Source organism: Tardiphaga sp. 37S4, from assembly GCF_021044645.1.
Taxonomy (GTDB): domain Bacteria; phylum Pseudomonadota; class Alphaproteobacteria; order Rhizobiales; family Xanthobacteraceae; genus Tardiphaga; species Tardiphaga robiniae.
Genome location: NZ_CP088008.1, coordinates 2,732,980 through 2,788,817, shown reverse-complemented (window position 1 = coordinate 2,788,817; position 55,838 = coordinate 2,732,980). Strand labels below are relative to the sequence as shown.

Here is a 55,838-nt window from a genome sequence, read left to right as displayed (position 1 = left end):
GCGACGGAACGCCAGTCCTGTGGACGACAGCAGCAGGAAGAATTCCTTGAGATTGATGCCCTCGATCGAACTCTCGACGATAAGGCGTGCGCCCGTCTCGGACACGTCCATGATGCGGCAACTGCGGCGCCATGTGCCGTCAATGGCCATGAGCCAGACAGGGAAACCGCGCTCGAACGCAACGCGGCCAGCATTTGGTTTTTCAGGGGTCATCGACGCTTCCTTGGCGCCGGGGATTTTAAATTGGATGGTGGTAACGGCTGGTAAATGCCGCTTACGGCGGGCTTTGCGGTTCAGCACGCCATCAAGATGTTGTTTTCAAAGAGCGCCGCGGCGCACAGCCTTATTCGGTTGAATGGTGCAACCGCAACGACGGGTTTCAGACGCGGCGGTTGTGGAGGTGCGCGTTAACGGAATGGTTACAAGCTGGTGCAATGTAAAGTGGAATCCATGGCTTGTTGAAGGGCCTCGGCGGAGCACGTTACTGCATGAACACGCCAGCTGCCCTGATATCTGCCGGCGTGGGTGCAGCGTTTTTTGCGGCCGCATCCGTGTTCTATTATCAGCCGTCCTTCATTCGGCCCGACTATGCGCTGGATGCCATCCTGACAACCAATAACTCGAAGGCGCGTGCAGCAGTCACGCGACTCTTGCTCAATCCGTCATCTGCGCAATTCGATGGCTTGCGGTCGGTCCAGGTCGATAACAGGAAATATGTTTGCGGCAGCGTGAACGCCAAGGACAAATCGGGAGCTTACACCGGGCATCGAGCTTTCGTTTACACGGTCGCCATCGACTTTGCGCGTATCGACGACGATGGAGAGATCGCGCAACGGCACGATGCGTACAAGGCTTGTCCGGTCTCTGAAGAAGAAGAGAAGCTGGCTCAACAGAAGATCGGCATATCACCCAGTGCGCTCCAGGCGATCAAGCTGGTTCAAAAGACGCTGCCGACAGCCGATCCGTCAGTGCTTACGGATATGGCATCGCAACTATCGCCCGCGGGCAGTGGACCGGCCGGGACGACCGAGCAACAACTCGGCCGTCTGGCAGGCCAACCCGGCTCGGGCGGGCAGCAATCGGGAAACCAGACATTCAAAACCACGCCCGGCCCCGAATCCAACTGGCGTGCCGACAAGCCGCCGACCGCGTGGCCAGTCTTTCCGCCGGACCACGTGTTGGCAAAGCATGTGCAGAAACGAACGAATGCCGAGGCGTTGGTGCTGGCAAAATCGGTTGAAGATCTCTGGGTAAAGTCCAAAGCGGGAACCTCATCTCAGCGCCCTTCGCTGGACGAACTTCGAGAGGCCCTTCGGGCTCTGATGGCCATCGATGCCAAGAGTGCCGAGTTTCCCCAAGCTTGGGCGGCATTCGTGCGGCTGCGGACGATCGAGCGCGAAGCGAGCGCCTAGTCTCTGGAAAAGCCGAATGGACACAGGCGTTTAAGGGCACCTGTGATGGTGCACTCGGAGCGATTCGAACGCCCGACCCTCGGAATCGAAATCCGATGCTCTATCCAGCTGAGCTACGAGTGCGACGGCGGCACCATAGCGGCGAAAGTCGCAAAAGCTAGCCCCGCGATGGGGAGCGCAGCGGTTTTGCCTAACGTCGGGGAGGCTGCTCGCTATAGTCTGCCTTTATGAATCAAGGCCGACTCAAATCCGGTCCGGTGGATTTCGTCCTGTCCGGGTGGCTACCGACTGCGCTGCTTCTGATCGTGACCTTAGTGGTCGGTCCCGCGCTGGGCGGATTGTCGCGTCCGCTCTTCGTGGTCGGCTGCGCCGCTGCTGGCTGGCTGGCGTGGCGACGCAGCACCGCGGCCCATATCCAGTCGGCCATCCTGCTGTTTGCCTTCGCACCATTCGTGCGGCGCGTGGTCGATGTGTCGGTCGGCTACGACGCGGCCAGCATCATGCTGATCGGGCCGCTGTTGTTCATCCTGACGCCGTTACCGAGCCTGTGGACGTTGCTGTCGTCCCGCGAGCAGTTGCGCGATCCCTGGCTGATCGCGCCGGCTATCGTGCTCGCCTGCATCGCTTACGGTGCCATGCTGTCGGTTTTTCAGAATGACTGGATGAGCGCGGCGACAGGTGCGTTGAAGTGGGCGGCACCTGTGCTCTACGGCATCGCTTTGCAGCAGCGCGCAAGGTCCGACGGTGAACTCATCAATGCCATGGCGCGTATCTTTCTGGTGGTGCTGCCGCTGACGGGTCTTTACGGCATCTGGCAATATGTCGATCCGCCGAGTTGGGATCGGTTCTGGATGAACTACGCCTCGATCCTGTCTGCAGGATATCCGCTACCCTATATGGTGCGCGTCTTCAGCACGATGAACGGGCCCGCCACTTACGCGACCTTCACCGCAACGGGACTGCTGTTGCTGGGCTTCCTGAGACCGGGATGGCAGTCGCTGATTGCCCTGGCGCCCGCTGCACTGGGCCTGTTGCTGTCGCTGTATCGGACCGGCTGGATCGCACTCGCGCTGGCCGTGGTGTTCTGCATGGTGTTTCAATCCACACGGCGGCGGGCGCTTGCGACCGGACTTGGCATCGTCGGCGCAGCCATGGCGGCGGTCCTGTTCACGCCCTTCGGCGATGTGATCACCGAGCGGCTGCAGTCGCTCGGCAGCGGTTCCGAGGATGGCAGCGGCAACGAGCGTCTCGAAGAATTCGTGACGCTGTGGAATACACCTGACAGCATGGTGGTGGGATCTGGTTTCAGCTTCACCGATATCGGTGTCGCGGGCACCATGCCGGTCGATGGCCAGATCATTGCGAGCTGGCTCACGCTTGGTATTCCTGTCGGACTGCTCTGTTTGGCAGCCTATATCTGGGTCGGGGTCTGGAGCACGTCTGCGGCATGGCGGATGCCGACCAAAGAAGGCGTGGTGCTCGGCGCTCTGTCGCTCGGCGGCATCCTGATTCACTTGCCACTGACCAGTATCTCGTCAGGTGAGATATCCGCTCTGTTCTGGATGATTTTCGCGATGGCCTGTCCGCACGACCAGACTGTCAGACCTACCGAGGATGCCGCGATGCCCCTGGAGCAGGCGCGGACCGGCAGAGTTTAGTCCGGTCGGGCCGCCTGGCTGACAAGCGGAGCGGGTGCAGGTCTGCGCCTCGGCAGTGGCGCAAGCCCGAGTGGTGCCAGCAGGTTCAGCCGCTGTAACACCACATGGGCTACCATGGGCAAGATCACACCGGCCGCGGTGCCTGCGAGGAGATAGACCCACGGCATTGGCGGCATGTGCAGCATCTGCATGATGATCCGCGTGCCGGATCCCGCCATGATGTGCAGCACATAGATCGTCATGGACATGACGCCGACCAGTGCCAGCCAGCGATGTCGCGTCTCGTTCAGCAATTTGCAAAGCAGCACCACGCCGCTGATGCCGAGAATGCATGCCGGAAGCGAAGTCGTACCATTTGCGTCGAAGCCGGAGAGCTGTCCTCCAACGGCGACTGCAGCAGCGAAAGCGGTGGCGATCACGGTCAACATGGTCCACCCCGTTCGCCCATGAGGCTGCCACGCCATCACGATGCGGGTTGCATAGAGTCCCGCGACATAGAACGGCAGGTGATGCATGGTGAGCGCAAGATCGGGGCGGATCGGCAACAGCATGAACACGATCAGACCGGCGAGCGCGACGACAATCATGATGGTGCGATTGGGAATGAGCACCGCCAATATGTGGCAAATCATCAGGGCATATAGAAACCAGAATTGCGCCATCGGCCGATACCAGATCGCCACGAGGTCGCTGGATGTGACGGGAATATTGGCATTGCGTGATATCAGCATGATCACGCTGCCCTGGATCAGCGACCAAAGCACATAGGGATAGGCGATCGTCCATGCCTTGCTGGCGAGGAACGGCCGAACGCCGCGTGTGAGGCTGTGCTGTACGTTCAGGCCCGCGAGAAAGAAGAACAGCGGCATGTGGAACGTATAGAGCGTATAGCTCATCCACTGCGCGAGCGGTCCGTCAGGAAACAGATGTGGCGGTATCAGGCCGCCGAGTACGTGGCCATAGACCACGAGAATGACGCCTATACCGCGTGCAAAATCAATCCAGACCTGACGCGTGCGATCGGTCTGCGATCTTGGTGCTTCTGCATCTTCGGCTGGCGATAGTTGCATCGTAGGACATCGCTGGTTCTGAATATCTGGATCAGCAAGACAACATACGCCGAGAGCCGTACACCATCGTTAACGCCGATCCATGAAATGGCGGTCGGGCGTTCATAGGTGCTTTTCTGGAAAACAGGCTTGATTTCTCGGTCATTTCGGTGCCCATCTGCGCCGACAAGCTGTCGGCAAGCCGTTCTGTGGCCAGTTCGGTCTCTGCCACATGTTCGAGGACTACCTGTGACTGACTACGTTCGCAAAATCCTGGACAGCCGCGTCTACGACGTCGCGATCCAGACGCCGCTGGACCCGATGGTTCGGCTGACCGCGCGCATGGGGAGCCCCGTGCTGCTCAAGCGCGAGGATTTGCAGCCGGTCTTCTCGTTCAAGATTCGCGGCGCGTACAACCGCATTGCGGGGCTGTCCGCGGAGCAGCGCGCGGCCGGCGTGATTTGCGCGTCGGCTGGCAATCACGCGCAAGGCGTGGCGCTGTCGGCGCAGCGGCTCGGGATCAAGGCAACCATCGTGATGCCGGTGACCACGCCGCCGATCAAGATCGATGCTGTCAGATATTGGGGCGGCAATGCCGTGCTGTTCGGCGACACGTTCGACGAAGCAGCGGCGCATGCGCGCAAGCTCGAGGCCGAGCAGAAGCTGACCTTCGTGCATCCCTATGACGATCCCGACGTGATCGCGGGGCAGGGCACCATCGGCATGGAAATCCTGCAGCAGCATCCCGATCCCATCGAGGCGGTGTTCGTGCCGATCGGCGGCGGCGGCCTTGCGGCTGGTGTTGCCTCCTTCATCAAATTCCTGCGCCCGGAGACCAAGGTCATCGGTGTCGAGCCCGTCGATGCCGCATCGATGAAAGCCGCGATAGATGCTGGCGAGCGCGTCGTCCTCAATCGCGTCGGTCTGTTTGCCGACGGCGTGGCCGTGCGCCAGGCCGGCGTCGAAACATTCCGTCTCTGCCGCGAATTGCTCGATGATGTGATCACGGCCGACACCGACGAGATGTGCGCTGCCATCAAGGATATTTTCGAGGATATGCGCGTGATCGCGGAGCCGGCAGGCGCCTTGGCGCTGGCGGGACTGAAGAGCTATGCCGCGAACAACCCGACGCGCACCGGAGCGCTGGTCGCCATCAACAGCGGCGCCAACATGAATTTCGATCGCCTGCGGCACGTCGCAGAACGCGCCGAGGTCGGTGAGGCCCGCGAGATCCTGCTGGGCGTGACCATTCCGGAGCAGCCCGGCAGCTATCGCCGCTTCATCCAGACCATCGGCAATCACAACATCACCGAGTTCAACTATCGCTATGCCGATGCCAAGGAAGCCAATGTCTTTGTCGGCCTGAAGCTGAGCGGCGCGAAGAACGACAAGGGCGAGCTGATTGGGCAGTTGCAGGCGCTCGGCTATAAGGTGCTGGATATCAGCGCGGACGAAACCGCCAAGCTGCACATCCGCTATATGGTTGGCGGGCGAGCACCGCCCGCTTTGCGGGACGAGGTTATCCTGCGCTTCGAGTTTCCGGAGCGTCCAGGCGCCTTGCTGAAATTCCTCGATCAGATGGGGGCGGACTGGAACATCACGCTGTTCCACTACCGTAACCACGGCGCGGATTACGGCCGGGTGCTCGTTGGGATTGAAGTCCCTCAGGTCGACCGGCCGACCCTGACGCAGCGGCTGACCTCCCTCGGCTATCCCTATGAGGACGAAACGCAAAATCCGGTCTACCGGATGTTCCTGAACGGCTAGGCGGGTGGGGCAGAGAGTGAGGCAGGGCCGGTTCCTGCCTTTTTTTCGCTCAAAGGCGATGCTTAACGGAATACTAGCACTGTCCGGCCAGAGTCGGGCGGTGTGCTGATGCCGGAAAAGGGCGTTGGCTTGGGGTCCCTTACCGGTTTCATCACGCGATGCGTCTTTCGCTGCTGCCTGTCCTGATGTCCCTGCTGGTGCTGTCCGTGGCTCCGGCCAAGGCAGATTTGCGCATCACCCGCGACCACGGCGGCTATGTCGAGGAATACAAGGCTAAGTATGAGCGCATCCGCGACCGCAAGGAGCGGGTGATCATCGACGGCATCTGCAATTCGGCCTGCACCCTGGTGTTCGGCATCGTGCCGATGAACAAGGTCTGCGTGACTCCGCGCGCCAGCTTGGGCTTCCATCAGGCCTATTACGACAAGGCTTTCACCTTCGGCATGAAGGTGATCAGCTACGAGGGCACCTCGGACCTGATGGCCTATTATCCGCCGCCGGTGAAAGACTGGCTAGCGCGCAACGGCGGTCTCACGCCGGAAATGAAAAAGATCAAGAACGGCATGGATCTCTGGAAGATCGTCGATCCCTGCCCGGAAGAATTTTTCTAGCTTTCAATCTTCAATCGACCTGAATGCCTTCGCGGTCATGACACCGCGAGCCGCGCATCGCCGCGCCTGATCAGCGCCAGCGCGATCAGCACCGTCGGTGCGAGAATGCAGGCGGCGAGGGCAATGATCTGCCACTGCGACAGCGGATTGATGCCGCCTCCGGGTGTCGCCATCACGAAGCCACCGATCACCAGCAGCACACGTAGCGGCCATTCCATTGCGCCCGCACGGCGCAGATCGCCCACATAGGCCTGATAGCCCTGAATGCCGCCGCAGATGAAGACGATGCCGAGACAGGCAAGGCCGGTAAGGCCGAACGCTTCGAGGTAAGGGCTGTCGCCCTGCAGTAGCAGCGCCGGATTCAGCACGAAGAAGAACGGGATAAAATAGATGATGCTGCCCACCCACATCGACTCCCAGCCGGTCTTCATCGCCGGTGCGCCAGCGATGCCGGCGGCGGCAAAGGATGCGATGGCGACCGGTGGCGTGATCGACGACAGCATGCCCCAATAGAAGATGAACATGTGCACGGCCATCTTGTTGAGGCCGAGCTTCTCCAGCGCCGGTGCGACAAGGATAGCGAGGAAGATGTAGCAGGACGTCGTCGTCAGGCCGAGGCCGAGGATCAGGCTGGTGAAGGCACACATGATCAGCAGCAGGAAGACGTTGCCGCCGGCGATCGCCAGAAGGTCGTTGGCCAGGCTCGAGATTACGCCGGTGAGCGAGAACGCGCCGATCAGCAACCCGCAGCCGGCGAGGATCGCGATCAGCTCGACGAAGGTCTTGCCGTTCAGTTCGAGGAAGTGGATCCAGCGCGCGCCGCCCCAATTCTTGCCAGGGAAGAATTCATTGAGTGCAGCGAGGATGCACATTCCCCATAGATAGGCGTTCTGCAGATCGAGCCAGACCATCAATCCGGTCAGCACAATCGAGAGCGCCAGGACGGCGGTGTTGCCCTTCTTCCACGGTGCCGGGCCTGACCATTGATGCAGGATGACCAGCAAAGCTGTGGCGTAGAACGGCGCGTGGCTCTCGCGTTTGAAGTACAGCAGCATCACGACAAGGATCGCGATGACAAAGAGATAGTACCAGCCCTCCTTGAGCGCGTCCATGAAGCGGGGCAGTTCCTCGCGCGGGATGCCTTCGAGCTTGTGGCGCGCGGCGTAGCTGTCGACCTGCGCGAACAGACCGAAGTAATACAAGATCGACGGAATGGTGGCGGCGAGGGCGACGTCGGCATAGCTCGTGTTCATGAACTGCGCCATGACGAAGGCCGTCGCGCCCAGCACCGGTGGCGCCAGCACGGCGCCGGTGGACGCGCAGGCTTCGATCGCTCCTGAATAGGACGGTGTGAAGCCGGTTTTCTTCATCGCGGGGATCGTCATCGTTCCAGCGGTCAGCACATTGGACACGATGCTGCCACCGACGGTGCCGAGCAGGCCGGACGCAAAAATACACACTTTGGCAGCCCCGCCGCGGAAGGTGCCGCACATCGCGAAGGCAATGTTGATGAAAAATTTTCCAGCGCCGGTCATCATCAGCGCGGTGCCAAACACCAGGAAGCCGATCACGGTGTCGGCGAAGGCCTGGATCGGAATGCCGAGCAGGCTCTCGCCCGACAGCACGTGATAGGCCGTCGTCTGCTCCAGCGTCGACTGGGTGCCGCGGAACGGTCCGAGCCATTTGGCGTCGGCAAACAGCGGATACAGCGTGAAGGGGAAGAGGCTGAGCAACAGGCTCCAGCCGCCGGTGCGGCGCAGCGCCTCCATCAGCACGAACCACATCACGAGGCCTGCGGCGATCACGGGTTTAGGTGCGCCGTCGAATTCCCAGCCAAATTGCGCGGCCTTGCGGATGTTCATCATCAGGAAGATCGCGGCCGCGAAAGTGGCGACGAACAATACGACGTCGTACCATGGCACACGGTCGAGATCGGCCTTCGACGTTCCCGGAAAGATCAGGAACGTGAACGGCAGCATCAGCGCGATTAGCAGATAGAAATATTCGGTGTTGAGTTGCGTGACATCGACAAAGAAGCGCAGCGAAAATTGCTGGTTGATGCAGAGCAGGATGGTCGCGAGGGTGGCTAGTATCAGCGCCCAGCGCCACACGCCGTGCAAGGCGCGAACGCGCGAGACCTCGGACTCCTGGAGGTCGGCGACTCCATGGGGATCATCGAGTTCCATTTTTACGGGAATGTCGGATGCGGGCCGCGCGTGATCGGGTGACGAAATTGACATAATGGCCCCGATTATTGTTCGCGGTTACAGCTAAAAATAACGACGTTATTCGAAGCCGTTCGGCATGCCGACCTTCTTGAGCGCAGCCGCGCGGGCAGTCATCCAGCCGTCGAGAAACTCCTTTTCACCGGCTGATGCACTGGCCTTGGCGTATTCGCTCCATGCCGCCTTCAAGACGTCCTGCCGCTTCAGCAGTCCGTCATTGTGTGCCTGGTCTTCTGGCGTCCAGTTGCCGGCTTCCTTGAGGGCTTTCACGGCGCCGGGATGAAACGGAACGACCCATTTCATGGACTGCGCTTTTACGGCGAGGCCCAAAGCGCCTGGTGCGTTGTCCTTGTAGGCGTCAAAGTTGACGATCATCGCCTTGGTGATCGCGTAGATCTGATCTTCCGCCTGCAAGCCGTAGACGGTCGCGACGGGGTAGGGGTAGGTGCTCATGTTGACGGGCGCTGATGCCGTGATGCCCGCGCCGCAGGTCGCGACATGTGGATTGAAAAACGGTGCCACACGCTTGACGCGCTCCCAGCCGGCCTTGTCTTCCGCGGGGAGGGGCGGCCAGATGATGCCGCGCGGCGATGTCTCGACTTCCTTGGCCGGGCCAGTGATGGTGGTAGCAAAGGCTGCATCGACGTCGTTGTTCACCATGCCTTTCCACATTGCACCGTAGCTTGCGAACTCGATCGGCTTGATGTCTGCCTTGGTGAGACCGCCGAACGCCATGATCGCAAGCGAGTTTTGGTTCAGGGCAGGTGAGCCGACGACGAAGCCGACGCGTTTGCCGCGTAGATCCTTGATCTCCTTCACGCCGATATCACGAGCGACGCCGAGCGAGGCGCCATTACAGTCGATGGTCGACAGCGTGACCTGCGCTGGCTGTGGACCCCATTCCTTGACGCCGAATTCGAACACGCCTTCCTGTGCGAAGTAGATGCCCGAGCCCATCCAGGCGATCGTTGCGCGACCGGCGCGCAATGGCGCCAGCCGCGCGACATCATTGCCGGCAGGCAGCACACGCACGTCGGTGGAATATTTGTCCTTCATCATCTTGCCGACGGCGACGGCGATGTTGAAGCCGGCAGTGCCGGTGTCATAGGCGGTGACCGCCATGGTCGGTGGAAGCTTGATATCCTGTGCGCATACGGCGCCGGTTGTAGTGAGCACGGCAACGGACGCCAGCGCGATGAGCCGGTGAAGCATTTTCCCCTCCAGATGCATTCGCTTTGCGAATTGCTTTTTATTGTTCGGCGATCATGTCATCGCCGTCAGGCGCTGGCAATGTCCTGAGGCAGTTCGCTGGATGATGAGAGCGGTCACCATCGCAGACAGAATGCCGCAGCACATTGGTAAGGCAGTCGAGACCGTCACTGCATGTCTGCTCACGTCTCGACTGTGCCGAGCAACTGTCCTTCCGCGACCACGTCGTCGACCGCAACGATCATCGATTTGATTTTACCTGCGGCAGGAGAGGCGACCGGAATTTCCATCTTCATGGCTTCGACAAAAGCCACTTCGTCGCCTTCATTTACGGAATCGCCGGTTGCGAGCGGCAGTGAGCAGATGCGGCCGGCGACTTCGCTGAGGATCTTGATCTCTGGCATGGTGTTCTCCGCGATCACGCGGGCGGCTGCTCGCTATAGGTGTAGCGCCGACGCGACCGGACAATCCCTAAGAATGAGAAGAAACGAGCAGCTTGGTGTTGTCGCCGCAGATTGCCTGAGGTAGCGTAGCCCGCAAGTGGAATATAATTCCGCAGAGTGGAACGGGACGGCGGCGCACATCGGGGCAATCCAACGGATTGGCTCCCCGCGAGATGCGTCGTTTTAAGGGAAACGCATCATGGGACGACGTTCGGAACGGCTCAGCAAACAAGGCATGCTCGCCAGCGATCTGGCAGGCGACGGCGATGTGATCCAGGTGGTCTCGCGCGCCTTTGATATTCTTCGCTGCTTCGAGGGCCATGATGCCCGGCTTGGTAATCTCGAAATCTCCAATCGCTGCGGCCTGCCGCGCTCCACCGTATCGCGCCTGACGCATACGCTGACGCGCATGGGCCAGCTCGCCTATCTGCCTGCAGATCAGAAGTACCGCATCGGATCGAGTGCGGTCGCGATGAGTGCTTCGATGATGCGGGGACTTCAGATGCGTAACCTGATCCGCTTGCGTTTGCAGGAAGTGGCGGAGCAGGTACCTGGCACGATCGGCTTCACGATTCCCGATCGTTTTCACATGGTCTATCTCGAATATGCCCGCGCCGATCACGCGCTCGGATTGCATTCGACCACCGGCAGCCGCATTGCCATGGGCCGGACTGCAGCCGGCCACGCCTACACCGCAGCACTCGATGAAGACGTCGGCAATGCTCTGATCAACGATATCGCGCGCGAAATGCCCGAGGACGCCAAGATCCTGCGCGGCAAGATCGTTGGGAACCGTGAATGTCTGCGTGACAACGGCTACGTCCTCGCAGGTGGCCTTTGGTCGCCGCATATTACCGGCATTGCGACGCCGATCTGGTCGCCGCAGTATCAAACCTATGTGGTCGTCACCATCGGTCTGCTTGCCGCCATGTATGACGAGCAGCGCCTGCAGGACGAGATCGCTCCGATCCTGCGTCAGCTCAGCGGCACGATCAGCATGATGGTTCAGAACGCAGATAGCGGCCTGACCAGTGCGCCCGTTCCAGATGCGCCTCCCGCGCCAACAGCTCAGAAAAAAATGCTCCCGGAGGGAATGAATGAACTGGAAGCCGGAACTCGACGACCTCGCCCGGCGCGAAGCCTTCGCGCGGGAGATGGGGGGCGCTGACAAGGTCAAGCGGCAGCATGACCAAGGCCGGCTCACAGTTCGTGAACGTATCGACAGACTGATAGATGCAAAAAGCTTTCACGAAGTCGGGGCAGTCTCCGGCATCGGTGAATACGATGCGTCTGGCGAGCTGAAGCATCTGACGCCGGCGAATTGCGTGTTCGGTCGTGGCAAGATCGACGGCCGTCCCGTCGTCGTTGTTGGCGACGACTTCACCGTGCGCGGCGGTTCGGCCGATGCGTCGATTTCGGCCAAACCGCTGATGGCAGAGGAAATGGCGCATGACTTCCGGCTGCCGATCATTCGCGTGATCGAAGGCTCCGGCGGCGGCGGCTCGGTCAAGACCATCGAGACCAGGGGCGCAGCCAATCTGCCGGGCGGCGTCGGGGGCACGCGCTGGTACTGGTACACGACGTCCAATCTGGCGCAGGTGCCGGTCGTTGGCCTTGGCCTTGGTTCAGTCGCCGGGCTCGGTGCCGCGCGGCTTGCAGCCAGCCACTACTCGGTCATGACCAAGAATTCCGCGATGTTCGTCGCCGGGCCTCCCGTGGTCGCGCGCCTCGGCCAGTCGCTTGAGAAGAAGGAACTCGGCGGCGCCGATATCCAGACGCGCGCTGGCGGCGTCGATCATGCCGTGGAGACAGAAGAGGAGGCCTTCGCCTGTGCGCGACGCTTCCTGTCCTATCTGCCATCGTCCGTCTATGACCTGCCGCCCACGATCGCCTGCAATGACGATCCCGAACGTGCGGAGGAATCTCTGCTGAACGCCGTGCCGCGCAATCGCCGGCAGGTCTACAAGATGCGCCCGATCATCGACGCGGTGGTCGACAAAGGCTCGTTCTTCGAGATGGCGGCGAATTTCGGCCGGCCGATCATTACCGGTTTTGCGCGTCTCGAAGGCCGCGCGGTGCTGCTGCTCGCGAGCGATCCGTTCCACTATGGCGGCTCGTGGACCGCGGAAGCCTGCCAGAAGGTGGTGCGCTTCGTCGACCTCGCTGAGACGTTCCATCTCCCTGTCGTCTATCTCATGGATTGCCCGGGCTTCATGATCGGGCTCGATGCGGAGAAGGCGGCGACCATCCGACACGGTGTTCGCGCCATGGCCGCGGTCAATCAGACCACGGTGCCGTGGTGCACGATCATCATTCGTAATGCGTTCGGCGTCGCTGGCGTGGTGCATCAGCCGGCCAACCGGTTCTCGATGCGTTACGCATGGCCTTCGGCCTATTGGGGTTCGCTGCCGCTGGAAGGCGGCATCGAGGCGGCCTATCGCGCCGAGATCGACGCGGCGGACGATCCCAAGCTCAAGCAGCAGGAAATCGAGGAGCGTCTCAACAAGTTGCGTTCGCCTTTCCGTTCGGCCGAGAAGTTCTGGGTCGAGGAAGTCATCAACCCCACGAAGACGCGCTCGCTGCTGTGTGAGTTTGCACGTCTTGCCGAACCGCTCCGCAATGCAGGCCCGTCACGGCTGGCGATGCGGCCCTAAGCTATATTCGCCGCAGCACCACGCTGGCATTGACGCCGCCGAAGCCGAAGCCATTCGAGAGCACGTGCTCAATGGCCATCGGCCGCGCCTTGCCGCGGATCAGATCGATGCCGTCGGCAGACGGATCGGGATTTTCGAGATTGAGCGTGGCCGGAGCGATCTGGTCACGCAGCGCGAGGATTGCGTAGACCGCCTCAAGCCCTCCGGCTGCACCGAGCAGGTGGCCCGTCGCGGATTTGGTCGAACTCACAGCGACTCCGCCGTTTGTTCCGAAGATCGACTTGATCGCTTCGAGCTCGCCGTGATCGCCCACCGGCGTCGATGTCGCGTGGGCGTTCAGATGCTGGACATCGGTAGGCGCGATACTGGCCTGTGCCAGAGCGATATCCATCGCGCGTTTGGCGCCATCGCCGTCCTCGCGGCCGGCTGTCATATGGAACGCATCGGAGGTCGTACCGTAGCCGATCAGTTCGGCAATCGGTTTCGCGCCGCGTGCCAGGGCATGGTCGCGTTCCTCAAGCACCACGATGCCGGCACCTTCGCCCATGACAAAGCCGTCGCGGTCGCGATCGAACGGGCGCGAGGCGCGCTCCGGATTGGCGACGAAGTCGGTGGAGAGCGCGCGAGCGGCGGCGAAGCCGCCGAGGCTGACACGGTCGATACAGGCTTCGGCACCGCCGGCGATGGCGACATCCGCTTCGCCGGAGCGAATGAGACGCGCTGCATCGCCGATCGCCTGCACGCCGGCGGCGCAGGCTGTCACGGGTGCGCCGAGTGCGCCTTCGAAGCCGTAGCGGATCGAGATGTGACCGGCGGCCAGATTGACCAGGAACGAGGGTACGGTGAACGGCGACAGCCGGCGGATGCCCTTGGTGTCGGTGGTGCGGACGGCATCGGCAATCGCCGGAAAGCCGCCGATGCCGGAGGCGACGATCGTGGCGGTGCGTTGGCGTTCTCGCGCATCCTTCGGCTGCCAGCCGGCTTGCGCGATCGCTTCATCGGCAGCCATCAGCGCAAACAGGATGAAGCGATCCATCTTCTTCTGATCCTTGCGCGGCGCCGCCTTGTCAGGATCGAAACCGCCTTCCGGATCATTGGCGATGTCGGGCACCTGACCGCCGACCTTGGCGGCGAGATCAGCGGTCATGGCCTCCGGCAACAGGCGGAGACCGGATTGACCTGCGAGCAACCGGGACCAGTTGATCTCGACGCCGCAACCGAGCGGCGACACCGCTCCCATCCCCGTAATTACAACGCGGCGCATGATGTATTCCCGTTCTGATATGAGTGGCGAGCAGCCTGAATCCTGCGGGGATCAGGCGGTCGCGACCTTCTTGTCTTTTGAAATCGCCAGCACGATCAGCGCTGCAATAATACATAGCGCACCTGCCGCGAAAAAGGCAGGCAGATAGCTGAGCAGTACCGTGCGCGACAGGCCAGCGCCGAATGCCGCCGTTGCTGCGCCCAGTTGATGACCGGCGAAGATCCAGCCGAATACCAGACCCGCGCGTTCCGGTCCGAACTTCGACGCTGTAAGCCGCACGGTGGGCGGCACGGTGGCGATCCAGTCCAGGCCGTAGAACAGCGCGAACAGCGACAGGCCATAGAACGAGAAGTCGGTAAACGGCAGCGCCAGCAGCGAGAGGCCGCGCAGGCCATAGTACCAGAACAGCAGGTAACGATTGTCATACCGGTCAGACAGCCAGCCTGACGCGATGGTGCCGACGAAGTCGAACACGCCCATCGCCGCCAGCAGTCCGGCCGCCTGAATCTGCGGGATGCCGAAGTCGAGGCACATCGGGATCAGGTGCACCTGCACCAGTCCGTTGGTGCTGGCCCCGCAGATGAAGAACGTGGCGAACAGGATCCAGAACACCTTGGTCTGGGCAGCATCGCGCAGGGCACCGAGCGCTGCCGCCATGATCGGCGAGGTGTTCGGCGCCGGTACGGCCAGCGGTTCGGTGCTGGTGTCGCCATAGGGGCGAATGCCAATGTCGCTGGGACGGTCCCGCATCACCAGCAGCACCCCGAGCGCGGCTATGGCCAGCATCACGCACATCAGCGCCAGTGCCCAGCGCCAGTTGCTGTGCTCGGTGATGCTGGCGAGGATCGGCAGAAAGATCAGCTGACCGGTGGCCGCGCTCGCGGTGAGGATACCCACGACGAGGCCACGGCGTGCGCTGAACCAGCGCGCTGCAACGGTGGCGCCGAGCACCAGCGCCGTCATGCCGGTGCCGATACCAACGGCGACGCCCCAGAGCGCCATCAACTGCCAGACCTGCGTCATCCCGAGCGACAATATGAGGCTTGCTGCAACGACGAGCAGGGCAATCAGCGTGACGTTGCGCAACCCATAACGGTTCATCAGCGCCGCGGCGAACGGCGCCATCAGGCCGAACAACACGAAGCGGATCGACATGGCGGATGAAATCTCGGCGGTACTCCAGCCGAACTCCTTCTGCAGCGGCACGATGAACACGCCGGGCGCGCCAACCGCGGCAGCGCTGACCAGCGCCGTCACGAAGGTTACGGCAATCATCGCCCATCCGTAATGGATATTGCGGCGGGCGAGGGCAGTCGAGAGCCATCCGGAAATCATCGGGTTTCCTGCAATCAAGGAGAAGTGGCGTCGCGACGACCACCGCCGCGACGATCATATCTGGGAAAGGCGGTTCAGTGAACGATGCGTTCGATGGCAATCGCGGTGGCTTCGCCGCCGCCGATGCACAGTGCCGCGACGCCGCGTTTCAGGCCCCTGGCTTCCAGCGCGTGCAGCAGCGTCACGATCAGCCGCGCGCCGGTTGCGCCGATGGGATGGCCCAGCGCGCAGGCGCCGCCATTGACGTTGAGCTTCTCGCGAGGGATGCCAAGGTCGCGTTGCGCGGCCATCGGCACCACGGCAAAGGCCTCATTAATCTCGAACAGGTCGACATCTCGGACGCTCCAGCCGACCTTGTCGAGCAGTTTGCGGATTGCCGGAATGGGCGCAGTCGTGAACCATTGCGGTTCCTGGCTGTGCGTGGCGTGGCCATGGATCACGGCCAGCGCGGGCAGGCCCTCACGATCCACGAGGGAACGCTTGGCGAGCACCAGGGCAGCAGCGCCATCGGCATTGGCGGACGAAGCAGCGGGCGTGATAGTGCCGTTGCTGCGGAAGGCTGGTTTGAGGTTCGGGATCTTGGCGGGATCGACCTTCAGCGGATGTTCGTCATTGGCGATCTCGCGAGCTCCGGACTTCTCGACGACGGTCAGTGGCGTGATCTCCGCCTTGAAGGCGCCGCTCTCCACCGCCTTGCGCGCGCGGGTCAGCGTCTCGATCGCATAGGCGTCCTGATCTCCACGCGTGAACTGATAGGCCTCAGCGGTGGCTTCGCCGAAGTCACCCATCGAGCGTCCGACCTCATAGGCATCCTCAAGCCCATCCATCAGCATGTGATCGATGATGCGATCATGGCCGAAGCGGTAACCGCCGCGCGCCTTCTGCAGCAAATAGGGCGCATTGGTCATGCTCTCCATGCCGCCGGAGACGACGATCTCGGCCGAACCGGCATGGATGATGTCGTGGGCAAGCATGGTCGCCTTCATACCGGAGCCGCAGACCTTGTTGATCGTCGTAGCCCCGGTGGCATCCGGCAGCTTGGCACCTCGGGCGGCCTGGCGGGCGGGCGCCTGACCCTGGCCGGCGGGAAGCACGCAGCCCATGAAGACTTCGTCGATGCGCTCGGGTGCCAGTTTCGCGCGTGCAACGGCGGCACCGATCACGTGGCTGCCGAGCTTGTGGCCGGAGAAGGGCGATAGTTCGCCCTGGAAGCGGCCGAGCGGGGTGCGGGTGGCCGAGACGATGACGACCGGATCTGAAGCTGCGGACATGATGGAGGCTCCTTCGCGCAAGCGCGGGTCATTTGGATGACACTCATCATATGATGCGCTGCAAGATACGCAATGCCGGCCTGTGCAAAATTCTCGTGAGGTCGAGCTGCTAGCGTTTGCGGTTGATGAAACCCTGCATCAGTCGCTGCGGCTCGCCGGTCAGATAGGCCTCGCCGAACACGCCGACGCTGAGATTGACGGATTCCTTCAGCGGCAGCTCTTCCCACTGTTTCAGCAGAGCTTTTTGCGACCGCATGGCCTCGGGTCCACACTCGAGTATGGCTTCGATCGTCTTTTCAACTTCGGCATCAAGCGCGCCTTCGGCCGCAACCACATCGACCAGACCCCAATTGAGCGCGGTCGGTGCATCGATGGTGGCGGCAGTCATGATCAGCCAGCGCGCCCGCCCCCAACCGATCAGGCGCGGCAAGAGGGCAGCGTGAATCACCGAGGGGATACCGACCCTGACCTCGGGCATGGCGTATTTGGAATCATGCGACGCGATCCGGAAATCGCAGGCGGCAGCAAATTCGAGGCCGCCGCCAAGGCACCAGCCGGGGATGCGGGCGATCACAGGCGCGGGAAAAGCGCGGGCGGCTTCGCAGAGATCGCGCAAGCCGGAAATGAACTTCTCGGCGGAGGCCTGATCCAGCGTCGCCATTTCTTTGATGTCGGCGCCGCCAATCATGCTCTTTTCGCTCTGGCCGGCGATGACAAGCGTGCGAATGGCGCGTTCCGTGGCCAATACCTCAATGCCTTCGCGAACACCCTTGATTGCGGCTGAATTGAGAATATTGAGTGGGCCGGCGTTACAGATCGTCAGCCGAACTATACCTCGCGGGTCACGTTCGACACCGCAATGGGGATTGAGCATATGCATGAAATCGTCTCGTCCCTTGGCATTTCCTTGGGCCGGCGCGGATCGCCGGTCTTGCTCCTATCAATTCCGCGTCAAACTGCGGTGTTGTCAAGGCCTGCGGCCAGGTGTGCGTTGCGCATGCGGAGCAGCGTGAGTAATATGATCGACATCATCTATTTGTTTTGAATGGACCGCCGATGCGCTATTCGAAGGAACACAAGCTCGAGACGCATGCGCGGATCGTGAAGAAGGCTTCCGTGCGTCTGCGCGAAAAAGGCGCGCATGGCATCGGCGTGGCCGACCTCATGAAGGACGCGGGTCTGACCCACGGCGGCTTCTATGCGCATTTCGATTCGCGTGAGGCGCTGGTGATTGAAGCCTTCGCCTATGCGATGGACCGCTCGACGGATCGCTGGCGTCAGTTGGCTGGGCAGGCGGCGCCGGATCAGCGCCTGGCGACGATCGTGGATTCTTACCTGTCGCCGCAGCACCGCGACAATCCGGGCCATGGTTGCGCCGTCCCGGCGCTGGGCGCTGAGATCGCGCGCGAAAGCCCCAAGACGCGCAAGGTGTTTGCCGCCAAGCTCGATCAGATGATCGAAATGATGTCCGAGCAGTTTCATGGCGGACCGAGCAAATCGGCGCGCAAACAGGCGATGGCGGCGCTTGCCACCATGATGGGCACCATCGTGCTGGCCCGCGCCGCCGGCAATGGCGAGTTGTCCGAAGAGCTTTTGAGCGCTGGCCGCGAGGCCGTGCTGGGCCGTGCTGCAGCGCCGAAGCCTGCAGCGTCCAACCCTGCAGCGTCCAAGGCTGTGGCTCCCAAGAGCACGGCTAGAAAGCCGACTGCGAAGAAGGCGGCGACCAAGGCCGTATCTGCCGCCAAGAATTGATAATCGGCGCACTGCCTGCGACATTGTCGCGGCGGTGACATTCTGACAGGGCTAAACTGCAGCGAGCCTGCAATTTCGCAAATCCGCCGCGCGCGCAGGGCCTTTCCAAACGCCAAAAAGCCTGATCAACATCGGGCCAAATTTGGCTTCCAGGAGGAAACGCATGCGCACGATTGGACATTTCATCGGCGGCCGTGAGGTCGAGGGCAAGTCGGGGCGTTTCGCCGACGTTTTCGAGCCGATGACAGGCGAAGTTCAGGCCAAGGTTGCGCTGGCCAGCAAGGCCGAGATGCGCGCCGCGGTGCTCAATGCCGCCGAGGCGCAGGTCGCCTGGGGCAACACCAATCCACAGCGCCGCGCCCGCGTGCTGATGAAATTCCTCGAACTCGCCAATCGCGACTACGACAAGCTGGCTGATTGCCTGGCGCGTGAGCATGGCAAGACTGTGCCGGACGCCAAGGGCGATATCCAGCGCGGCCTCGAAGTGATCGAATTCGCCTGCGGCATTCCGCATCTGATGAAGGGCGAATACACCGAAGGCGCAGGTCCCGGCATCGACATCTATTCGATGCGCCAGTCGCTCGGTGTCGTCGCGGGCATCACGCCGTTCAACTTCCCGGCGATGATCCCGATGTGGAAATTCGGTCCGGCCATCGCCTGCGGCAACGCCTTCATCCTGAAGCCCTCGGAGCGCGATCCGGGCGTGCCGATGATGCTCGCCGCACTGATGATCGAGGCCGGCCTGCCGCCGGGCATCCTCAATGTCGTCAACGGCGACAAGGAAGCCGTCGACGCAATCCTCGACGACGAAGACATCAAGGCTGTCGGCTTCGTCGGCTCGTCGCCGATCGCCCAGTATATTTATGAGCGCGCTGCGGCGACCGGCAAGCGCGCGCAGTGCTTCGGCGGCGCGAAGAACCACGCCATCATCATGCCCGATGCGGATATGGACCAGACCGTCGATGCGTTGATCGGCGCCGGCTACGGCTCCGCTGGCGAGCGCTGCATGGCGATCTCGGTGGCCGTGCCTGTTGGCAAGACCACGGCCGACCGTCTGATGGAAAAGCTCATCCCGCGCGTCGAGAGCCTGAAGATCGGCACCTCCGTGGATCCGTCCGCCGACTTCGGTCCGCTGGTGACCAAGGAAGCCGTCGATCGCGTCAAGAATTACGTCGATATCGGCATCAAGGAAGGCGCCACGCTGGCCGTCGATGGCCGCGGCTTCAAGATGCAGGGCTACGAGAACGGCTTCTATATGGGTGGCTGTCTATTCGACAACGTCACCAAAGACATGCGCATCTACAAGGAAGAGATCTTCGGGCCCGTGCTGTCGGTGGTGCGTGCCCACGATTACGAAGAAGCTCTCGCGCTGCCGTCGGATCATGACTACGGCAACGGCGTTGCGATCTTCACCCGTGACGGTGACGCTGCGCGCGACTTCGCCGCCAAGGTCAATGTCGGCATGGTCGGCATCAACGTGCCGATCCCGGTGCCGATCGCCTATTACACCTTCGGTGGTTGGAAGAAGTCCGGCTTCGGCGATCTCAACCAGCATGGTCCGGATTCGATCCGCTTTTATACCAAGACCAAGACGGTCACCGCGCGCTGGCCATCGGGTGTCAAGGAAGGCGCCGAGTTCTCGATCCCGTTGATGAAGTAAGAACACGCAAGCGGCCCGGCGCTCCCAAAGGTGGTGCACCGGGCCGTTTCATTTTCCCGGCTGATCAACAATCAACAAGAAGGGCGTGATGCAATTCGCTCTCGATGAGGAACAGACCGCCGTTCGCGACGTGGCGCGCGAATTTGCTGCGGAAAAGATCGCTCCCTTTGCGCTCCAATGGGACGAGGACAAGCATTTCCCCAAAGAGGTGATGCGCGAGGCGGCGCTGCTCGGTATGGGCGGCATCTACATTCGTGATGATGTCGGCGGCTCCGCACTGACGCGTTTCGACGCCGCGCTGATTTTCGAGGCGCTGGCGACCGGCTGTCCGACCACCTCGGCCTTCATTTCGATCCACAACATGGCGTCGTGGATGATTGATTCCTATGGCAGCGAAGCGCAGCGCCAGAAGTGGCTGCCGCGACTTTGCACTATGGAGCTGCTGGCGAGCTACTGCCTGACTGAGCCCGGCTCGGGATCGGATGCAGCGGCGCTGCGCACCCGCGCTGTCATCGACGGCGACCACTATGTGCTCAACGGCCAGAAGCAATTCATCTCCGGGGCCGGCGATACCGACGTCTACGTCGTGATGGTCCGTACGGGCGGCGAGGGGGCCGGCGGCGTCTCGACCATAGTTGTCGAGGCGGGCACGCCCGGTCTCTCTTTTGGAAATAACGAACGCAAGATGGGCTGGAACGCGCAGTCGACACGCGCGGTGATCTTCGAAAATTGTCACGTGCCGATCGCCAACCGGCTAGGTGACGAGGGCATCGGGTTCAAGATCGCCATGGCCGGCCTCGACGGTGGTCGTCTCAACATCGCGGCGTGTTCGCTCGGTGGCGCGCAGTCTGCGCTCGACAAGTCGTTGAGCTACATGAAAGAGCGGAAGGCGTTCGGCAAGCGACTCGACGAATTCCAGGCGCTGCAGTTTCGTATCGCCGACATGGCGACCGAACTGGAAGCCGCACGCACCTTCCTGTGGCGGGCGGCCGCGGCGCTGGACCGCAAGGATGCCGATGCCGGCATGCTCTGCGCGATGGCCAAGCGCTTCGGCACCGATATCGGTTTCGAGGTCGCCAACGAGGCGCTGCAGCTGCATGGCGGCTATGGCTATCTCGCCGAATACGGCATCGAGAAGATCGTGCGCGATTTGCGGGTGCACCAGATCCTCGAAGGCACCAATGAAATCATGCGGCTGATCGTGTCGCGCAAATTGATCGAGGGCGCGCGATGAGTTCAGACGTCGCAACGGAGACTGGCGACCTCATCGTCGCGCGGGAAGGCGCGGCCGGTGTGATCCGCCTGAACCGGCCGAAGGCGCTGAATGCCCTGACGCTGGAGATGACCCGCGAGATCGCCACGGCGCTCGATGAATTCGAGGCCGATCCAAAGGTCGCTTTGATCATCCTCGAAGGTGCTGGCGAGCGTGGACTGTGCGCGGGTGGTGATATCCGTGGCCTCTATGAGAGCGCCAAGGCCAAAGGCGATCTCGGCAAGATATTCTGGCGCGAGGAATATATCGTCAACGCGCGGATCGCGAAGTTTCCGAAGCCCTATGTCGCATACATGGACGGCTTTGTGATGGGCGGCGGCGTCGGTCTGGCCGGCCATGCCAGCCACCGCATCGTCACCGAGAAGACCAGGATGGCGATGCCGGAAGTGGGCCTCGGCTTCTTCCCGGACGTCGGCGGTACATGGCTGTTGTCGCGCGCGCCGGGCGAACTTGGGACGTATTTCGGTCTGACCGGGCTGACGGCAAATGGTGCCGATGCGCTTGCTGCACGTATGGCGGACGTCCTGATCGACACCGTCAAATGGCCGGCATTGCGCGAGGCGCTGACACAGCTGTCGGCGGGCGCCGATGCCGCGTCGGTGATGACGACACTCAAGAAGTTCGGAGCTCCGGAACAAACCGGTCCAGTCACGGCGCAGCGTGCGCTGATCGATCGCGCTTTCGCCCATGACAGCGTCGAGGAGATCGTGGCTGCGCTTGAGCAGGACGGTTCGGAGTTTGCGCTGGCGACGCTCAAGGCCATGTCCGACAAATCACCGCGGGGGCTCAAGGTTACCCTGAAGCTGCTGCGGCTCGCGCGCCGGTCGAAGTCGCTCGAGGAATGTCTGTCGCGCGAATATCTCGCGGCGCTGGAGGTATTCGACAGCCACGATTTCGTCGAGGGCGTGCGTGCGGCCATCATCGACAAGGATCGCAATCCGAAATGGCAGCCGCCGGATCTCAATGGCGTGACACCGGAGATCGTGGCGCGCTATCTCGCGCCGCGCGACGTTGCGCTCACCTTCTGAACGAAAGTTCGATTTCGCCGTTTTCATCAGGCTTTAAAAACAAACAAACGATCACGAGGGCAGGACATGACCAGCATTGCATTCATCGGTCTCGGCAATATGGGTGGCCCGATGGCCGCCAACCTGGTCAAGGCAGGCCACAAGGTGACGGGCTTCGATCTCGTCGAGGCGTCCCGCGCGCAGGCGAGGGCGGATGGCGTGACCATTGCTGACAAGGCGGTCGATGCCGTGAAGGGCGCCGAGGTCATCATTACCATGCTGCCGGCCGGCAAACACGTGGTGTCGGTCTGGAGCGAGGTCATTCCCGTGGCCGCCAAGGGTGCGTTGATGATCGATTGCTCGACCATCGACGTGGAAAGCGCACGCAAGGCGCATGAACTGGCGGCTGCGCAGAAGCTGCCGTCGGTCGATGCGCCGGTCTCCGGTGGCACTGGTGGCGCCAAGGGCGCGACGCTGACCTTCATGGCCGGTGGCGATGCCAAGGCGTTCGCGTCAGCCAAGCCGGTCCTCGAAGCCATGGGCAAGAAGATCGTCCATTGCGGGGATGCCGGCGCGGGGCAGGCGGCCAAGATCTGCAACAACATGATCCTCGGCATTTCGATGATCGGCGTCAGCGAAGCCTTCGTGCTCGCCGAGAAACTCGGCCTGTCGCATCAGGCGCTGTTCGATGTGGCCTCGACCTCGTCGGGCCAGTGCTGGTCGCTGACCACCTATTGCCCGGTGCCGGGACCGGTGCCGACATCGCCGGCCAACAATGAATACAAGCCGGGTTTTGCCGCAGCACTGATGCTCAAGGATCTCAGGCTATCACAGGAAGCCGCCAAGGCCGCCGGCGCCAGGACGCCGCTCGGCGCCCATGCCGAGAGCATCTATGAGACCTATGAGAAGGAAGGTCATGGCGGCGATGACTTTTCCGGGATCATTCATCATCTGCGGCATTTGATACCGAAATAGCGGGAGCGTCGGCATGACCACGTTCAAGCAGGCCCGCGCCTTCCTCCTCGAACACCGCACCGACTACGCCGCCGCCGTTGCCGGCTTTCGCTGGCCCGATCCGGTCGACTTCAACTGGGCGCTCGACTGGTTCGATGCCGAACTCGCCCATGATCCCGTCAGCAAGGACCGGACCGCGCTCTGGATCGTCGATGCGGCGGCCAGCCGCGAGACGAAGCTGTCGTTCGAGGTGCTGTCACGCCGCTCCAATCAGGTTGCCAATTTCCTGCGCGCGCAGGGGCTGCGGCGCGGCGATCATCTGTTGCTGCTGCTCGGTAATGTGGTGCCGCTGTGGGAGACCATGCTGGCGGCGATCAAGCTGGGCGTCGTCATCATTCCTGCAACCACGCTGCTAACGCCGGATGAGTTGCAGGACCGGCTCGACCGCGGACGTGCCAAGCTTGTGGTGGCGGCAGAGGACCAGGTCGCCAAGTTCGGCAGCCTGAAGACCGCGGGCATTGGTCAGATCGTCGTCAACGCCACGTCGCCACATGACGGCTGGCTCGCCTTCGAAAGCTCCGCGGATTTCCCCGATACATTCACGCCGGATGGTTCGACCAAAGCCGACGATCCGATGCTGCTCTATTTCACCTCGGGCACCACGGCAAAGCCGAAGCTCGTGCGGCACAGCCAGCGCAGCTATCCCGTCGGCGGACTCTCGACGATGTTTTGGATCGGACTGCAGCCGGGCGACGTGCATCTCAACATCTCTTCACCGGGCTGGGCCAAGCATGCCTGGAGCTGCTTCTTTGCGCCATGGAATGCCGGCGCAACGGTGTTCGTGGTCAATCAGCCGCGTTTCGACGCCAAGGGCCTGCTTGCCACCATCGGCCGCTGCGGCGTGACGACACTGTGCGCACCGCCGACAGTGTGGCGGCTCTTCATTCAGGAGAAGCTTGCCACCTTCAAGGTCGCGCTGCGCGAAGTCTGTGGCGCCGGTGAGCCGCTCAATCCGGAAGTGATCGATCAGGTCAAGGCGGCCTGGGGCCTCACCATTCGCGACGGCTACGGCCAAACCGAGACCACCGCGCTGGCCGGCAATTCGCCGGGCCAGACCGTCAAGGTGGGCTCCATGGGCCGTCCGCTGCCGGGCTGGAAGGTTCGCGTTGTCGATGCCGATGGCAATCCGGCGAAGGAGGGCGAGGTCAGTCTCGTGCTTGGCGTCGATCGCCCGGCAGGATTGATGCAGGGCTATCAGGCCGAAGACGGTAGTGTCAGCGGTGCAAGCGGTGAGATCTATCGCAGCGGCGACGTCGTATTTTCCGATGACGATGGCTATCTCACTTTCGTCGGTCGCTCCGACGATGTGTTCAAATCCTCGGACTATCGCATCAGCCCGTTCGAGCTGGAGAGTATCCTGCTGGAACACGATGCCGTGGCTGAGGCCGCCATTGTGCCGAGCCCCGATCCGATCCGGCTCGCCATCCCCAAGGCCTATGTGTTGCTGATCGGCGATACCGCGCCGTCCAAGGCGACGGCGCTGTCGATCTATCAGCATCTGCATGTGCGTCTGGCGCCGTTCAAACGCATTCGCCGGATCGAGTTCGTGACCGAGCTGCCGAAGACGATTTCGGGCAAGATTCGCAGGGTCCATCTGCGTCGGCTCGAACAGGCCGACGATCGCAGCGATCCCTTGCGCGGCGTCGAGTTTCGCGAAGAGGATTTCCCCGAATTGCAGGCACTCCGCGCGGCAGGATCGCAAGAGGGTGAGCGGTAATTTGTCGCGCTTTGCATGGCTGCAGCGCACAATTTCGCTTGGCGTCAAGGCGTGCGCTGTGGAATCTGCGCCCGCAACGCAACTGGATTTTGAGGACTGAGACTGAATGAGCGCGATGATTGAACGTGATGCCTATATCGCCATGGTAGGCAAGGAAGTCGGCGTGTCGCCCTGGCATGTCATGGACCAGAAGCGCATCGATGCGTTCGCCGCGGCGACGGAGGATTTTCAGTTCATCCATGTCGATCCCGCGCGTGCGCGCGAAACGCCATTCGGCACGACGATCGCTCATGGCTTCCTGACCATGTCGATGCTCTCGGTGTTTTCCTATGAGGCGCTGCCGCAACTCGCCGATGTCGCCATGGGAGTCAATTACGGTACCGATAAAATACGCTTCGTGTCGCCGGTGAAGGCGGGATCGCGCATCCGCGGCCGCTTCACGCTGACCGAGGCGACGTTGCGCAAGCCGAAAGAATTGTTCACACGCACCCATGTGACCGTCGAGATCGAAGGCGAGGACAAGCCGGCGCTGGTCGCCGACTGGCTCGGCCTTGTCTATTTCAATTAAGGAGCAAGCTACATGACCATTCGATTTGACGGCCGCGTCGCCGTCGTTACCGGCGCCGGCAATGGACTGGGCCGCGCCCATGCGCTCGGCCTCGCGAAGCTCGGCGCCAAGGTCGTGGTCAACGACTTCGGCGGCGCGCGCGATGGCACCGGCGGTTCGCTGACGGCAGCGGAATCCGTGGTCGAGGAAATCCGCGCAGCCGGCGGCACGGCGATGCCCGATGGCGCTGATGTCTCCAATTTCGAGCAGGTCAAGGCGATGGTCGACAAGGCGACCAAGGAGTGGGGCAGCGTCGACCTGATGTGCGCCAATGCCGGCATTCTCCGCGACAAGTCGTTCGCCAAGATGGAGCTCGCCGACTTCGCCAAGGTGCTGGACGTGCATCTCACCGGTACTTTCTATTGCTGCAAGGCCGTGTGGGAAGGTATGCGCGCGCGCAACTATGGGCGTATCGTGCTCACCACCTCGTCGTCCGGCCTCTATGGCAATTTCGGTCAGGCCAATTACGGCGCGGCCAAAACCGGCATGGTCGGCCTGATGAATGTGCTCGCCGAGGAAGGTCGCAAGACTGACATCCGCGTCAACATCGTGTCACCCACGGCAGCCACGCGCATGACCGAGGAACTGTTGCCAGCGCAGGCGCTGCAGTTGATGAAGCCGGAAGCGATCACGCCGGCGGTCGAATATCTCCTGAGCGAGAATGCACCGACCAAGACCATCATGGGCGCCGGCGCAGGCTCCTTCGCGGTCATCAAGATTCTCGAAAGCGAAGGTGTCAATTTCGCCGAAGCTGACTGGAGCCCGGATACGATTGCCGCGCATTTCGCGGACATTAGTGATATGTCCAAGGCCAAGGCGCTGGAAGGCGCTTTCCATCAGACCCAGAAGTATGTCGAGCAGGCCGCCATTCGCTTGGGCGTGAAGGCCTGATCGGCGGCTTCGCCACTGCGTGAGACCGTGACTGAGCCTGTGAAGAACCAAGTTGCGGTGATCGGCGCGGGTCCTGCGGGGCTGATGGCGGCCGAAGTGCTGAGCCGTGGCGGTGCTGCCGTCACGGTCTATGACGCGATGCCATCGGCTGGTCGCAAGTTTCTGATGGCCGGACGCGGCGGACTCAATCTCACTCATAGTGAGCCGCTGCCGGAATTCCTCAAGCGCTATGGCGCGGCGGAGGCGCAGCTTGCGCCGTCGATCTCGGCTTTCACGCCGACCGCGCTACGCGACTGGAGCGAGGCGCTTGGGCAGCCGACTTTTGTTGGGTCCAGCGGCCGGGTGTTTCCGCAGGCCTTCAAGGCATCGCCATTGCTGCGCGCGTGGCTGCGGCGGCTGGATGAGAGTGGCGTGCGGTTTGCCTTTCGTCACCGCTGGACAGGATGGGACGGCGATGGGCGTTTGACATTCCAAACGCCGGACGGCTCGCGGGCGATCGCCTGCAAGAGCGCGGTTCTTGCACTCGGCGGTGCAAGCTGGCCGCGGCTCGGCTCCGACGGTGCCTGGATCGATGTGTTGGCTGCGAAGGGCTTGAGCATCGCGCCGCTGCGTCCGGCGAATTCCGGCTTTACGGTCGCGTGGTCGGAGATATTCAAGGACCGTTTCGAAGGTCAGCCGCTGAAGGGTGTTGCGCTATCGTTCGGTGCACACAGCGTGCGCGGCGAGGCGATGGTCACGCGTGGCGGTATCGAAGGCGGTGGCATCTATGCGCTGTCGTCTCTGTTGCGCGAAGCGGTCATCGCGGATGGCAAGGCGACGCTGCGCGTTGCTCTTAGACCGGACCTCGATGCGAAGGAGCTGACCACGAAGCTGGCAGCATCGCGTGGCAAGCAGTCTTTCTCCAATTTCCTGCGCAAGGCGATTCATCTGTCGCCGGTGGCCATTGGGCTGCTGCAGGAAGTCGCTGTCCCAGAGGGCATTCAACTGGCGTCATTGCCGCCGGAGAAGTTGGCTGCCTTGATCAACGCCGTGCCGGTGACGCTCAATGGCGTCGCGCCGATCGCGCGTGCTATTTCGACGGCGGGTGGCGTCTCGTTCGATGAGATCGATGACGCCTTCATGCTGAAGCGTATGCCGGGCACTTTCGTCGCCGGCGAAATGCTCGACTGGGAAGCGCCGACCGGCGGCTATCTGCTGCAGGCGTCGCTTGCGACAGGAGCTGCAGCGGGCGAGGGCGTTTTGAGGTGGCTGGCTTTTTCGCCCCGATAGAACGCCGACCTCATGGTGAGGAGCGCGCTCTTGCGCGCGTCTCGAACCATGAATGTGTGTCCATCCTTCGAGACGGCGCCAAGCGGCGCCTCCTCAGGATGAGGTCCCGAGTGTAAGCGCTGTCGCGTTACCGCAGCTTCCCACGTGCGGCCACCGGTAGCGTGCCGATGATCTCGTCGCCGCGGACCATCACGACTTCATCGAACATGTTGACGACCACGCAGACGTGGTTCGGCACGATGCGGACGACGTCGCCGACATTGGGGCGGGTGTTGCTGCGGCCGAGATCGAGGAAGCCGTGTTCCTCGGCGAAGCGCGCGATCTTCGCTTCGGGATGTTCGAGGATCAGGCCGTAGCCGTCGAGACCGCCGGTGTCGGGCGTCAGCGTCTTGGACCCGGCATCGAGAATGCCGCGTTCCGGGCCGGCGCGGCTGACGACGGTCGAATAGACATTCAGCGCGCAGTCGTCCCAGGTCGCGGAGCCGGCGGCGACCTGCATGCGGTCGTTGTAGATGTAAGTGCCGAAGCGATGTTCGGTGGCGCCCTTCAGCGAGCCGACATTCTTCAGGTTCGGCGTGCCGCCGGTGGACACGATCGTCGGCTCGAGGCCGAGGGCGTGGACGCCGGCCAGCGCTTCATCGTAGAATTTCTGGGCGTCGGGCCAGCCGGTCTCGGTCGGGTACAGCATGAAGCCGGCGAAGGTCAGGCCTTTTGACGCTGCGATCTCTTTCGCGAGCGCAATCGCTTCCGCCGGCGTCTCGACGCCAGCGCGTTTGCGGCCAGTGTCGCATTCGACCACGACGTTGACGTTCCGGCCCGAAATCGCGGCGGCTTTCGGCAGGTCGCCAATGACGACAGAATTGTCGGCAGCGACGGTGATGCTCGCCTTCGCCTGCAGTGCGCCGAGCCGCGCCATCTTCTCGTCGCCGAGCAGATTGTAGCTGATCAGGATGTCGTCGATCCCGGCATCGGCCATGATCTCGGCCTCACCGAGCTTCTGGCAGGTGATGCCTTTGGCACCGGCTTCGATCTGCATCTTGGCGATGACAGGGCTCTTGTGGGTCTTGATATGCGGCCGGTTGGCAACGCCGGCATCGTCGCAGACCTTCTGGATGCGCGCGATGTTGCGCTCGACGCGATCCATGTCGATGACGAGGGCAGGCGTGCCGTAGTCGTTGGAGATCTTGGCGGCGAGTGTGGTGGTCATTGTGTCGTCTCCGGCATTTCCACCGTCATTGCGAGGAGCGAAGCGACGACGCAATCCAGTCTTCGCTTGTTGCCTCTGGATTGCTTCGCTTCGCTCGCAATGACGACTGACAGTTACGCGTTCTCGATTTCTTCGCGGAGCATTTCCAGCTCCAGCCATTGCTCTTCCGAATCCTGCAATTCCTTCTGTGCCTTTGACAGAGCAGCAGTCGCAGTGTCGAACTTCTTGCGATCCTTCTTGTAGAGGTTGGGATCGTCGAGATGGCGCTGCTGCTTGGCGATTTCGGAGCGCAGATTGTCCATCGCCTTCGGCAGGGTTTCCAGCGCGTGCTTGTCCTTGAAGTTCAGCTTGCGCTTGCCGGCGGGCTTCGACGCGTCCGACTTGCTGCCGTTACTCTTGGCAGCCACAGGCTCGGTCTTGGCCTCGCGCTTCAGGTCGGCGCCGCGCTGCGCCAGCATGTCGGTATAGCCGCCGGCATATTCCATCCACTTGCCGTTGCCTTCCGGCACGATCACCGAGGTGACGACGCGATCGAGGAAGTCGCGGTCATGGCTGATCAGGATGACGGTGCCTTCGTAATCACCGAGCATTTCCTCGAGCACGTCGAGGGTTTCGAGATCGAGGTCGTTGGTCGGTTCGTCCAGCACCAGCACGTTGGATGGTTTGGCCAATGCGCGGGCCAGCATCAAGCGGCCGCGTTCACCGCCGGACAGCACTTCGAGCGGGGTGCGCATTTGTTCTTGCGAGAACAGGAAGTCCTTCATGTAGCTGACCACATGCTTGGGCTGGCCGTTGACCATCACATGGTCGCCGCGGCCGCCGGTGAGGGCCTCCGCCAGCGTGGTCTTCGGGTTGAGGCTTTCGCGATGCTGGTCCAGCGTCGCCATTTCGATATTGGCGCCGAACCGGATGGTGCCTGAATCCGGCGGCTCGGTGCCGGTCAGCATATTGATCATCGTGGTCTTGCCCGCACCGTTCGGACCGACCACACCGATGCGATCGCCACGCTGCACACGGATCGAGAAGTCGTCGACGATCTTGCGGTCACCATAGGTGCGGCAGATGTTCTTCGCTTCGAAGATCAGCTTGCCGGACTTTTCCGCTTCGGCGGCAGCGAGCGTCGCGTTGCCCGCGGCGCCGCGATAGTCTTGGCGCTGCGCGCGCAGTTCATGCAGGCCTGCGAGGCGCTTGACGTTGCGCTTGCGGCGGCCGGAGACGCCGTGGCGCAGCCAGTGTTCTTCATTGACGATCTTGCGGTCGAGCTTGTGCTGGTCGCGCTCTTCTTCCGCGAGCACGTCATCACGCCACTGTTCGAAGGCCGAGAAGCCGCGATCGATCTGGCGGATCTGGCCGCGATCGAGCCAGGCCGTCGCACGTGAGAGGTTGCTGAGGAAGCGACGGTCATGGCTGATCAGCACCAGCGCGCAGCGGCGGCTGGCCAGTTCGCCTTCCAGCCATTCGATCGTGGTAAGATCGAGATGGTTGGTCGGCTCGTCGAGCAACAGGATGTCAGGCTCGGGCGCCAGCACGCGGGCCAGCGCCGTGCGGCGCGCTTCGCCACCGGACAGGTTGTTCGGATCCTCGTGGCCGGTGAGCCCGAGCTGTTCGAGCAGATATTGCGCCTGATAGATGTTGTGGCCGTCGCCCATGCCCGCCTCGACATAAGCGAGCGTCGTCGCATAGCCGGAGAAGTCCGGCTCCTGCGGCAGATACTGGACGGTCGCGCCGGGCTGTACGAAGCGGCTGCCTTTGTCGTTTTCGACGATCCCCGCCACGATTTTGAGGAGCGTCGACTTGCCGGAGCCGTTGCGGCCGATCAGGCAGACGCGCTCGCCTTGCGACACCGACAGTTCGACGCCGTTGAGCAGCGGCGTGCCGCCGAAGGTCAGGAAGATGTCTTTCAGCTGGATAAGCGGAGGAGCCATAAGGTCAGTTCAACTTTGTTTCGGCGCGGGCGCAAAGGCCGGGTCGCGCTGGATGCGGCGGATGGTTTGATCCAAGGCCGACAGGAACGCCGAGCGATCGCGCGGCGCGAATGATTTGGGACCACCGGTGATTTCGCCCGATGACCTCAAATCGGTCATCAGGTTGCGTACTGCGAGCGTCATCCCGATGGATTGTTCTGTGAACGGCTTGCCGTTAGGGGCAATTACCGCGGCGCCCGCCTTGACGCAGCGGCTGGCCAGCGGAACGTCTGCCGTGATCACGATATCGCCCTTCTGGGCGCGTTCCGCAATCCAGTCATCGGCCGCATCCATGCCCGAACCTGCGGCAATCCGCTCGATCAGGGGATCGTCAGGCACCCGGATGAAGTTTCCAGCGACCACGCTGACGGGCAGGCTGAAGCGGGCGGCGACGCGGTAAATCTCGTCTTTGACCGGGCAGGCGTCGGCGTCGATATAGATGCGTGTGGTCAAGGGAGCACAAGTTCCACGAAAAGGCAGTCATTTGCGGGTGGGCGATGTGGCGCTGGCGCGGGACAGTTCCCCGCCCGTCGCCTTGCCTCGAACATGGTGACGGGTATCATCTCCTGCCAAGGCGAACACTCAATTTCGCGCAGTTTTCGGGAGGAATCATGACCAAACGGCTCGAACCGTACCGTGTTGAGGCGTTTAACACCGCCAAACAGTCCGAAAACAAGATGCATGACGATTCTGTCGCCCGGAAATTCGGTTTCAGCGGAGGATTGGTGCCTGGCGTCGACGTGCTGGCCTATATGATCCATCCGCCGGTGCAGCACTGGGGACGGGATTTTTTGGAGCGTGGCCTGATCGAGGCCCGTTTCACCAAGCCGGTCTATGACGGCGAGACAGTCGAGGTGATCGCCGAGGAAGCCGGCGAGGGGCTCGCGCTGAGTGTTGAGGGCGGCGGCGAGATTCGTGCGGCCGGGACCGCATCGCTGACGGCCTTCCCGGTGGTGCCGTCGCTGGATAAATTCCCGGATACGGCGGCTGTGTCGAAGCGGCTGCCGGTGGATGCCAATTCCTACGCGCTCGACAAGTGGCTCGGGACGGCGCCGCGGGTCTGGCCGGAGGATGGACTTGCCGAATATCTGGGTGAGGTTCGCGAGGCCGACGATCGGTATTTGCGCGAGGGTATCGTGCATCCCGGCGTGCTGCAGCGGATCATGAACAAGGTGCTGGTGGACAATGCGCTGCTCGGGCCGTGGATTCACGTCGGCAGCAGGATGCAGTTGTTGGCGACCGCGAATACCGATGACGAGTTGATCGCGCGGGCGAAGGTGACCGCCAATTACGAGAAGAAGGGGCATCGGTTCGTCGAGCTCGATGCGATCATCGTGGCCAACGGCACGACACCCGTGGCGCATTGCCAGCATATTGCGATCACTCAGCCGCGCGAGGTCGTGGCGGCTTGATGTTGTAGAGCAGCGGCGCTCTTCCTTTTCCCTCCCCCGAGCGTAGCGAGCGGGGAGGGTGGCGCGTTTGAGAGCGGAGCGAACAAACGTGACGGGTGGGGTCGCGCAACAGGCGCCGCTCTCACGTGGGGAGAGACCTCACCCCGGCCTGTCGGCCGACCCTCCCCGCAAGGGGGAGGGATTCTTTGGCGGCCAGAGCGCCATCGCAGATTCAACTGTCAAACAGCCACGGCTCTCCAGACATGCGTCATCGCCCCCATTGTTTGCGGCGCGGGGGCGCCGTCGTCTTCTGCATTCCCACCCTCTTGTGAGAGGGCGTGCGGAACGCCGGGTGCCCGTTGCACCCTTGGGCCTGATGCGAATGCGGTCTTCCGCAATTGAGAGTGCATCAGGACTTTCGGAGGCGCCGAGCGATTGCCCAGCGTTCCGCCTGCGGTGTTTTTTCGGTTGCTTGCACATCTGCCATGGCGAACGGTCCCATCACCAAAATTAATGTCCCAGGGCGGAGGGACAGGGTAGCCGCAAAGCACTTGGCCGAACGCGTTTCGATTTGGTCGTCCGTCACACTGTCCAGGGGTCTTTCCATCCGAAGGTCGGCCGTGTCCTTGCCAGTGGCAGTGCTGGCGCAGATCCGTCCTGCCCGAAGACAGACGTCCCCCATGAACCGCGTGACGCCGCATCTCCGGCGTCCACCGCATCCCACCCCGCGAACGTGACGATCGCGATCGCCCCTCTCGGTGGGGCAGGACGGAGGGGAATATAATCAAGATAGGGATGTTGTCAATAAAAAATAGGAAAAAATGTTTGGTGCGGGCTTGCCGCCCCACGCTCGTCATTCCGGGGCAGGACCGAACCCGGAATCCCAGCATGGGAGTCTCCGTAGAGCCAAACATTCCGGGATTCCGGGTTCGCACTACAGCGGCTTCGCCGCTTTCGCGCGCCCCGGAATGACAAAGGCGGTGACCTTTTGTCGCCCGCTGCTGTCGGATGGGCTATGTCAGAGCGAGATGATGAAGAGGCAGAAATGATGACGGATGTTTTTCGGCTGGATCGCTATCTCGCGCGGATCGGCTTTGACGGATCGGTTGCGCCGGATCTGGCGACACTGACGGCCATTCATGTCGCTCACATCAATGCGCTGCCTTTCGAGGGTCTCAATCCGTTTCTCCGTCTGCCGGTCAAGTTGGACATGGCGTCATTGCAGCAGAAACTCATCGATGGCCGACGTGGTGGCTATTGCTATGAGCTGAACGCGATGCTGCGGGCCGCGCTCGAGACGATCGGCTTCAAGGTCACTGGCCTCGGCGCCCGGGTGCGTTGGAATGCGCCGCCGGACAGTCCGCTTGGCCCCAGGACGCACATGCTCCTGAAGGTCGATCTTCCGGACGGACCCTATCTCGCCGATACCGGCTTTGGCGCCTGCGTACTCGATGCACCCCTGCGGCTCCTCGCGGGGACCGAGCAGCAAACGGCGATGGGGACCTATCGGCTGATCGAAGCCGATGGCCTGTTGTCGCTGAGCGCGAAGCGGGCGGACGGCTGGCGGACGATGTACGTGTTTGACCTCGCGCCGCAACTGCCGTCGGATTACGAGCTCGGCAACTGGTACACATCGACCAGTCCCTTCGTGCCCTTCACCTCGACGCTGGTGATGGAGCGCGTCAGCAGCGGCCGGCGTTATAAGCTGGTCAATCGCCACCTGATCACGGAGGGACGCGACGGCGAACCGGTGTCTGAACGCGTGCTCGGCAGCGCTGCGGAGTTGCAGCAGGTTCTCGACGAGACCTTCGGCGTCACGCCGCCGGCATCCGCCGACGAGATATTCGCGGTTATCAGCGCAAATGCGGAGCGCCGTTGACTGCTGCGTAATCTCTCCATTTCGACCCGATTGCAGCGAATGACGCCTTCGGCTAATTCGCCCCCGGGATCATCACGAGGAACGTCAAATGTCGCTGTCATCCGCCAAGAACTACGCGCTGCGTGCCGCCAAGTCGCAGGACCAGAAGGAGGCCACCGAGCTTTTGTCCAAGGCGATCATGGAATTGACACTGGCGATCGAGGCGCAGGACGCCAAGATCAAGAAGATGAACAAGGGCGGGTAGGATCGGGCGAGCCGCACAACAGTGAGAAAGTGGATCGCTCCCGTCGCCGTCATTGCAGCGCTGGTTGTCGGCGGAGCTTTCTTTCGTGATGACATTCTTGAATATTCCGGAATTGCTTGCGCCACGACGATCAAGCGCGCGGTGCCGTCCCCGGATGCGACTAGGACTGCCGTGATTTTCGAGCGCGAATGCGGTGCAACAACGCCGTTCAACACGCAGGTCAGTCTGGTGCCTAAAGGGCAGAGTTTCTCGCCGAGGCGTTATCCGTCGTTTCTGTCTATCGGCGGACAGCACGCGCTGGCGATCCGGTGGATCGGAGAAAGAGCGCTCGAAGTCGATCTTCCGAAGACCGATCGGGTTTTTCGGAACGAAACGACGGTCGATGACGTGTCTGTTGCTTATCTATCGGCCGGCCGCGGCCCGAATTGAACCTATTGCCCAGCCGCACGTTCAGTATTCCCCACATAAGAGGATACGACATGAGCGCGCTCAGCAAGATCAAGGAACATATGGAAGTCATCGGCGCCGACGGCGTTCATGTCGGCACGGTCGACAAGGTCGAGGGCAACCGCATCAAGCTGACCAAGAAGGACAGCGGCGAGGGCAGCCACAAGGGTCATCATCACTTCATCGATGGCGGTCTGGTCGCCGAGGTCGAGGGCGACAAGGTGCGGCTCTCGGCCAATGGCGACGTCGCCTTTGCCATGGAAGAAGAGAAGTAGAACGAAAAAGCCCCGCGGTGCGAACCGCGGGGCTTTCGTTTACATAGCGCCGTTGGAGTGACGTGAGGTGTCTCACTTCACCTCCATCTGCAGGCCTTCCTTGTCGATGATGGTCTTGAACTTGGCCGTCTCGGCCTCGACGAAGGTCTGGAATTGCTGAGGTGTGCCGTAGTCCGACACGGCGCCCATGGCTGCGATGGTCTTCTTGGTCGCGTCGGTGCCGAGCAGAACCTTGATCTGCTCATTGAGCGAGGTCACGGCTTCGGTCGGTGTGCTCTTCGGATAGAACACGCCGAACCATGACGCGACGTCGAACTTCTCCAGCTCGGGCGCGGTCTCGCGCATCGCTGGGACGTTTGGCGCCTGCGCATTGCGCTGCTGCGTGGTGACGGCGAGGCCGGTGAGCTTGCCGTCGAGCACCTGCGGCAGCGACGGATAGAGATTGTCGAACAGGATCTGGATGTCGCCAGCGAGCGCGGCCTGCAGCGCGGGGCCTGCACCGCGGAACGGCACGTGCTGCATCTTCAATCCGGTGAGTTGCAGCCACCATGCGCCGGTGAGATGCGGGCTCTGGCCGACGCCCGACGAGCCATAGTTCAGCTTGTCCGGATTGGCCTTGATATAGGCGATCAGCTCCGGGATCGTCTTGATCGGCACACTCGGATGCGCGCAGACGATGTTCGGAATCTTGATCATGTTGGAGACCGCCTGCAACTGATCGCTCTTGTAGGTCAGGTTCTTGAAGATGCTGTAGGCGATGGCGTTGGGGCCGGGATTGCCGACCAGGATGGTGTGGCCATCGCCCTTGAGACGCGCGACTTCGGCGGTGCCGATGGTGCCGCCGCCGCCCGAGCGGTTTTCCACCACAACCGACTGGCCCCAGACCGGCTGCAGATGCGCGGCCAGCATGCGGCCCATTACGTCGGTGGAGCCGCCGGCTGCGGCGGGCACGATGACGCGGACGGTTTCGGTGGGCTTCCATTCGCCGGCGCCGAGACTCGCGCGCGGCAGGATCGCGGCGCTGGTGATCGCGGCGGCGCCGGTGAGTACACGGCGACGGGTAACCAGATTGGTCATAGCTTCTTCCCTCGATGGTGTCGTTTTGGTTTTTGATCTTGCTGAAATCGTAGTGAGGCAGATGGTGGCGGGCAAGCCGACGTTAGCCACAGCGTAAAGAAAAGCCCCGCAGCGTGTGCTGCGGGGCTTTTGCAATTCAGCGATTTGATAGTTCCGCCTAGCGGAAACTGATCAGCTTGAACAGCGGCGTGAGGTAGCTCATTTCCTGACCGGAGGTCGGCGTGGTGCGGCTGATGAAGTCGAAGATCTTGCCGTCCTGCAGGCCGTAATTGGCGAGCCGGATGACCTTGCGGTTCTTGTCGAAATAGATCGCGATGACGCGCTGGTCGGTGACCTTCTGCGGCATGAACGCGACGGCGCGTTCGGCGCGCTGCGAGATGTAATAGAACACTTCGCCCGATAGCGTGGCGACGGTGGAGGGCGTGCCCATCACGATCAGCACCTGATCCTGGCTGGCGCCGATCGGGATCTGCTCCAGCGCGCCGGGGGGCAGGATGTAGCCCTTCTGGAATTGCTCGGCACAGGCGCCCAGCGTGACGCAGAGGGCCGCGACCGCGAGTACGGCGCGCATGCCGCGCCAGCCACGTGTCAGCCGCGCCTTCGCGCTGATGGAGGTCGAAATTGTCATAGCGGAGGGGGTCCCATCCTCTTGATTCTCGGGAAGGCCTTGCTTCCGAAAGACTTGCATCCCGGAAGGCGTTGACGTACCGGGCAGAACCTCTGAATGCAACATGCGCGTGCCCGAGGGGCCCGCCTGAGGAACCCAAGATGGTCTGGCCGTTCAGTCACTTCAGAAAGCCCCCGGCGCCGTTGCGCGGCACCATTGAAGCCATCTATGGCATGATCGTGGCGCAGGCGCGAGAACCCTTGTTTTATCGGGACTTGGGAGCACCGGATACGGTAAACGGGCGTTTCGATATGTTGCTGCTGCACCTGTGGCTGGTGCTGCGCCGGATGAGTCCGAAGGATGAGTTGTCGCAGGGACTTTTCGACAGGTTCTGCGGCGATATGGACGATAACCTGCGCGAACTCGGCACCAGCGACATGAAGGTGCCGAAGAAAATGCGGGAATTCGGCGACGCGTTTTACGGCCGGACAGGCGCCTATGACGCAGCGCTTGGCGCAGGCAGGGAGCCTCTGGCGGCGGCGCTGTCGAAGAATATCTATTATGGCATGGACATCGAGAACGCCCGGCGTCTCGCCGTTTATGTCGAAGCGGCGAATGCCCGTCTGGGCACGCTGGATGCAACGACACTGACATCAGGCGCGTGGCATTTCCCGTCGCCTGCGGAGACCTTGGTAACGACATGAACAAACCCGACCGCACCGTGGATCTCACGCCGCCCTGGAGCGTGCCCATCGCCGTGATCCAGATCCCGGAAACGGGGCTGGCGCGCGACATCGAGGCCACGCCCGAGGAGCGCAAGCGGATCGCCGAACTCGGCGGCCTCGTCAGCGTAGGCGCCGTGAAAGGCGAACTCCTGCTGAGCCCCGTCAAGGGCGGCACAGTGCATGTGACCGGTCGTATTTGGGGCAAGGTCGAGCAGACCTGCGTGGTGACGCTGGACCCGCTGGCTGCCGATTTCGAGGAAGAGATCGACGTGATTTTCGCGCCGCCATCGCAGATTCGCGAACTCGCCGAATCGGTGGACGAGGACGTTGAGAGCGACGAGGAGACCCCGGATCCGCCGGAGCCGATCGAAAACGGCTTCATCGATCTCGGCAAACTGGCGACCGACGCGCTGTTTCTGGGGCTGGACCCGTATCCCCGTAAGCCCGATGCCGTGTTCGAGCCGGTGGTCGAGGTTCCGGACCCGGAAGAGCACCCGTTTGCGGCCTTGAAAGCGCTGAAAACCGCCCCTGAGACGCCCAAATCCAAAAAGCCCGGGAAGGGCTGAGACCGGGGTCCGATTCCACGCCCCGTGCGGCTGGCGGGACAAAAGCGCCCGGTCAAGATGTTGTATCGGGTCACGGAAACGCTATTGTCCCCGGCCGAAATCGGGTTAATGCCATAACTTCGCCGTCTGCTGCCAAATGCGGCAGACTTCGTCCGCGGCCACGAGCGTCACAGGCCGCAAGAGACAGGTTTCCGGAACGTCCATGCCGAAAAAGGTTCGCATCGCGCTAGACGCCATGGGTGGCGACATCGGCGCATCGGTGGTCATTCCCGGCGCCGCGATTTCGTTGACCCGGCATCCCGACAGCGAGTTCCTGCTGTTCGGTGACAGCGCGCTGATCGAGAAAGAACTCGCCAATCATCCGGCACTGAAGGCTGTATCGAAGGTGATCCATACCGACGTTGCCGTCAGCATGCATGACAAGCCGAGCCAGGCGCTGCGCCGTGGCCGCAAGGTCTCGTCGATGTGGCTGGCGATCGAGGCGGTGAAGAAGGGCGAGGCCGATGTCGCGATCTCCGCCGGCAATACCGGCGCGCTGATGGCGATGGCGCGCTTTTGCCTGCGCATGCTTGACGGTATCGAGCGTCCCGGCCTGGCCGCGATCTGGCCGACCACACGCGGCGATTCCGTCGTGCTCGATCTCGGCGCCACCATCGGCGGCGACGCCAACCACCTGAAGACTCTTGCTGTCATGGGCAGCGCCATGGCCAGCGCGCTGTTCGATCTGGCCCGGCCGACGGTCGGTCTGCTCAATATCGGCGTCGAGGAAATCAAGGGCGGCGACGAAATCCGCGATGCCGCCGAACTGCTGCGCACCGCCAATCTGCCGCAGCTCGAATTCATCGGCTTCGTCGAAGGCGACGGCATCGGCCGCGGCGATGCCGACGTGATCGTCACAGAAGGCTTCAGCGGCAATATCGCGCTCAAGGCGGCCGAAGGCACGGCGCGGCAGTTCGCCGAATATCTGCGCAATGCCATGGCGCGCACCTGGCGCTCGCGCATCGGCTATCTGTTCGCCAAGAACGCCTTCAAGGCGGTGCGCGACAAGGTCGATCCGAACAAGTCCAACGGCGCGGTGTTTCTCGGCCTGCGCGGCATCGTGGTGAAGAGCCACGGTGGCACCAATGCCGACGGTTTCGCCTATGCGGTGGATGTCGGTTACGACATGGTCCGCTACGACCTTCTCACCAAGATCAATCAAATGCTCAACCGCGACGGCCAAGCGCTCCCTGCGAGCCCGGCTGCGCAGGAGGCTGTCTCGTGACTGCGATACGTTCGGTCGTGCTCGGCTGCGGCTCTTACCTGCCGGAGCGGATCCTGACCAATGCCGAACTGGCATCCAAGGTCGACACATCGGACGAGTGGATCGTCCAGCGCACCGGTATCAAGCAGCGCCACATCGCTGCGGCCGGCGAGTTCACCTCGCATCTGGCGATCAAGGCCGCGCAGGCGGCGCTGGCCAATGCCGGCGTCGATGCGCAGTCCATCGATCTCATTGTGCTGGCGACCTCGACCCCGGACAATACATTCCCGGCGACGGCCGTTGCGGTGCAGAACGCGCTCGGTATTACCCATGGCGCGGCGTTCGACCTGCAGGCGGTGTGTTCCGGCTTTATCTTTGGATTGACCACCGCCGACAGCCTGTTGCGCACCGGCGCCGGCAAGCGCGCGCTGGTGATCGGCGCAGAGACTTTCTCGCGCATTCTCGACTGGACCGATCGCGGAACCTGCGTGCTGTTCGGCGATGGTGCCGGTGCAGTGGTGCTGGAAGCACAGACCCAGCCCGGTGAAGCCAGCGATCGCGGCGTGCTGACCACGCATCTGCGCTCGGACGGCCGGCACAAGGAAAAGCTGTTCGTCGATGGCGGCCCGTCCTCGACGCAGACAGTGGGTTACCTGCGCATGGAAGGCCGCGAGGTCTTCAAACATGCGGTGGGCATGATCACCGACGTGATCGTCGATGCGTTCAAAGCCACCGGCGCCAGCGCCGAGACCATCGACTGGTTTGTGCCGCATCAGGCCAACAAGCGCATTATCGATGCGTCCGCGCACAAACTGCATATTGCACCGCAAAAAGTGGTGCTGACCGTGGACCTTCACGGCAACACGTCGGCGGCGTCGATTCCGCTCGCACTATCGGTGGCGGTCAACGACGGCCGCATCAAGAAGGGCGACCTCGTCTTGCTCGAAGCCATGGGCGGCGGCTTCACCTGGGGCTCTGCACTCATTCGCTGGTGATGCGCCGGTGATGATGCAGATCGACAACATCTCAAATTGTCATGATTTTCCATGCCTTTGCATCGATGGTGACTGTTGACCGGAGCGCGTTAACCTCCTAATTTCTGACGCGAATTTGGTTCGCCGAGAGTAGTTGGGGCAGGCGATGACGGGCACGGGAAAAACAGTCACACGCGTTGATCTGTGCGAAGCGGTCTACCAAAAGGTAGGTCTCTCGCGCACGGAGTCGTCCGCGTTTGTTGAACTGGTTTTGAAAGAAATTACGGATTGTCTGGAGAAGGGCGAGACAGTGAAGCTGTCCTCGTTCGGCTCCTTCATGGTGCGCAAAAAAGGCGAGCGCATCGGCCGCAATCCGAAGACGGGCACAGAAGTACCGATCTCGCCGCGGCGAGTGATGGTATTCAAGCCGTCGGCGATCCTGAAACAGCGGATCAACGGCGACAGTACCGCAGTTGGCAACGGTAAAGATCACGACGACTAGCGTTTGTTTTGACGCGTTTTCTTCACGCGAACCGGTAGCCACTTCGCTTGAAAACGCTTTTGGTGAACCACAGGGCGAACCACAGGGATCCTGCACTTGGACAAAGCGCCGGATGCGTTTCGAACCATAAGCGAGGTCGCTGACGATCTCGATATACCGCAGCATGTTCTGCGGTTCTGGGAAACGCGGTTCACTCAAATCAAACCGATGAAGCGATCCGGCGGCCGGCGATACTATCGTCCGGACGATGTCGATCTGCTGCGCGGCATCCGCCGGTTGCTCTACGGCGAAGGTTATACCATCCGCGGCGTGCAACGAATCCTGAAAGAGAACGGCATCAAGTCGGTGCAGGGGCTGGTCGATGGCCACGCTGCGCCGAGCTTCGCGCCGACGTCTGCCGCCATCGCGCCGCGCGTCCAGGCGAAGCGTCCCGTGATCGAAGAGGATCACGAGGAAGAAGAGGCCGAGGACGAGGCTGAACGCGACGAGGAGATCGAGGAAGAGGCCGAAGACGAGGCTGACGCCGAAGGCGCCGAGGACGAGGAAGAAGAAGAGGGCGACGAAGACGACGGCGAAGATGGCGAGGACGAAGAGGCTGAGGAAGAAGACGAGGAGGAGGCTGCTGCCGCTCCCGTCGCCGCCCGCCGCGAACCTCCGATGACATCGACGTCGCCGCGCGTGGATCCACAGCTGCAGCGGCCGCCGTCGCGGGCAAACCCCGTATTGGCAAATCCTGTTGCGGGGCGGCCCGAACCGACGATGACGGCTCCGACGCAGAGCGCAAGACCGGCTGCGGTCCCGAGCCCAAGGCCAAACCCGCAGCGCCGGCTCGAGCGCGAACGGCTCGAAGCCGTGCTCGAGGAGCTGCTGGCGGCGCGCCGGGCGCTCGATACGGCGATGAAGGACGGCTAGCCGCCGCCCCACAACCAATCCGTTCCAATCCGCTCAGCCTTCTTGCGCCTCGGACGGATCGAAGCTACACGATGCCCCATCGGAGCGTAGCGCAGCCCGGTTAGCGCACTAGTCTGGGAGACTAGGGGTCGGAGGTTCGAATCCTCTCGCTCCGACCATTTTTCCAAATCATTTCAAGACATTAGTAGTCTCGCACGCGAGCGGTGCCGCCTGAATAGGGTGGCCTCGATCAAGCGCCCGCGACGCCAGCCTTACGATTTCGGTTCGACGAAATCACCGTGAATCACGTCGTCTTTCCGTCCGGCGAACCAGAGAAGCCCGACATAGGCCGCTGCACCAATAAGGAAGCCGAGGACAATAATCTCTAACATAATATCTACTCTACGCTGAAAACATTAGACTTCTCCCGGCTCCGGGTTCCGTCAATTGCCCCAGTCGCACTCCTTAATGAATCCTTGCCGTCGTGACCCTTTGGCCACAGATGCCGGTGACCACGAATCCGATGTCGCCTAAGGGCGGCCAGGCGGGTGGCGCCGACATGTCTTTTTTGCGCCAATGGAACTCTTGGTCATCGGGCCGATTATCTTGAAAACAGGAGGCTCGCATGGCAAGTCACTGGCATACCGCAGATGGCCCATCGGAGATCCGGCATGACGATGATATCGGCTACTACGGTGGCTGGACCATCAGCGGGTTAGCGGTGGTTGCGACCATCACGGCTGTTTGGCTGTTTGGTATCTAGCCCACTGCGTAACTGAAGCCCTGCGACAACGCAGCAGCGATGCGCGCGAACGCTTAATGATGGTGACGAAAAAGGCCCGGAGCATATGCTCCGGGCCTTCGTCAATTCAGTCAGCCGCGGTTAGTAGTAGCCGTAGCTCCGATAGTAGCGCGGACCGCCATAGTAGCCGTCGCCGTAACCGTAGCGCGGACCATAGGCATAACGCGGGCCGTAATGGCGCGGGCCATAACCATATCCGTAACCGGGGCCGTAAGCGCCATAGGCACCGGCCGCCAATGCACCGGCTGCAATACCGAGTCCGATCGCGGCGCCGCGACCGCCACGGGCCTCTGCGGGTTTCGATGCGATCGACGCCGCGCCGACGGCCGCGACGGTGGCAAGAATAAGTGCTGTCTTCATGCTGCTTCTCCTTCGTATCGAGAAGTCAACGTGTCACTGTTTTGAAGGTTCAGTTCCAATTCATGGCATATCGACCACAAATTTTGCCGCGATGGGGGAACGAATAATATCGCGTGATCAGCGAGCGGCGTTGCGCTTTACGCGTTGCAACCCAAAGCGAGATGCGAATGCATCGTCGATCATCTCGCAGCTCATGGTGGGTCCAGAAAAGATAATGGCCCGGAGCGAACTCCGAGCCATCAAACGCAGACGTACATCCGGTCTGCGCTTCCTTGACTCCACAGTGAGTCGAGAAGGTTAATAAATGTCTAACGTCGATGCGTGACGACATGATGACCGATCGCGGTCATCCCGTCGGGCCTTCGACTTCCTTGTGATCCTTGTCAGGCAAGACGCCGCTGCCGGGCGTCTTGTTCTCGTCGGTCAGTTCCGGCTTGTCGTGCGGGCCGGCCGGCGGAATTTTCTGATCGGGCTTCGGCTGTTTGTCGAAGGCGCGGTTCTTTGCTTGCTGTGTCATGCAAACAGAACGGCTCAGTTCCTCGCGTGTTCCCTCTGATGATGAATGTCCATCGCAAATCACAAGAGAATCGGGCACGGCATCGAACATGCGCGGGTCCTTTGTCGATGTGCTTCATTTCGTGCGGAACCTTCCGGGCGGTAATGGCTTGTCCCGCGATACTTTTAAAGGAAGGAATAAATTGTCATGATCAAGAAACTGGCTTTGCTGGCGGCTGCGGCCGTTCTCTATGTCGCAGCACCTGCAGGCCCCGCGTCTGCGCAGGGCATCAATGTGCAGATCGGCGGCGGTGGTTATCACCATCAGGATCGTGGCTATCATCGCGGCCATGGCTATCGCCAGAGCCGCGCCTATGTGCGCCGCGACTACGGGCACCGCCATCACGGCTGGGATCGCCGCGGTTCGCGCACCAAGACTGTGATCGTTCGCTAACAGCAATCGGTCGTCTTAACGAGGCAGCCTCGCGCAAGCGGGGCTGTTTTCGTTTATGAGCTTGTCAGACGCTGCCTGGCTGCGCGGAGGCCGCACGCAATTGCTCCGTGGCCATGTATTGCTGCGTGGCGACGAACATACCCCACATGATGCCGAGCATCATCCAGAAATGGCGCCAGTGGTCGGTGTCGATGATGAAGGCCTCGCCGACCGTGCCGAGATAGGCAGCGAACACCGCAAGATAAACGCGCTGCCATGGCACGCGCACGAAGATGTAGCGGAAACCGAGCAGGGCGGTGATGAACACCAGCGCGGGATAGCACACGCCAGAGATCCAGCCTCCGGACATGAAGGCGTTGAGATAGGAGTTGTGGGTGTCTTCCGGAAAGAAGCGCGTGAATTGCAGTGGGCCGATGCCGAAGGGCAGATCGAGCGCCATCTGCGCGCCCAGCACATGCCGGCCGAAACGGCCGAAGCGGCCTTCGTCATATTTCTGATCGAACGAGGCGCGCTGCTTGAACATGTCGGCGATGAAGTCGAACTGCAGCAGGATCACGATCACCAGCGCCACGACGGCGACGGCCGCCAGCGCCATGATGATGATGCGCGAGCGCTGTTTGTTGGACCGGCTGGTCAGCACCATCAGCATCAGCATGAAGGCCGAGGTGATCGCCAGCAGGCCCCAGGCGGCGCGGGAGAAAGCGAGCAGGACGGCGAGCGCAATGATGCCGAGCGCAATGGCACTGCGGAGCGAGCGACCGAAGCCGTCGCTGACAACGCTCTGCAGGCAGAACAGCGCCGGCAGGACCAGAAACGCGCCCAGCACGTTGGGATCCTTGAAGGTGCCGGCGGCGCGGCCGTAGAGCGTGAACATCTCCGCGCCGGGGATCAGATGCAGATAGCCCAGGATGCCGGCCAGCGATGCCACCAGCGCGCCGACGATCAGGCCGCGGCGCAACAGATCGATGCGCGCCAGCGTGTCCTCGGACATCACCAGTGCGACGAAGATCGCCATGATGGCCATGTACCAGGAGGTCAGGATCCAGTTCACGATTGGCGCCTTGTCGAGCAGATAGGCGGCGCAGATCGTGTAGCCGAGATTGACCAGGAACAGCATGAGCAGCAGCGGCATGAACACCAGCCGCATGCGCAGGCCCGACGCGAAGAACACCACCATCGCCGTGAGGGTGGCGATCTCGAAGGGGCTCGGCTCGATGAAGACGATGGCGCCGCCAAAACCTATCGCCCACAGCAGCGCGCGCTGCAGCGTCACCACGGCGGGAGGCGCCGCAGGTGAGGCGATGTAGTGATCGGCAGTGGCGTGAGTGCTCATGGCGGCATCACTCTACGCAGGCAGGGTTGACGAGTGGTGTAGGGTAGAGGCTGAGGCCTGCCTCAATACGCGTTCTCGTTCTTCGTCAGCATTGAAACCGGCGTTTTCAGCATGATGTAGACGTCGAACAGCACTGACCAGTTCTCGATGTAGTAGAGGTCGAACTCGACGCGCTTCTGCAGTTTCTCCTCGCTGTCGACTTCGCCGCGCCAGCCATTGACCTGCGCCCAGCCGGTGATGCCGGGCTTGACGCGGTGGCGAGCGAAATAGCCGTCGACGGCCTCGTCCAGCAGCTGGCTCTGCACCCTCTGCTGAACGGCGTGGGGACGCGGGCCGACCAGCGACAGGTTGTTCTTGAACACCACGTTGAAGAGCTGCGGCAATTCGTCGATCGAGGATTTGCGGATGAACCGGCCAACGCGGGTGACGCGCTTGTCGCCCTTGGTCACGACGGTCTTGGCCAGCGGGTCAGCCTGGTCGTGATACAGCGAGCGGAACTTGAACACGTCGATGCGCTCGTTGTTGAAGCCGAAGCGCTTCTGCCGGAACAGCACCGGGCCGGGGCTGTCGAGCTTGATGGCGATGGCCACCAGCGCCATGAAGGGCAGTGCGGCGATCAGGATCAGGCCGCCGACGATATGGTCGAACAGCCACTTCATCACCAGATCCCAGTCGGTGATCGGCGCCTCGAACACGTCGAGGGTCGGCACCTTGCCGAGATAGGAGTAGGAGCGCGGGCGAAAGCGCAGCTTGTTGGTATGCGCCGACAGACGGATATCCACCGGCAGCACCCACAGCTTCTTCAGCATTTCCAGAATGCGCGTCTCGGCCGAAATCGGCAGCGCGAACAGCACGAGATCGACGCGGGTGCGCCGCGCGAATTCGATGATGTCATCGACCTTGCCAAGTTTCGGCGCGCCGGAGATCGTGTCCATCGAGCGCTTGTCGTTGCGGTCGTCGAACACGCCAAGGATCTGGATGTCGGAATCTTCCTGGGCATTGAGGTCCCTGATCAGCGTCTCGCCATTGGAATCGGCGCCGACGATGATGGTGCGGCGATCGAGCCGCCCCTGATGCGCCCAGCGTTTGATCAGCGCACGCACGACCGCGCGTTCCGCAATCAGGGCGACGAGACCGACGAAGAAGAACGAGGACAGCCAGACACGCGACACCGCGCCGCCGACCTTGGCGAAGAACGAGACGCCGATGAACAGCAGGAACACGAAGGCCCATGCCGACATCATGCGCGTGAGCTGCTTGATGTGGCCGCGGAAGACCTGCACCTGATAGATGTCGGCAGACTGGAAACACACCACGGCAGCAGCCGCCATCGCGACGATCGCGGCGAAGTATTCCCATCTGAAGCCAGCTTCTGGCGCAACATAGAGCAGGTTGAGCGCGATGCCGATGATGCTGAGCATCAGGAAATCCACGACGCGCACGACGCCCGTGATGACGACGGGTGAGTAGGCGGCGCGCACCTTCTGATCGGCGACGGCGAGCGCCGCGGGCGTCAGTCTGCGACGACGTTCGAACCGGCGTTCGCCGGGCGCGTCCGTCGCGGCCGCGTCGATCATTGAGCGTGCGTTGATCGGGTCCAAGGTGAAATGTCCGTTGTTGCGCTGGCATGCGATGTCGCACGTCAAGCCTACCGCTTTTCGTGAGAATTACCGGACAAATCGGAAGATTTGGTTACAGGTTAAGGAGAGTTAACGTTTCGCAAATGCGCTGCGATAGCCTTCGATGACGCCCTCGACCATCGCGTCCTGCGAGAAATGTTCCGCGATGCGCTCACGGAGCAATTGTGCACGTGCGCGCGCAGCGGCGATGTCATCGAGAGCAGTTTTGATCGCGGTGGCCATGGCGTCGACATTGTTCGACTGGAACAAGGCCGAGGTGTGCGATCCGAAGATTTCCGGAATGCCGCCCACATTGGCGGCGATCATCGGAATGCCCGCGGCGGCGGCCTCGATCACGACATAGGGCATCGAGTCGCCGCGCGATGGAACCACCAGCAGGCGTCCTTTCGAGAACCCGTAACGCGGTTTGACGTGACCGATGAAGCGTACGGCGTCGGTGAGACCGAGGCGCGCAATCTGCGCCTTCAATGCGTTGGTCTCTTCGCCGTCGCCGCCCAGCGTCAAGGTGACGGGCTGGCCGTCGGCGCGCAAACGCGCCACCGCATCGACCAGCAGATCCGCGCCCTTGATACGGCGGAACTCGCCGACATAGCAGATATCGGTGGCGTCATCGGCGGGCTCGACGGGGTCGAATTCGCCAGATGTTACGCCGTTGAACACGCATTTCACGAGGCCTGACGGTGTGCCGATCATGCGCTGATAGGTGTCGCGGGCGAATGCGCTCTCGAACAGGAACAGTTCGGTGCGGTTCATCAGCGCGCGTTCGAGGCGGCTGTAGAAGGCGCCTTTCGCCGTATTTTGCGGATAATGCAGCGAACCGCCATGCGGCGTGTAGATGCGGATGACGCTGTTCGACTTTGCCTTCAGGCGCACGAAGGCGCCGGCCTTGGCGCCGTGGCCATGCAGCACGTCTGGTTTCAGCCGGCTGACGAGGCGCATGAACTGCATCCAGACCAGAACGTCGCCCGGATGTGGCTCGCGGTGGATCGGCAGGCGATAGGTGCCCAGTTTCAGGCGTGGTGCGATCTCGGCCAGTGCATCGCGGGCGCGGTCACCGCCGGTCAGACTGTCGGCGACGATGCCGACTTCATGGCCGCGATCGGCCTGGCCGTTGGCGACATCGATGATGTGGCGAAAGATGCCGCCGACCGGCGCGCGGACAGCGTGCAGGATGCGAAGCGGCTTGTCCGAAGGTGCGCTCATGATCAGAATCGGCATTCGCTGACGAGGAGGGCGTCGCCGGGAGCTGGAACGCACATCGGAAAATCCCTGAAGCAATTGAATCCAATAAGAGCCTTCGTCGTTAAAAAACCGTGTGGATTCAGGCTTCCGCTGCAACGTCCCGATATCAACCTGCCAATTAACCGCGCGGCAACCTTAATCGTCTTTAATCGATTCCGTTGAGTAGACGCAGTGGCGTTTGGGTGGGGTAAGCGATGCGTTTGGCATTCTGGCGTGCAGGCAAGGGCGATGCGTCGGTCGAACGGGCCATCAAGGCGCCAACCATGCCAAACCCGGTTTCTCGCAAAAATCCGGAGAAGAAAGCAGAGCGTGTGATCGCTGCGCCGGCGCCCGATCTCGGCGACCTCGATCTGCGCGCGCTGTGGCAGGCGCTCGTCCGCCGCAAGACGTGGATTCTCGTCCCGACGCTGCTGGCGCTTGTCGGCTCGCTCGTCATCGTCAACATGATCACGCCGCGCTTCAAGTCGGAAGCGCGCATTTTGATCGACGGGCGTGAAAACGTTTTCCTGCGGCCAAGCGGCGAGCGCAACGAAGAGCGCACCTCTCTCGACGCGGAAGCCGTGACCAGCCAGGTGCAGCTGTTGCTGTCGCGCGATCTCGCCCGGGAGATCATCAAGAAGAACAAGCTCGCGGAGCGCCCGGAGTTCGATCCGGTGTTGCAGGGCGCGCAGCCATGGCGGTCGCTGCTCGGCCTGATGGGCATTGGCCGCGATCCGTTCTCGATGACGCCTGAAGAGCGCGTGCTCGATGCCTATTACGAGCGGTTGACGGCCTATGCGGTCGACAAGTCGCGCGTCATGGTCGTCGAATTCCAGTCGCGCGATCCCGAACTCGCCGCGCGCGTCGCCAATTCCATCGCCGACGGTTATCTGGTGATGCAGCAGAATGCGCGGCAGAACCAGGCGCGATCGGCCGGGCAATGGCTGTCCGGTGAGATCGATGACCTGCGCAAGAAGGTCGTCGAGGCAGAAGCGCGCGCGGAGGAATTCCGCTCCAAGTCCAGCCTGTTCATCGGCACCAACAATACGTCGCTCTCGAACCAGCAGCTCGGCGAGATCAACAGCCAGCTCAACAATGCGCGCTCGTTGAAGTCCGACGCTGAATCCAAGGCGCGGCTCATCAAGGATATGCTGCAAACCGGCAAGCCGATCGAATTCTCGGAAGTGCTGAATTCCGACCTGATCCGCCGGCTGTCCGAGCAGCGCGTGACGCTGCGTGCGCAGCTCGCCGAACAGTCCTCGACGCTGCTCGACGCGCATCCGCGCATCAAGGAGCTGCGGGCGCAGCTCGGCGATCTCGACAAGCAATTGCGCGACGAAGCCGCCAAACTGTCGCGCATCTTCGAGAACGATGCGCGCATTGCCAGCGGCCGCGTCGATGGCCTCACCAACAATCTCGAACAGCTGAAGCGTCAGGCAACGTCCAGCAACGGCCAGGATGTGCAGTTACGGGCGCTGGAGCGTGAGGCGAGGGCGCAGCGCGATCTGCTCGAATCCTATCTGGCGAAATACCGCGAAGCGTCCACCCGTGAGAATATCGAGGCGGCACCGACCGATGGTCGCATCATCTCCCGCGCCATCGTGTCCAATACGCCGGCCTATCCGAAGAAGCTCCCGATCGTGCTGATCGCGACGCTAGCGACGCTGATGCTCACGGCGGGCGGCATCGTCACCAGCGAGCTGCTGCGCATGACCGCGCCGCGCGGCGCTGCGCCGATGGTGCCGGTCGCGCAGGCCCGCGTCACCGAGCCGGCGTTCAAGCCGTTCGTGGATAAGGTGCCTGCTGCCGTGCGTGAGCCGGAAACTGTCGTTGCGCCGGGCATCGTGCCTGAGCCGGCTCCTGTTGCCGTGCCGCAGCCCGTGGTGCGCGATACCCATCCCGAACTGGCCGCTGGCGTCAGCGAAATCGAACAGCTTGCCCAGGAATTCCGTGCGGCTGGCAAATCGGCGCGCAAGATCACGATCCTCGGCACCGGCCACAACGACAACATCGCGCTCACCGCGCTGACGCTGTCGCGCATCCTGTCGCGCGATGCGAAAGTGGTGCTGGTGGACCTGGCCTCGTCGTCGCCGACGCTGGAAGCCGTATCGAACGATCCGCGCGCGCCCGGACTGGCGGAGCTGATGCTGGGCGAGGCGTCGTTCGGTCAGGTCATCACCAAGGACCGGATGTCGGGCCTGCATATGGTCGCCGCCGGCCGCGCCGGCGCCGATCGCTCGCTGTTGCAGTCGCCGCGCCTGACCATGGCGCTCGATGCGCTGCTGCGCGTCTACGACCACGTGCTGCTGGATGCCGGCACCGCGGCCGATCTGCCGGCGGGACTTCTGACCGATCAGGCCCGCGCCGTGGTGGTGCCGGAAGTGACCATGAGCATGGATGCGCGCGAGCTGATGGCCGAACAGCTCAAGGCCGTGGGCTTCGCCGATGTGAAGATGTTGCGCTCACCGCCGCCGGCCAACGATCCGGTCGGGCCGGGCGGCCGCGTGTTTGCGGCGTAGGTTAGTCGCCGTCATGGCCGGGCTTGTCCCGGCCATCCACGACTTTCTTCATGTGACTAAGACGTGGATGCCCGGGACGTCCAGCGAAGCCGCGCTTCGCGCTTTGCCAGGGTATGACGAGTTTCAACTACGAATTGTATTCCGGATGTTCAGCGCTGAAACGCGTGCCGCAGCATTTGCGCCATCTGCAGCAGGGCCGGGGTCTGTTTCACCAGCCGCTTGGCATGGGCGAAGGATGACAGGCCCATGGCGCCGAGCTTGCCGCGCGTGGTGAGCGGCACGAAACTGTCGAAGATCGGCTCATCATCCTTGCAGAACATCCGCTTGTAGTCGTCGCCGCCAATGCCGAGATCCAGCGAGGTCACGCCGTGCTCGGCATAGGCATCGATGATGGTGCGCATCAGGATCAGGCCGGGGCTGTATTTGGCATTCTCCGACATGGTGTAGGTGTTGAACATCATCGAGAAGCGGTTGTCGTCGGCGACGCCGGCGAACATCGCGATCACTTCCTCGTCGCAGACCAGCGCGTGGATATCGATGGTGTGGCCATCCGCCCGCGGCGTCGTACAGGCCTGGCGGATGAAGGCTTCGACGCCGGGCTCGGCGAACACGTTGGGCAGGTTCTGTTCGGCCATGCGCAGCGGCTTGATGGCGAAGAAGGCGTCGAGCACGCGTGTGACCTCGCCCTCCGTCTTCGCGTGCATGTAGCGATAGCCGGCAAGATTTCGGTACTTGCCTTCCTTGGTCTTGAGGCGCTTGCGGAACGAATTGCTGATGCGATCTGTCGCGGCTTCGCCGGGCACCATCTTCAGCACCGGACAATCATTGGTCGAGGCCTGGCTCGGCAGCAGCGCGAGGGGGTTGGCGATGCCGATCCAGCTTTTGGGCTGACGGACCAGCGCGAGGACGTCGACGGTTTCGCTGTGCTGCTGGATGCCGTGCAGCAGCGCGTCGATATCGGCCTTTGTCGCCTGCGCCGCGAAGTCGCGCCGGAACAGCGGCATGTTGAAGGTGACGTGCTTGCCGCCGAGATAGCCGGCGACGCGCATGCCGTTTTCGCGGCTGACGGCGAGCGGCAACAACATCAGCGGCTGATGTGCGGCGTCATAGGCGATGATGATGAAGGGCTTCAGGCCTTCCTGGACGCCAATATGGGTCTGCCAGGCCGACTGGAAGTCGAAGCGCTGATAGGGCGTGGAGAGCTGTTCGGACGTCTCAAGGCTGCGCCAGATAGCTTCGGCAGCGCTGAAATCGCTGATTACATCGACGCGTGCGATGCGGCTCGCAGTTGCCATCGCCACAGGTGTTTCCATCACAGCAGCCATGGTCATCGCGAGCCTGTTTCAGATTTTGGTTAGATTTTTAGGTTTGGGGCGACCTTTGCAAAGAAATGTCAACAAACAGTAATGACAATAGCCGACTGGCGAGAGGCATGACGCCGCTTGGGGGAATCTGCGGTGTCATACAAGACCGGTTGGGGCGCGGCACTTGCCTTCGAACTGACTTATCTCAGTGGTGCGCATCGTCTGCTGGAACGCGCATATGGCGACGCCGGTATCATTCTCAAATTCGAACGCGTGCGACCGCCGCGGCAGGACGCCTTCCAGCCGCTGCGATCCCACGAGATCACACCGCGGTTTCTCGACCGTGCCATTCGCGCGCTGAAGCGCTGGCCCGTCGATATCGTCGGCATGGACGAGGTGTGTCGCCGCGCCAGTGCGCCGCGCGAGGGACGGCGCTTCGTTGCGCTGACCTTCGATGGCGGCACCCGCGACTTCGTCGATTTCGCCTATCCGCTGCTGGCGGCGCATGAGGTGCCGTTCACACTCCATCTGCCAAGCGCCTTTGCCGACGGGCTTGGCGCCATGTGGTGGCTGGCGCTGGAGCAGGCAATCGCAACGCATGATCGCATCAGCCTGATCATCGATCACCGGCAGCGGCATTTCGAAACCGCCACGACTGCCGACAAATATCGCGCCTATTACTATCTCGATAGCTGGCTGCGAACACTCCCGCCGCACGAACTGGCCGTTGCGGCGGACGATCTCTGCAAACGCTATTCGGTCGATCTTGCGACGCTGTCGCGTCATGCGGCGGTGCATTGGGACGATGTGGCCACGTTTGCGGGGAATCCGCGGGCGACCATCGGCAGCAGTACGGTCAACTATCCTGCGCTCGCCAATCTCGGCGATAGCGCGGCATCGCGCGAGATCGCCATGGGACGGGCCGTGGCGCAGGCTGCGCTGCCCTATGAGCCACGACATTTCGCCTATCCGTTCGGCGATAAAGCCTCGTTCGACAAGCGGCACGTCGCGATGGTGGCGCAGGCAGGGTTTGCCAGCGCCGTGACCTCGCTGCCCGGTGTCATCGAGGCCAATGGTGGATCGGATCTACATGCGCTGCCGCGGCTGGCCTGGGACGGCCGCCGACAATCGTTGCGTGCCTTGCGGGTGATGGTATCCGGCGTGATGCTTGGTGCGGGCGCGCAGCGCTAGCCGACCTCGGGATCCACAGGATCGGCCTTGCCCATCCAGCTGATGATCGGCATCGCCGGGAGCACCCAGCCGAGGCCGGCGATGACATAGAAGGCTGCCTGCAGCCAGCCGTTATTGGCCAGCCAGGGGGTCTGCGCGATGGTCATGCCGAGCAGCGACCACACCACCACGAGGATCAGCAGAAAGATGGTTCCGAAGAATTTGCGGGTGCGGATGGTCATGACGGAAATGTGCGGTCCAAAGTCGGCTTGAGATCGGGGTAGGCAAAGTGCCCAACTTTGCAGGCCTTCGCGGGCGGACTATAAGGGGCTCGAAATTTCATTCAAGGCGCTGATTTTGTCGCTGATTTTGCGGCTATTCCCGAGACCCCTGCGATGACTGCTTCGTCCCAAACCCGCTCCAAGGAATTACGCCCGGTGCGCTGGTGGCTGATTGCCGTCGCCGCGATGATCGTGGCGATGGTGCTGGTCGGCGGCGCGACGCGGCTCACCGAGTCCGGCCTGTCGATCGTCGAATGGAAGCCGGTGACCGGCGCCATTCCGCCGCTAGATGAATCGCACTGGATCGCGGCCTTCGAGGCCTACAAGCAGATCCCGCAATATCGCGAACTGAATAGCGGCATGACGCTCCATGAGTTCAAGACCATCTTCTGGTGGGAATGGAGCCATCGTCTGCTCGGCCGTGTCATCGGCGTGGTGTTCCTGCTGCCATTCCTCTGGTTCCTGTGGCGCGGCGTGCTGACGTCCGAATTGAAGAAGCGGCTGTGGGTGATCTTCGGCCTCGGCGGCCTGCAGGGCGCGGTGGGCTGGTGGATGGTGGCATCGGGCCTGACCAAGCGCGTGGAAGTCTCGCAATATCGGCTGGCGGCGCATCTGATGCTGGCGCTGATCATCTTCGCCGCCATCGTCTGGACGCTGCGTCGCCTGAGCGACCGTGCGCCGGTGCTGGCAGCAGGCCGCCTGCGCGTGACGAGCTGGGCGTTGTTGGCGCTGACCTTCCTGCAGCTCTATTTCGGTGCGCTGGTCGCGGGGCTTCGTGCGGGCCGCGTGTTCAATACCTGGCCGGAGATCGACGGCGCACTGATCCCGTCTGCGTCACGGCTGTTCTTTGAGGACCCGTGGTGGCGCAACATGTTCGACAACACGCTGACGGTTCAGTTCCAGCATCGCATGACTGCCTATGTGTTGTTCGCACTCGCGATCTGGCATGTGATCGATGCGATCCGCGCGCGGGCAGGGGCACCGGTTGTCAACGGCGCGCTGTGGCTGGCGGCATCGATCGCGGTGCAGGCCGCGCTCGGCATTCTCACGCTGCTGCATCAGGTGCCGATCGATCTGGCGCTGACCCATCAGGCGGTGGCGATCGTGGTGCTGACGCTGGCGATCCTGCAGGTGGAGCGGATGAAGCCGCGCGGGGCGGTGTTGACGGAACGTCAGCTCGACCTCGCGGTCGGCAAGGCCGCCTAGCTGTTGCGCGTTACCGACTAGAACGATTGTAACGGAGTTGACGCAGTCGTGTGGCTGTGCGGCTTTCGCTCATGCGCACCGCGCAATAGATACGACGCACCACCACACGGGATCGGGTCATGTCCTCCGCATTCATTCAGGCTGCCGTCATTCTGCTGCGCGAGGGTCTCGAGGCCATGCTCGTGATCGCGGCGCTGGCGGGCTATCTCAGGAAATCCGGCGGCGGCCATCGCGTGACCGCGCTCTATCTGGGCGCGCTGGCGGCGATCCTCGCCAGCCTGATCGCGGCCTGGACCTTTGCGGTGTTCAATTCCGGCGATCACAGTGATGTCTTTGAAGCCATCGTCATCCTGTTTGCGGCGGGCCTGATGCTTTATGTCAGCGGCTGGCTGATGGTGAAGCAGGACCCGCGCGGCTGGCAGGAATATCTAGCGGCGAAGGCGGATCAGGCGCTGGCGCAGGATACCGGTCTCGCCGTCGCGATGCTGGCATTTCTCGCGGTGTTTCGTGAGGGCGCCGAGACGGTACTGTTCATCAACGCGCTCGCGACCACCGAAGGCGGCTGGAGCGTCGGACTGTTCGGCGGTCTGGCGGCTGCGACCGCCGGTCTGGTCGTGCTGTTCTATTTCATCAATATGATTGCTCAGCGCATCCCGCTGCGGCCGCTGTTCATCATCACCTCGGCCTTCCTGTTCGTGATGGGCATCAAGTTCATCGGCGAGGCGATCCAGGAATTCCAGGAACAGGCGATGATCGGGGTCACCGACGCGCCGGGCAGCGCATTCCTGACGGCGATCGGTTTCAATCCGACGCTGGAAGCGCTGTCGATCCAGCTGCTGGTGGTGCTGTTCGCGCTGGCGACCTATTCGGTGTTCCAGCGTAATGCCCGCTTGATCCGCGAAGCGAAAGCGATGCGCGCTAAAGCGTGACGCGCATCGCAGTTCGGCTTACGCGTTCAGCGCCTGTTCGAGAT

The 55,838-nt window shown here is 62.2% G+C and carries 54 protein-coding genes and 2 tRNA genes (2 of these 56 only partly in view); 33 read left to right on the top strand and 23 right to left on the bottom strand.

Going from position 1 to position 55,838, the window contains the following annotated elements:
• Positions 1–213 carry the 5' portion of a pilus assembly protein PilZ gene (locus LPB73_RS13615; protein ID WP_089267262.1) on the bottom strand. 99 nt of this gene lie to the left of the window's left edge, so only the first 213 of its 312 coding nucleotides appear in the window; its start codon is at positions 211–213; its stop codon lies beyond the left edge, outside the window.
• 275 nt (positions 214–488) lie between these two features.
• Between LPB73_RS13615 and LPB73_RS13610 the strand changes: the two genes are divergently transcribed.
• The gene (locus LPB73_RS13610) at positions 489–1,412 is read left to right on the top strand and encodes a hypothetical protein (RefSeq protein ID WP_231080861.1); all 924 of its coding nucleotides are present in this window, start codon (positions 489–491) and stop codon (positions 1,410–1,412) included.
• A 46-nt stretch (positions 1,413–1,458) separates the two neighbouring features.
• Here the strand turns inward: LPB73_RS13610 and LPB73_RS13605 are convergent.
• Positions 1,459–1,535: transfer RNA gene (locus tag LPB73_RS13605), tRNA-Arg, on the bottom strand.
• A 104-nt stretch (positions 1,536–1,639) separates the two neighbouring features.
• On the opposite strand from LPB73_RS13605, the gene LPB73_RS13600 reads away from it, so the two are divergent.
• A complete protein-coding gene (locus tag LPB73_RS13600; protein WP_231080860.1) occupies positions 1,640–3,070 on the top strand; it encodes an O-antigen ligase family protein in 1,431 nt (476 codons plus the stop codon).
• On the opposite strand, the gene LPB73_RS13595 is transcribed toward LPB73_RS13600, so the two are convergent.
• Entirely contained in the window at positions 3,067–4,140 is a 1,074-nt protein-coding gene (locus tag LPB73_RS13595; protein ID WP_231080859.1) for an acyltransferase family protein, read from the bottom strand. The genes LPB73_RS13600 and LPB73_RS13595 overlap by 4 nt on opposite strands.
• 228 nt (positions 4,141–4,368) lie before the next feature.
• Between LPB73_RS13595 and ilvA the strand changes: the two genes are divergently transcribed.
• Both ilvA and LPB73_RS13585 read left to right on the top strand, forming a co-directional pair.
• Positions 4,369–5,886: a threonine ammonia-lyase, biosynthetic gene (ilvA, locus tag LPB73_RS13590; RefSeq protein ID WP_231080858.1), complete on the top strand. Its 1,518-nt coding sequence runs from the start codon at positions 4,369–4,371 to the stop codon at positions 5,884–5,886.
• 158 nt (positions 5,887–6,044) lie between these two features.
• On the top strand, positions 6,045–6,497 hold the full coding sequence (locus LPB73_RS13585) for a hypothetical protein (protein ID WP_089267265.1): 453 nt from the start codon (positions 6,045–6,047) through the stop codon (positions 6,495–6,497).
• Positions 6,498–6,532: 35 nt separating this feature from the next.
• Here the strand turns inward: LPB73_RS13585 and LPB73_RS13580 are convergent, their stop codons facing one another.
• From LPB73_RS13580 to LPB73_RS13570, 3 genes are all read right to left on the bottom strand, one after another.
• Positions 6,533–8,737 (bottom strand): TRAP transporter permease, encoded by a 2,205-nt coding sequence (locus LPB73_RS13580; RefSeq protein ID WP_231080857.1) that lies wholly within the window; start codon positions 8,735–8,737, stop codon positions 6,533–6,535.
• A 45-nt stretch (positions 8,738–8,782) separates the two neighbouring features.
• The gene (locus LPB73_RS13575) at positions 8,783–9,934 is read right to left on the bottom strand and encodes a TAXI family TRAP transporter solute-binding subunit (protein ID WP_231080856.1); all 1,152 of its coding nucleotides are present in this window, start codon (positions 9,932–9,934) and stop codon (positions 8,783–8,785) included.
• 179 nt (positions 9,935–10,113) lie between these two features.
• On the bottom strand, positions 10,114–10,335 hold the full coding sequence (locus LPB73_RS13570; protein WP_068730696.1) for an acetyl-CoA carboxylase biotin carboxyl carrier protein subunit: 222 nt from the start codon (positions 10,333–10,335) through the stop codon (positions 10,114–10,116).
• 238 nt (positions 10,336–10,573) lie between these two features.
• On the opposite strand from LPB73_RS13570, the gene LPB73_RS13565 reads away from it, so the two are divergent.
• Complete coding sequence (locus tag LPB73_RS13565; protein ID WP_120290220.1) at positions 10,574–11,542, top strand: IclR family transcriptional regulator; 969 nt, start codon at positions 10,574–10,576, stop codon at positions 11,540–11,542.
• Positions 11,472–13,028, top strand: coding sequence for an acyl-CoA carboxylase subunit beta (locus LPB73_RS13560; RefSeq protein ID WP_231080855.1), 1,557 nt, complete (start codon positions 11,472–11,474; stop codon positions 13,026–13,028). Before LPB73_RS13565 ends, LPB73_RS13560 begins: the two co-directional genes overlap by 71 nt.
• Position 13,029: 1 nt before the next feature.
• Here LPB73_RS13560 and fabF read toward each other — a convergent pair whose 3' ends face one another.
• From fabF to LPB73_RS13540, 4 genes are all read right to left on the bottom strand, one after another.
• Complete coding sequence (gene fabF, locus LPB73_RS13555) at positions 13,030–14,292, bottom strand: beta-ketoacyl-ACP synthase II (protein WP_231080854.1); 1,263 nt, start codon at positions 14,290–14,292, stop codon at positions 13,030–13,032.
• Positions 14,293–14,343: 51 nt separating this feature from the next.
• Positions 14,344–15,627, bottom strand: coding sequence for an MFS transporter (locus LPB73_RS13550; RefSeq protein WP_231080853.1), 1,284 nt, complete (start codon positions 15,625–15,627; stop codon positions 14,344–14,346).
• Between the two features lie 74 nt (positions 15,628–15,701).
• The gene (locus tag LPB73_RS13545) at positions 15,702–16,898 is read right to left on the bottom strand and encodes an acetyl-CoA C-acyltransferase (RefSeq protein ID WP_231080852.1); all 1,197 of its coding nucleotides are present in this window, start codon (positions 16,896–16,898) and stop codon (positions 15,702–15,704) included.
• Positions 16,899–17,007: 109 nt separating this feature from the next.
• Positions 17,008–17,778 carry an enoyl-CoA hydratase gene (locus LPB73_RS13540; protein WP_175366058.1) on the bottom strand — a complete coding sequence of 257 codons (771 nt, stop codon included), beginning with the start codon at positions 17,776–17,778 and terminating at the stop codon, positions 17,008–17,010.
• A gap of 176 nt (positions 17,779–17,954) precedes the next feature.
• Between LPB73_RS13540 and LPB73_RS13535 the strand changes: the two genes are divergently transcribed.
• The 9 genes from LPB73_RS13535 to LPB73_RS13495 all read left to right on the top strand — a co-directional run bounded on the left by LPB73_RS13535 (position 17,955) and on the right by LPB73_RS13495 (position 28,088).
• Complete coding sequence (locus LPB73_RS13535; protein WP_231080851.1) at positions 17,955–18,650, top strand: TetR/AcrR family transcriptional regulator; 696 nt, start codon at positions 17,955–17,957, stop codon at positions 18,648–18,650.
• A gap of 163 nt (positions 18,651–18,813) precedes the next feature.
• The gene (locus LPB73_RS13530; protein WP_120290210.1) at positions 18,814–20,310 is read left to right on the top strand and encodes a CoA-acylating methylmalonate-semialdehyde dehydrogenase; all 1,497 of its coding nucleotides are present in this window, start codon (positions 18,814–18,816) and stop codon (positions 20,308–20,310) included.
• Positions 20,311–20,398: 88 nt separating this feature from the next.
• On the top strand, positions 20,399–21,544 hold the full coding sequence (locus LPB73_RS13525) for an isobutyryl-CoA dehydrogenase (protein ID WP_231080850.1): 1,146 nt from the start codon (positions 20,399–20,401) through the stop codon (positions 21,542–21,544).
• The gene (locus LPB73_RS13520; RefSeq protein WP_231080849.1) at positions 21,541–22,611 is read left to right on the top strand and encodes an enoyl-CoA hydratase/isomerase family protein; all 1,071 of its coding nucleotides are present in this window, start codon (positions 21,541–21,543) and stop codon (positions 22,609–22,611) included. Before LPB73_RS13525 ends, LPB73_RS13520 begins: the two co-directional genes overlap by 4 nt.
• A 66-nt stretch (positions 22,612–22,677) precedes the next feature.
• Complete coding sequence (gene mmsB / locus LPB73_RS13515; protein ID WP_231080848.1) at positions 22,678–23,565, top strand: 3-hydroxyisobutyrate dehydrogenase; 888 nt, start codon at positions 22,678–22,680, stop codon at positions 23,563–23,565.
• Positions 23,566–23,578: 13 nt separating this feature from the next.
• Positions 23,579–25,321 (top strand): AMP-binding protein, encoded by a 1,743-nt coding sequence (locus tag LPB73_RS13510; RefSeq protein ID WP_231080847.1) that lies wholly within the window; start codon positions 23,579–23,581, stop codon positions 25,319–25,321.
• A 106-nt stretch (positions 25,322–25,427) separates the two neighbouring features.
• Positions 25,428–25,889 carry a MaoC family dehydratase gene (locus tag LPB73_RS13505; protein WP_231080846.1) on the top strand — a complete coding sequence of 154 codons (462 nt, stop codon included), beginning with the start codon at positions 25,428–25,430 and terminating at the stop codon, positions 25,887–25,889.
• Positions 25,890–25,901: 12 nt separating this feature from the next.
• Positions 25,902–26,819 carry an SDR family NAD(P)-dependent oxidoreductase gene (locus LPB73_RS13500; protein ID WP_231080845.1) on the top strand — a complete coding sequence of 306 codons (918 nt, stop codon included), beginning with the start codon at positions 25,902–25,904 and terminating at the stop codon, positions 26,817–26,819.
• An 84-nt stretch (positions 26,820–26,903) separates the two neighbouring features.
• Positions 26,904–28,088, top strand: coding sequence for an NAD(P)/FAD-dependent oxidoreductase (locus LPB73_RS13495; RefSeq protein WP_231081150.1), 1,185 nt, complete (start codon positions 26,904–26,906; stop codon positions 28,086–28,088).
• 127 nt (positions 28,089–28,215) lie between these two features.
• Here the strand turns inward: LPB73_RS13495 and LPB73_RS13490 are convergent, their stop codons facing one another.
• The 3 genes from LPB73_RS13490 to LPB73_RS13480 form a co-directional block, all read right to left on the bottom strand.
• Positions 28,216–29,295 (bottom strand): D-TA family PLP-dependent enzyme, encoded by a 1,080-nt coding sequence (locus LPB73_RS13490; protein ID WP_231080844.1) that lies wholly within the window; start codon positions 29,293–29,295, stop codon positions 28,216–28,218.
• A 113-nt stretch (positions 29,296–29,408) separates the two neighbouring features.
• Positions 29,409–31,220, bottom strand: coding sequence for an ABC-F family ATP-binding cassette domain-containing protein (locus LPB73_RS13485; protein WP_231080843.1), 1,812 nt, complete (start codon positions 31,218–31,220; stop codon positions 29,409–29,411).
• A gap of 9 nt (positions 31,221–31,229) precedes the next feature.
• Positions 31,230–31,712: a YaiI/YqxD family protein gene (locus tag LPB73_RS13480; protein ID WP_093758808.1), complete on the bottom strand. Its 483-nt coding sequence runs from the start codon at positions 31,710–31,712 to the stop codon at positions 31,230–31,232.
• Between the two features lie 158 nt (positions 31,713–31,870).
• Between LPB73_RS13480 and LPB73_RS13475 the strand changes: the two genes are divergently transcribed.
• The 5 genes from LPB73_RS13475 (at position 31,871) to LPB73_RS13455 (ending at position 35,495) form a co-directional block, all read left to right on the top strand.
• Positions 31,871–32,671, top strand: coding sequence for a hypothetical protein (locus LPB73_RS13475; RefSeq protein WP_093758807.1), 801 nt, complete (start codon positions 31,871–31,873; stop codon positions 32,669–32,671).
• Positions 32,672–33,698: 1,027 nt separating this feature from the next.
• Positions 33,699–34,529, top strand: coding sequence for an arylamine N-acetyltransferase family protein (locus LPB73_RS13470; protein WP_231080842.1), 831 nt, complete (start codon positions 33,699–33,701; stop codon positions 34,527–34,529).
• An 88-nt stretch (positions 34,530–34,617) separates the two neighbouring features.
• Positions 34,618–34,773, top strand: a complete 156-nt coding sequence (locus tag LPB73_RS13465; RefSeq protein ID WP_184516099.1) for a hypothetical protein — start codon at positions 34,618–34,620, stop codon at positions 34,771–34,773.
• A gap of 171 nt (positions 34,774–34,944) precedes the next feature.
• The gene (locus LPB73_RS13460) at positions 34,945–35,202 is read left to right on the top strand and encodes a hypothetical protein (RefSeq protein WP_231080841.1); all 258 of its coding nucleotides are present in this window, start codon (positions 34,945–34,947) and stop codon (positions 35,200–35,202) included.
• 50 nt (positions 35,203–35,252) lie between these two features.
• Positions 35,253–35,495 (top strand): DUF2171 domain-containing protein, encoded by a 243-nt coding sequence (locus LPB73_RS13455; RefSeq protein WP_089264607.1) that lies wholly within the window; start codon positions 35,253–35,255, stop codon positions 35,493–35,495.
• Between the two features lie 72 nt (positions 35,496–35,567).
• On the opposite strand, the gene LPB73_RS13450 is transcribed toward LPB73_RS13455, so the two are convergent.
• Complete coding sequence (locus LPB73_RS13450) at positions 35,568–36,572, bottom strand: Bug family tripartite tricarboxylate transporter substrate binding protein (RefSeq protein ID WP_175367122.1); 1,005 nt, start codon at positions 36,570–36,572, stop codon at positions 35,568–35,570.
• Positions 36,573–36,729: 157 nt separating this feature from the next.
• Positions 36,730–37,200 carry an outer membrane protein assembly factor BamE gene (locus LPB73_RS13445; protein WP_170849688.1) on the bottom strand — a complete coding sequence of 157 codons (471 nt, stop codon included), beginning with the start codon at positions 37,198–37,200 and terminating at the stop codon, positions 36,730–36,732.
• 140 nt (positions 37,201–37,340) lie between these two features.
• Here LPB73_RS13445 and LPB73_RS13440 point away from each other — a divergent pair, with 140 nt between their 5' ends.
• From LPB73_RS13440 to LPB73_RS13405, 8 genes are all read left to right on the top strand, one after another.
• On the top strand, positions 37,341–37,883 hold the full coding sequence (locus tag LPB73_RS13440; protein ID WP_184516102.1) for a ubiquinol-cytochrome C chaperone family protein: 543 nt from the start codon (positions 37,341–37,343) through the stop codon (positions 37,881–37,883).
• Complete coding sequence (locus LPB73_RS13435; protein WP_093758804.1) at positions 37,880–38,470, top strand: YceD family protein; 591 nt, start codon at positions 37,880–37,882, stop codon at positions 38,468–38,470. The genes LPB73_RS13440 and LPB73_RS13435 overlap by 4 nt, the downstream gene beginning before the upstream one ends.
• Positions 38,471–38,672: 202 nt before the next feature.
• Complete coding sequence (plsX, locus tag LPB73_RS13430) at positions 38,673–39,734, top strand: phosphate acyltransferase PlsX (RefSeq protein ID WP_093759130.1); 1,062 nt, start codon at positions 38,673–38,675, stop codon at positions 39,732–39,734.
• Positions 39,731–40,708 carry a beta-ketoacyl-ACP synthase III gene (locus LPB73_RS13425; protein WP_231080840.1) on the top strand — a complete coding sequence of 326 codons (978 nt, stop codon included), beginning with the start codon at positions 39,731–39,733 and terminating at the stop codon, positions 40,706–40,708. Before plsX ends, LPB73_RS13425 begins: the two co-directional genes overlap by 4 nt.
• A gap of 145 nt (positions 40,709–40,853) precedes the next feature.
• Positions 40,854–41,189, top strand: coding sequence for an integration host factor subunit alpha (locus tag LPB73_RS13420; RefSeq protein WP_068730933.1), 336 nt, complete (start codon positions 40,854–40,856; stop codon positions 41,187–41,189).
• Positions 41,190–41,285: 96 nt separating this feature from the next.
• Positions 41,286–42,101, top strand: a complete 816-nt coding sequence (locus LPB73_RS13415; protein WP_231080839.1) for a MerR family transcriptional regulator — start codon at positions 41,286–41,288, stop codon at positions 42,099–42,101.
• Positions 42,102–42,181: 80 nt separating this feature from the next.
• Positions 42,182–42,259 (top strand) — tRNA-Pro (locus LPB73_RS13410).
• Positions 42,260–42,705: 446 nt separating this feature from the next.
• Positions 42,706–42,843, top strand: coding sequence for a hypothetical protein (locus tag LPB73_RS13405; protein ID WP_165826964.1), 138 nt, complete (start codon positions 42,706–42,708; stop codon positions 42,841–42,843).
• Positions 42,844–42,963: 120 nt separating this feature from the next.
• Here LPB73_RS13405 and LPB73_RS13400 read toward each other — a convergent pair whose 3' ends face one another.
• Both LPB73_RS13400 and LPB73_RS13395 read right to left on the bottom strand, forming a co-directional pair.
• Positions 42,964–43,242, bottom strand: coding sequence for a hypothetical protein (locus tag LPB73_RS13400; RefSeq protein ID WP_231080838.1), 279 nt, complete (start codon positions 43,240–43,242; stop codon positions 42,964–42,966).
• A gap of 346 nt (positions 43,243–43,588) precedes the next feature.
• On the bottom strand, positions 43,589–43,849 hold the full coding sequence (locus LPB73_RS13395; RefSeq protein ID WP_231080837.1) for a hypothetical protein: 261 nt from the start codon (positions 43,847–43,849) through the stop codon (positions 43,589–43,591).
• Between the two features lie 96 nt (positions 43,850–43,945).
• Here LPB73_RS13395 and LPB73_RS13390 point away from each other — a divergent pair, with 96 nt between their 5' ends.
• Positions 43,946–44,191, top strand: coding sequence for a hypothetical protein (locus tag LPB73_RS13390; protein ID WP_089264595.1), 246 nt, complete (start codon positions 43,946–43,948; stop codon positions 44,189–44,191).
• Between the two features lie 64 nt (positions 44,192–44,255).
• Here the strand turns inward: LPB73_RS13390 and LPB73_RS13385 are convergent, their stop codons facing one another.
• The 3 genes from LPB73_RS13385 to LPB73_RS13375 form a co-directional block, all read right to left on the bottom strand.
• Positions 44,256–45,524, bottom strand: a complete 1,269-nt coding sequence (locus tag LPB73_RS13385) for an O-antigen ligase family protein (protein WP_231080836.1) — start codon at positions 45,522–45,524, stop codon at positions 44,256–44,258.
• A 62-nt stretch (positions 45,525–45,586) separates the two neighbouring features.
• Positions 45,587–47,125 carry an undecaprenyl-phosphate glucose phosphotransferase gene (locus tag LPB73_RS13380; protein WP_068730966.1) on the bottom strand — a complete coding sequence of 513 codons (1,539 nt, stop codon included), beginning with the start codon at positions 47,123–47,125 and terminating at the stop codon, positions 45,587–45,589.
• A gap of 108 nt (positions 47,126–47,233) precedes the next feature.
• The gene (locus tag LPB73_RS13375) at positions 47,234–48,367 is read right to left on the bottom strand and encodes a glycosyltransferase family 4 protein (protein WP_231080835.1); all 1,134 of its coding nucleotides are present in this window, start codon (positions 48,365–48,367) and stop codon (positions 47,234–47,236) included.
• A 233-nt stretch (positions 48,368–48,600) separates the two neighbouring features.
• Here LPB73_RS13375 and LPB73_RS13370 point away from each other — a divergent pair, with 233 nt between their 5' ends.
• Positions 48,601–50,904 (top strand): GumC family protein, encoded by a 2,304-nt coding sequence (locus LPB73_RS13370; RefSeq protein ID WP_231080833.1) that lies wholly within the window; start codon positions 48,601–48,603, stop codon positions 50,902–50,904.
• 149 nt (positions 50,905–51,053) lie between these two features.
• On the opposite strand, the gene LPB73_RS13365 is transcribed toward LPB73_RS13370, so the two are convergent.
• Positions 51,054–52,235 carry a GNAT family N-acetyltransferase gene (locus LPB73_RS13365; RefSeq protein WP_231080832.1) on the bottom strand — a complete coding sequence of 394 codons (1,182 nt, stop codon included), beginning with the start codon at positions 52,233–52,235 and terminating at the stop codon, positions 51,054–51,056.
• A gap of 126 nt (positions 52,236–52,361) precedes the next feature.
• Between LPB73_RS13365 and LPB73_RS13360 the strand changes: the two genes are divergently transcribed.
• A complete protein-coding gene (locus LPB73_RS13360) occupies positions 52,362–53,399 on the top strand; it encodes a polysaccharide deacetylase family protein (protein ID WP_231080831.1) in 1,038 nt (345 codons plus the stop codon).
• Here the strand turns inward: LPB73_RS13360 and LPB73_RS13355 are convergent.
• Positions 53,396–53,620 carry a DUF2842 domain-containing protein gene (locus tag LPB73_RS13355; protein ID WP_175367111.1) on the bottom strand — a complete coding sequence of 75 codons (225 nt, stop codon included), beginning with the start codon at positions 53,618–53,620 and terminating at the stop codon, positions 53,396–53,398. The two genes, LPB73_RS13360 and LPB73_RS13355, sit on opposite strands and share 4 nt — an antisense overlap.
• 153 nt (positions 53,621–53,773) lie before the next feature.
• Between LPB73_RS13355 and LPB73_RS13350 the strand changes: the two genes are divergently transcribed.
• Positions 53,774–54,865: a COX15/CtaA family protein gene (locus LPB73_RS13350; RefSeq protein ID WP_231080830.1), complete on the top strand. Its 1,092-nt coding sequence runs from the start codon at positions 53,774–53,776 to the stop codon at positions 54,863–54,865.
• 119 nt (positions 54,866–54,984) lie between these two features.
• On the top strand, positions 54,985–55,794 hold the full coding sequence (locus tag LPB73_RS13345) for an FTR1 family iron permease (protein ID WP_231080829.1): 810 nt from the start codon (positions 54,985–54,987) through the stop codon (positions 55,792–55,794).
• An 18-nt stretch (positions 55,795–55,812) separates the two neighbouring features.
• Here LPB73_RS13345 and LPB73_RS13340 read toward each other — a convergent pair whose 3' ends face one another.
• On the bottom strand, positions 55,813–55,838 hold the 3' portion of the coding sequence (locus tag LPB73_RS13340; protein WP_068730964.1) for an O-acetylhomoserine aminocarboxypropyltransferase. It continues 1,255 nt past the right edge of the window; only the last 26 of its 1,281 coding nucleotides appear in the window; its start codon lies off the right edge, out of view; it ends in the stop codon at positions 55,813–55,815.

Bases quoted from the DNA above. Each gene is read 5' to 3' on its own strand.
- LPB73_RS13610 (WP_231080861.1), top strand. From the start codon at position 489: ATGAACACGCCAGCTGCCCTGATATCTGCCGGCGTGGGTGCAGCGTTT.
- LPB73_RS13600 (WP_231080860.1), top strand. From the start codon at position 1,640: ATGAATCAAGGCCGACTCAAATCCGGTCCGGTGGATTTCGTCCTGTCC.
- LPB73_RS13595 (WP_231080859.1), bottom strand. From the start codon at position 4,140: ATGCAACTATCGCCAGCCGAAGATGCAGAAGCACCAAGATCGCAGACC.
- LPB73_RS13585 (WP_089267265.1), top strand. From the start codon at position 6,045: ATGCGTCTTTCGCTGCTGCCTGTCCTGATGTCCCTGCTGGTGCTGTCC.
- LPB73_RS13580 (WP_231080857.1), bottom strand. From the start codon at position 8,737: ATGTCAATTTCGTCACCCGATCACGCGCGGCCCGCATCCGACATTCCC.
- LPB73_RS13575 (WP_231080856.1), bottom strand. From the start codon at position 9,934: ATGCTTCACCGGCTCATCGCGCTGGCGTCCGTTGCCGTGCTCACTACA.
- LPB73_RS13570 (WP_068730696.1), bottom strand. From the start codon at position 10,335: ATGCCAGAGATCAAGATCCTCAGCGAAGTCGCCGGCCGCATCTGCTCA.
- LPB73_RS13565 (WP_120290220.1), top strand. From the start codon at position 10,574: ATGGGACGACGTTCGGAACGGCTCAGCAAACAAGGCATGCTCGCCAGC.
- LPB73_RS13560 (WP_231080855.1), top strand. From the start codon at position 11,472: ATGAACTGGAAGCCGGAACTCGACGACCTCGCCCGGCGCGAAGCCTTC.
- fabF (WP_231080854.1), bottom strand. From the start codon at position 14,292: ATGCGCCGCGTTGTAATTACGGGGATGGGAGCGGTGTCGCCGCTCGGT.
- LPB73_RS13550 (WP_231080853.1), bottom strand. From the start codon at position 15,627: ATGATTTCCGGATGGCTCTCGACTGCCCTCGCCCGCCGCAATATCCAT.
- LPB73_RS13545 (WP_231080852.1), bottom strand. From the start codon at position 16,898: ATGTCCGCAGCTTCAGATCCGGTCGTCATCGTCTCGGCCACCCGCACC.
- LPB73_RS13540 (WP_175366058.1), bottom strand. From the start codon at position 17,778: ATGCATATGCTCAATCCCCATTGCGGTGTCGAACGTGACCCGCGAGGT.
- LPB73_RS13535 (WP_231080851.1), top strand. From the start codon at position 17,955: ATGCGCTATTCGAAGGAACACAAGCTCGAGACGCATGCGCGGATCGTG.
- LPB73_RS13530 (WP_120290210.1), top strand. From the start codon at position 18,814: ATGCGCACGATTGGACATTTCATCGGCGGCCGTGAGGTCGAGGGCAAG.
- LPB73_RS13525 (WP_231080850.1), top strand. From the start codon at position 20,399: ATGCAATTCGCTCTCGATGAGGAACAGACCGCCGTTCGCGACGTGGCG.
- LPB73_RS13520 (WP_231080849.1), top strand. From the start codon at position 21,541: ATGAGTTCAGACGTCGCAACGGAGACTGGCGACCTCATCGTCGCGCGG.
- mmsB (WP_231080848.1), top strand. From the start codon at position 22,678: ATGACCAGCATTGCATTCATCGGTCTCGGCAATATGGGTGGCCCGATG.
- LPB73_RS13510 (WP_231080847.1), top strand. From the start codon at position 23,579: ATGACCACGTTCAAGCAGGCCCGCGCCTTCCTCCTCGAACACCGCACC.
- LPB73_RS13505 (WP_231080846.1), top strand. From the start codon at position 25,428: ATGAGCGCGATGATTGAACGTGATGCCTATATCGCCATGGTAGGCAAG.
- LPB73_RS13500 (WP_231080845.1), top strand. From the start codon at position 25,902: ATGACCATTCGATTTGACGGCCGCGTCGCCGTCGTTACCGGCGCCGGC.
- LPB73_RS13495 (WP_231081150.1), top strand. From the start codon at position 26,904: ATGGCGGCCGAAGTGCTGAGCCGTGGCGGTGCTGCCGTCACGGTCTAT.
- LPB73_RS13490 (WP_231080844.1), bottom strand. From the start codon at position 29,295: ATGACCACCACACTCGCCGCCAAGATCTCCAACGACTACGGCACGCCT.
- LPB73_RS13485 (WP_231080843.1), bottom strand. From the start codon at position 31,220: ATGGCTCCTCCGCTTATCCAGCTGAAAGACATCTTCCTGACCTTCGGC.
- LPB73_RS13475 (WP_093758807.1), top strand. From the start codon at position 31,871: ATGACCAAACGGCTCGAACCGTACCGTGTTGAGGCGTTTAACACCGCC.
- LPB73_RS13470 (WP_231080842.1), top strand. From the start codon at position 33,699: ATGACGGATGTTTTTCGGCTGGATCGCTATCTCGCGCGGATCGGCTTT.
- LPB73_RS13465 (WP_184516099.1), top strand. From the start codon at position 34,618: ATGTCGCTGTCATCCGCCAAGAACTACGCGCTGCGTGCCGCCAAGTCG.
- LPB73_RS13455 (WP_089264607.1), top strand. From the start codon at position 35,253: ATGAGCGCGCTCAGCAAGATCAAGGAACATATGGAAGTCATCGGCGCC.
- LPB73_RS13450 (WP_175367122.1), bottom strand. From the start codon at position 36,572: ATGACCAATCTGGTTACCCGTCGCCGTGTACTCACCGGCGCCGCCGCG.
- LPB73_RS13445 (WP_170849688.1), bottom strand. From the start codon at position 37,200: ATGACAATTTCGACCTCCATCAGCGCGAAGGCGCGGCTGACACGTGGC.
- LPB73_RS13440 (WP_184516102.1), top strand. From the start codon at position 37,341: ATGGTCTGGCCGTTCAGTCACTTCAGAAAGCCCCCGGCGCCGTTGCGC.
- LPB73_RS13435 (WP_093758804.1), top strand. From the start codon at position 37,880: ATGAACAAACCCGACCGCACCGTGGATCTCACGCCGCCCTGGAGCGTG.
- plsX (WP_093759130.1), top strand. From the start codon at position 38,673: ATGCCGAAAAAGGTTCGCATCGCGCTAGACGCCATGGGTGGCGACATC.
- LPB73_RS13420 (WP_068730933.1), top strand. From the start codon at position 40,854: ATGACGGGCACGGGAAAAACAGTCACACGCGTTGATCTGTGCGAAGCG.
- LPB73_RS13405 (WP_165826964.1), top strand. From the start codon at position 42,706: ATGGCAAGTCACTGGCATACCGCAGATGGCCCATCGGAGATCCGGCAT.
- LPB73_RS13400 (WP_231080838.1), bottom strand. From the start codon at position 43,242: ATGAAGACAGCACTTATTCTTGCCACCGTCGCGGCCGTCGGCGCGGCG.
- LPB73_RS13395 (WP_231080837.1), bottom strand. From the start codon at position 43,849: ATGTTCGATGCCGTGCCCGATTCTCTTGTGATTTGCGATGGACATTCA.
- LPB73_RS13390 (WP_089264595.1), top strand. From the start codon at position 43,946: ATGATCAAGAAACTGGCTTTGCTGGCGGCTGCGGCCGTTCTCTATGTC.
- LPB73_RS13385 (WP_231080836.1), bottom strand. From the start codon at position 45,524: ATGAGCACTCACGCCACTGCCGATCACTACATCGCCTCACCTGCGGCG.
- LPB73_RS13375 (WP_231080835.1), bottom strand. From the start codon at position 48,367: ATGAGCGCACCTTCGGACAAGCCGCTTCGCATCCTGCACGCTGTCCGC.
- LPB73_RS13370 (WP_231080833.1), top strand. From the start codon at position 48,601: ATGCGTTTGGCATTCTGGCGTGCAGGCAAGGGCGATGCGTCGGTCGAA.
- LPB73_RS13365 (WP_231080832.1), bottom strand. From the start codon at position 52,235: ATGACCATGGCTGCTGTGATGGAAACACCTGTGGCGATGGCAACTGCG.
- LPB73_RS13355 (WP_175367111.1), bottom strand. From the start codon at position 53,620: ATGACCATCCGCACCCGCAAATTCTTCGGAACCATCTTTCTGCTGATC.
- LPB73_RS13350 (WP_231080830.1), top strand. From the start codon at position 53,774: ATGACTGCTTCGTCCCAAACCCGCTCCAAGGAATTACGCCCGGTGCGC.
- LPB73_RS13345 (WP_231080829.1), top strand. From the start codon at position 54,985: ATGTCCTCCGCATTCATTCAGGCTGCCGTCATTCTGCTGCGCGAGGGT.